Origin of the sequence: Pseudomonas sp. NY15437 (genome assembly GCF_048068435.1) — a bacterium.
In the GTDB taxonomy this organism is placed as follows: domain Bacteria; phylum Pseudomonadota; class Gammaproteobacteria; order Pseudomonadales; family Pseudomonadaceae; genus Pseudomonas; species Pseudomonas nitroreducens_B.
In genome coordinates this window covers 1-55,888 of record NZ_JBLUQC010000015.1, presented here as the reverse complement: position 1 = coordinate 55,888, position 55,888 = coordinate 1, and the positions used below count along the sequence as shown (strand labels likewise).

Here is a 55,888-nt window from a genome sequence, read left to right as displayed (position 1 = left end):
CCGTCGACCTGGCCGAGCTGGCCGAACTGCAACTGGAAGCGCGCCTGAAGGGCAAGCTGCTGGAAGTCTTCTCGGTCGACAAATTCCCCAAGATGACCGACTACGTGGTCCCGGCCGGCGTGCGCATCGCCGACACCGCCCGCGTGCGCCTGGGCGCCTACATCGGTGAAGGCACCACCGTGATGCACGAAGGCTTCGTCAACTTCAACGCCGGCACCCAGGGCCCGGGCATGATCGAAGGCCGCGTCTCCGCGGGCGTGTTCGTCGGCAAGGGCTCCGACCTGGGCGGCGGCTGCTCCACCATGGGCACCCTGTCCGGCGGTGGCAACATCGTCATCAGCGTCGGCGAAGGCTGCCTGATCGGCGCCAACGCCGGCATCGGCATCCCGCTGGGCGACCGCAACATCGTCGAAGCCGGCCTGTACGTCACCGCCGGCACCAAGATCGCCGTGCTGGACGACCAGAACAACCTGGTGAAAGTCGTCAAGGGCCGCGACCTGGCCGGCCAGGCCGACCTGCTGTTCCGCCGCAACTCGCAGACCGGCGCGGTCGAGTGCAAGACCAACAAGACCGCCATCGAGCTCAATGAGGCGCTGCACGCGCACAACTAAAAAATTGGCCTGAAGCTGCTGCGCTAGGCCATGCTGCGTTGAAATCAGGCGCGGGCGTGCTCATTTACAATCGTAAACTGCGCGCCCACGCCTGATTTCGCCTTGCCTGGCCGTCGCTCGCGACGCTTCACATCCAATTTTTACGTGCTGCCTGTCATGACTGTTAAATCTCCCTGGCGCTCCGACTTCCCGGCCCTCGCCGCCTTCGAGGCCGAAGGCCAGACCTACCTCGACAGCGCCGCCACCGCGCAGAAACCGCGCGCCATGATCGACGCCCTCGCCGGCTACTACGCCAGCGGCGCCGCCAACGTGCATCGCGCCCAGCACCTGCCCGGCGAGCGCGCCACCCGCGCCTTCGAAGCGACCCGCAGCCTGGCCGCCAATTGGCTCAACGGCGGCAGCCCGGCGCAGATCGTCTTCACCCGTGGCGCCACCGAAGCGCTGAACCTGCTGGCCTACGCTCTGGAAGGCCAGTTCCAGCCGGGCGACGAGATCGTCGTCAGTGCCCTGGAGCACCACGCCAACCTGCTGCCCTGGCAGCAACTGGCAAAACGCCGTCGCCTGAAGCTGGTGGTGCTGCCGTTGGACGCCAGCGGGCGTATCGACCTGAACCGCGCCGCCCCCCTCATTGGCCCGCGCACCCGCCTGCTCGCGGTCAGCCAGCTGTCCAACGTGCTCGGCACCTGGCAGCCGCTGCCCGAGCTGCTGGGGATGGCCCGCCAGCACGGCGCGCTGAGTGTGGTCGATGGTGCCCAGGGCGTGGTCCATGGCCGACACAACCTGTCGGCACTGGGATGTGATTTCTACGTCTGCTCCAGCCACAAGCTCTACGGCCCGGAGGGCCTCGGCGTGCTCTGGGGCCGCGCGGAAGCGCTGGAGCGCCTGACGCACTGGCAGTTCGGCGGCGAAATGGTCCGCGTGGCGGACTACTTCGACGCCCAGTTCCACAGCGCGCCCATGGGCTTCGAGGCCGGCACCCCGCCCATCGGTCCGGTGATCGCCCTGGGCGCCACGCTGCAATGGCTGGCCGCCCGGGACAGCGCCGAGGTCGGCGGGCACGAGGACTTCCTCCATGCCCGCCTGCTGGCCGGCCTGCGCGCCCGTGATGGCGTGCGCGTGCTGGGCGAGCCGGACGTCGCGCTGGCCAGCTTCGTGGTCGAGGGTGTGCACGTTGCCGACCTGGGCCATCTGCTCACCGAGCAGGGCATCGCCGTGCGCGCCGGGCACCACTGCGCCATGCCGCTGATGAAGACCCTGGACGTCGCCGGCGCCCTGCGCGTCTCCCTCGGCCTGTACAACGACAGTGCCGACCTGGAGCGCTTCTTCGCCGCGCTGGACAACGCCCTGGAGTTGCTGCGGTGAGCCTGCCCGCCGCTGCCAGGGAAGCCTTGCAGGCGTTCACCGCCTTGCAAGGCTGGGAGCAACGCGCCCGCCTGCTGATGCAATGGGGCGAACGCCTGGAACCACTGAGCGAAGCCGAACGCGGCGACGACCAGCGCGTGCAGGGCTGCGAGAGCAACGTCTGGCTGGTGGCGGATCGGCGGGATGGTCGCTGGCACTTCCGCGCCTATAGCGATGCGCGCTTGCTGCGCGGCTTGCTGGCCCTGCTGCTGGTGCGGGTGGACGGCCTGCCGGCGGACGAGCTGTCCGCCATCGACCTGCCGGGCTGGTTCGAGCAGTTGGGCCTGGGCAGGCAACTGTCGCCGTCGCGCAGCAATGGCCTGAACGCCGTGCTCAGGCGCATGCAGGAACTGATCGGCGGCTGATACGAATGTGTGTACGTAGGAGCGGACTCCGTCCGCAACAGGTCCGCATCGTGCCGGAGGCCATCGCGGATAAATCCGCTCCTACAAAATCGGTCAGCCGATGGAGCGTTCCGAAGGCCGCCGCGCGCCGTCGACGATCTTGTCCACCGCCCGCGCCGCCGCCACCATGCCGAAGGTCGCAGTGACCATCATCACCGCGCCAAAACCGCCAGCGCAGTCCAGTTTCACCCCCTCGCCGACGAAGCTCTTGGACTGGCACACGGTGCCGTCCGGCTTGGGATAGCGCAGCTGCTCGGTGGAAAACACGCACGGCACGCTGTAATGCCGGCCCGGCGTGCGGGAGAAGTTGTAGTCGCGGCGCAGCGTCGAGCGGACCTTGGCCGCCAACGGGTCGTTGAAGGTCTTGTTCAGGTCGGCGACCTGGATCTGCGTCGGGTCCACCTGCCCGCCTGCGCCACCGGTGGTGATGATCTGCAGCTTGCGGCGCTTGCACCAGGCGATCAGCGCGGCCTTGGCGGCAACGCTATCAATGCAGTCAATCACACAGTCCAGCTCGGGGGTGATGTAGTCCGCCATGGTGTCGCGGGTGACGAAATCGGCCACGGCGTGGACAACGACAGCCGGGTTGATCGCCCTCAGGCGCTCGGCCATGACCTCGACCTTGGGCTTGCCCACGGCGCCCTGGATGGCATGGACCTGGCGGTTGGTGTTGGTGACGCAGACGTCGTCGAGGTCGAACAGCGAAATCTCGCCCACACCGCTGCGCGCCAGGGCCTCGGCCGCCCAGGACCCCACGCCGCCGATCCCGACCACCGCCACATGGCTGGCCGCCAGCCGCTCCAGGCCTTCGCGACCGTATAGCCGCGCGATTCCGCCGAATCGCTGTTCATCCCGTTGCATCGCCCACACCTCTTGTCGAAACGGCCGGCATTCTATAACGACCCGGCGCCTGTATCGACGAGCCTCGGCACGCCTGCAACAAAGCCGGTTTGCCGCAGTCTCAGTCACGCGCCTACAACCCATTCTAAACTGTCGGAAAATACCCACGGACGCCTGCGCGGCGGACGGTGCCGGTAACCTGTACAGCCCCCGGAGTGCGGGGTAGGATGCGCCCCGACCGGCCAGTCCCGTACAGCGACTGTCCCGGCCCCTCCCCGTTCCACCCTTTGGAACCCGATCGCACCATGCCTGCACGCAAGTTTGGCCTCAACCTGGTGGTGTTCGTCGCCCTCGCGGCGCTCTTCACCGGCTTCTGGGCCCTGTATAACCGCCCCGTCAGTGTTCCCGACTGGCCGGAAAGCATTTCCGGATTCTCGTTCTCGCCCTTCCGCCTGAACCAGAATCCGCAGCGGGACCAGTTCCCCAGCGACGACGAAATCCGCTCGGACCTGGAACTGGTCTCCCGGAATACCGACAACATCCGCACCTACTCGGTGAAGGGTTCGCTGGCGGACATCCCCCGCCTGGCCGAAGAGTTGGGCATGCGCGTCAGCCTGGGCATCTGGATCGGCCCGGACGAAGCCGAGAACGAGGCGGAGATCGAGCGCGGCATCGAAATCGCCAACAACTCGCGCAGCGTGGTGCGGGTGATCGTCGGCAACGAGGCGCTGTTCCGCCGCGAAGTCACGGTCGAGCAACTGACCGCCTACCTGGACCGCGTGCGCAAGGCGGTGAAGGTGCCGGTGACCACCGCCGAGCAGTGGCACATCTACGAGAAGTACCCGGAGATGGCCAAGCACGTCGACCTGATCGCCGCCCACGTGCTGCCCTACTGGGAATACACGGCGATGAACGACGCCGTGCCGTTCGTCCTCGAGCGCGCCAAAGAGCTGCGCGCCAAGTTCCCGCGCAAGCCGCTGCTGCTGGCCGAAGTCGGCTGGCCGAGCAACGGCCGCATGCGCGGCGGCGCGGACGCCACCCAGGCGGACCAGGCCATCTACCTGCGCACCCTGACCAATGCGCTGAACAAGAAGGGCTACAACTATTTCGTCGTCGAGGCCTTCGACCAGCCGTGGAAAGTCGGTGACGAAGGCTCCGTAGGCGCCTACTGGGGCGTCTACAACGCGCAGCGCCAGCCCAAGTTCAACTTCACCGGGCCGGTGGTGAACATCCCCCAGTGGCGCGCCCTGGCAGTGGCCTCGGTGGTGATGGCGCTGCTCGCGCTGACCCTGCTGATGATCGACGGCAGCGCCCTGCGTCAGCGCGGGCGGACCTTCCTCACCGTGGTTGCCTTCGCCGGCGGCTCGGTGCTGGTGTGGATCGCCTACGACTACAGCCAGCAGTACAGCACCTGGTTCAGCCTGACCGTCGGCGGCCTGCTGGGCATCGGCGCGCTGGGCGTGTTCATCGTGCTCCTGACCGAGGCCCACGAGCTGGCCGAAACCGTCTGGGTGCGCAAGCGTCGCCGACCGTTCGACCCGGTGCTCAGCGATACCGGCTACCGGCCCAAGGTCTCGGTACACGTGCCCTGCTACAACGAACCGCCGGAGATGATGAAGAAGACCCTGGACGCCCTGTCCCGGCTCGACTATCCGGACTTCGAAGTGCTGATCATCGACAACAACACCAAGGACCCGGCAGTGTGGGAGCCGGTGCGCGACTACTGCGAAGTGCTCGGCCCGCGCTTCCGCTTCTTCCACGTCGCGCCGCTGGCCGGCTTCAAGGGCGGCGCGCTGAACTACATCCTGCCGCACACCGCGCCGGACGTCGATGTCGTCGCGGTGATCGACGCCGACTACTGCGTCGAACCGAACTGGCTCAAGCAGATGGTGCCGCACTTCAGCGACCCGAAGATCGCGGTGGTGCAGTCCCCGCAGGACTACCACGACGGCGAGGAAAACGTCTTCAAGAAGCTCTGCTACGCCGAGTACAAGGGCTTCTTCCACATCGGCATGGTCACCCGCAACGACCGCGACGCGATCATCCAGCACGGCACCATGACCATGATCCGCCGTACCGTGATGGACGAGCTCAAGTGGGCCGACTGGACCATCTGCGAGGACGCCGAGCTGGGCCTGCGGGTGTTCGAGAAGGGCTATTCGGCGGCCTATTCGCACCAGAGCTTCGGCAAGGGCGTGATGCCCGACACCTTCATCGACTACAAGAAGCAGCGCTTCCGCTGGGCCTATGGCGCCATCCAGATCATGAAGGGCCACGCTCGCGCGCTGTTCCAGGGCAAGGACAGCAAGCTCACCCTCGGCCAGCGCTACCACTTCATCGCCGGGTGGCTGCCGTGGATCGCCGATGGCATGAACATCTTCTTCACCCTCGGCGCGCTGCTGTGGTCCTCGGCGATGATCATCGTGCCCAAGCGGGTCGACCCGCCGCTGCTGATCTTCGCCATCCCGCCGCTGGCGCTGTTCTTCTTCAAGTTCGGCAAGATCCTGTTCCTCTACCGCCGTGCGGTGGGCGTGAACCTGGTGCGCTCCTTCCAGGCGGCGGTGGCGGGCCTTGCGCTGTCGCACACCATCGCCAAGGCGGTGCTGTACGGGGCGTTCACCAAGACCATCCCGTTCTTCCGCACGCCGAAGATGGCCTCCAACCATGGGCTGCTGGTGGCATTGGCGGAAGCACGCGAAGAGGTGTTCATCATGCTCCTGCTGTGGGGCGCGGCGCTGGGCATCGTCCTGGTGCAGGGCGTACCGAGCCGCGACATGATGTTCTGGGTCGCCATGCTGCTGGTGCAGTCGCTGCCCTACCTCGCCGCCCTGGTGATGGCCATGCTGTCCGCCGCGCCCAAGGCGCAGGAAGCGCCGGCAGCAGACGCCGCAGCGGCCAGCTGAGGGTGGGCCGTTCCTTGCCAGTTCGGAGCGGCGCGCCCTCTCCCTGACCCTGGCTACGCGCCCCGCTCCGAAGGGAGAGGGGAGCGTTCAGAGCAGGATGGCACCACTGCGTCAGTCGGCACGGTCAGCTCCCTCTCCCTTCAGGGAGAGGGCGGGGGAGAGGGCGTCACTGGCACAGGCTTGCAGAAGGCACTCTCCCGACCAGTGAATCCACTCCGCCTGTCCCCTCCCAAGAACGCCGGCCATCCACCGGCGTTTTTGCTTTAAGATGGGCGCCTTTTTCCGTTCCGCCCCCAGGATGCCCCTCATGTCCCTCTCGCCGACACTGGCCCTCGCCTGCGAGCTGATTCGCCGTCCCTCTGTCACACCGGTCGATGCCGACTGCCAACAGCTGATGATGCAGCGCCTGGGCGCCTGCGGCTTCGCCCTGGAGCCCATGCGCATCGAGGACGTGGATAACTTCTGGGCCCTGCGCCAGGGCCGCGACGGCGCCAACGGGCCGGTGCTGTGCTTCGCCGGCCACACCGACGTGGTGCCGACCGGCCCCGAGCAGGCCTGGCAGCACCAGCCGTTCGACGCCCTGATCGATGCCGACGGCATGCTCTGCGGGCGCGGCGCGGCGGACATGAAAGGCAGCCTGGCGTCGATGATCATCGCCACCGAGCGCTTCGTCGCCGACCACCCGGACCACCGCGGCAGCATCGCCTACCTGATCACCAGCGACGAGGAAGGCCCGGCGCATCACGGCACCAAGGCCGTGGTCGAGCGCCTGAAGGCGCGCAACGAGCGCCTGGACTGGTGCATCGTCGGCGAGCCGTCGAGCACCACCCTGGTGGGTGACATCGTCAAGAACGGTCGCCGTGGCTCCCTCAGCGCCACCCTCACCGTCCGCGGCAAGCAGGGTCATGTGGCCTATCCGCACCTGGCGAAGAACCCGATCCACCTGGCCGCCCCGGCCCTGGCGGAGCTCGCCGCCGAGCACTGGGACAACGGCAACGATTACTTCCCGCCAACCAGTTTCCAGATCTCCAACATCAACGGCGGCACCGGCGCGACCAACGTCATCCCGGGGGAGCTGAAGGTCGTCTTCAACTTCCGCTTCTCCACCGAATCCACCGTGGAAGGCCTGCAGCAGCGCGTCGCGGCGATCCTCGACAAGCACGGCCTGGATTGGCACATCGACTGGGCGCTGTCCGGCCTGCCCTTCCTCACCCAGCCGGGCGAGCTGCTCGATGGCGTGGCCGCGGCGATCCGCGCCGTCACCGGCCGCGAGACCACACCGTCGACCTCCGGCGGTACGTCCGACGGCCGCTTCATCGCCACCATGGGCACCCAGGTGGTCGAGCTCGGCCCGGTGAACGCCACCATCCACCAGGTGGACGAGCGCGTGCTGGCCAGCGACCTCGATGTGCTGACCGAAATCTACTACCAGACCCTGGTGCGACTGCTGGCATGACTGGACCGAACAAAGGCTTCTGCCTGGGCGCCGTACAGCCCGACACCCCGCCGCCCGCGCCTGCCGCCGAGCGTCGCTATTCGCTGCGCGTGTACCAGATCGCCCAGCGCCGCCGCTCGTTGCCCACCGTGCTGCGCAACGACCTGCCGCAGCCGCTGGTGCCGCCGCAAGGGAAGAAGGGATGCTGATCTGCCCGCTGTGCCGCGAGGCACTGACCGCAGTCGACAATGGCGTCGCCTGCCCCGCCGGCCACCGCTTCGACCGCGCCCGCCAGGGCTACCTGAACCTGCTGCCGGTGCAGCACAAGAAGAGTCTCGACCCGGGCGACAACGCCGCCATGGTCGAGGCGCGCCGGCACTTCCTCGGCGCCGGGCACTATGCGCCGCTGGCCAGGCGCCTGGCCGAGCTCGCCGCCGAGCGCGCTCCCAGCCGCTGGCTGGATATCGGGTGCGGCGAGGGCTACTACACCGCGCAGCTGGGTGAAGCCCTGCCACAGGCCGACGGCTATGCGCTGGATATCTCCCGCGAGGCCGTCAAACGCGCCTGCAAACGCGCCCCGCAACTGACCTGGATGGTCGCCAGCATGGCCCGCGTGCCGCTGGCCGACGCCTCCTGCCAATTGCTCGCCAGCGTGTTCAGCCCGATCGACTGGAAGGAAGCCGCGCGCCTGCTGACGCCCGGCGGCGGCGTGCTGCGCCTGGGCCCGGCGCGCGATCACCTGCTGGAGCTGCGCAAACGCCTGTACGACGAAGTTCGCGAGTACGTCGAGGACAAGCACCTCGCCGACCTGCCCGAAGAGCTCAAGCTGGCGCATACCGAACAACTGAGCTTCACGCTGCCGCTGCACACCCGCGAAGCGCGCGAGCACCTGCTGGCGATGACGCCCCACGGCTGGCGGGTCAACCCCGAGCGGCGCGAGCGCATCCTCGCCGAGCCCTTCGAGGTGACGGTCGCGGTACGCTACGATTGGCTGGAACGCCAAGCCCCCTGAAGCCGGTTCAAGGCCGGCCTGCGCTCGCTCATGCGGCGTTAGAAACCAATTCAAAATGCTCATTTACTATACGTAAACTCCGCTTTTGAATTAATTTTTGCCTTGCCTGAGCATCGCTCGGCTCGGCCTTGAACCGGCTTATGAGGACGCCATGCGCCAACCGGATATCGAGATCTACATCAAGGATGCCGACCAGGCCGCCGTCGGCGCCTGGCTGGAAAAGGCCCTTGGCCCCTGCTCCGAATGGCGCGCCCAGGGCGAGACCTTCAAGTGCACCGCCGGCAGCGTTCCCGCCACCTGGCTGCCCAAGGCCGTGGGCAAATGGCACAGCCTGTTCCTGGACAGCGACCAGACCCCATGGGACGACGACGTCGCCTGCGCCCGCGACGCCTGCGCCGCGCTGGACGTGGAAGTGCGCTGCGCGCCGGGCAGCTGGAGCGAGGATCAGGGCGAAGAGGACGCGGACCGCTGGCTGAAGGTGACAGCCGCGGGCGTCGAGGAAATCACCTGGCGCACGGGCTGAAGCCGTCAACTGCGCAGGCCGCAAAAACAAAGGCCCGTCCATTGGACGGGCCTTTGTGCTTTCGGGGGCTCAGACCTTGGCGACGTCTTCCGCCTGGAGGCCTTTCTGACCCTGGATCACCGAGAACTCCACTTTCTGGCCTTCGACCAGGGAGCGGTGACCATCGCCACGAATGGCACGGTAGTGAACGAAAACGTCCGGACCGCTATCGCGTTGAATGAATCCATAACCTTTGGCGTCATTGAACCACTTGACGGTTCCGACCTCACGATCAGCCATTACCACACTCTCCAACTTGCCTATTATTTTTGGATGGCCCCCGGGAATGAGGACTTCGGCAGTCGCCGGCTGAACGCTTTCCTTATCATCCAACCCGGACCGAATGGCACGTAGGAAGGTAATTCGAATAACGCCCAAGGGCGACAGCGCTCCCGAGTATATAAATCAAAAGTTACAGCTGAAAAGCACTTTTTCATCCACTCCGCGCCCCTATGACCAATCCGGCCAAAGTGCCATTTTTCGGGGCCTGCAGAGCCATTTTGGTGCTCGTTACCCTGCGTAACGAAAGTGTTTCGAACGTGGACTTCTTCCCACTTTCAGACATTTATGGCGGGTAGTTTCGTCCCCGCCCAGGTGTTTTCGGCAATTCTGCGGAAATGTCTTTCAGACGCAGTGAGAATGCGCCTTGCGCTTCACACGGCGACAATAGGCACGATCATTTATCTGCTGAATCTGCATGTCAGCATATTCCCTCGCCTCGCTGGATAATCGCCGCAGCCGGACCGAGATCCGCGAATAGGCGTGGAGCGGTTGCACCAGCAACGAACGTCGCCGCTCAGGGGCTGACCTGATAACCGCGTCCCTGCAGACAACCGCTGTAGGCGCTGGCACTGGCGGAACTCTGCGCTTCACTCTGCGTGCGGCGATCTTCCCGACGATCCTGGCGCTGACGCGAAGCACCGACCACAGCCCCGGCCGCCGCCACGTCACCGGCGCGATTCTGCCGGTACGCCTGCTTGGCATCGTCGCTGGCGCGGTCGTACACCTCGTCATGGCGCTGGCCACGCACCTCGGCGGCCACGGCTCCGGCCGCCGCCCCCCGCGCGGCGCCACGAACGCGCCCACCGACATGCGGGTCGGAACTGCTGGTGGCGCTGCTCGCGGCATTGGCGGCAACGCTGTTGCACTCGGCCATGTCCTGCTGCATCTGCTGGCTGCTCTGTCCTTTGAGCGGGGTAACGGTCTGCGCAGCGACCGGCAGCACAACCGCCACGGCGAGCAGACATCCCCAGGTGAATGTACGCATCGCGGAACCTCCACTGAATGTCATCCCCTAAATGGCAGAATAGCCGCTGCCCACGGGGCGTCCGCCCTTGCCGACCAAGCGCGCGTCGCTTTGCTGGCGAGGGCCTAATCCGGCAAACTAGCCGGCCTGAGCAATCGCTCGTTTTACACCTGCCAGCCATAGGGCCTGTATGCCTCGTTACCCGTTCCGCCGCTTCGGTTTTGGTGCCCTGCGCCGCCTGCTGTACCTCTGGGTGCGCTCGGAAACCATCAACCAGTCGGCCTTCAGCCTGAAGATCGACCGCAGCAAACCGGTCCTCTACGTTCTGCAGCAGCCCTCGGTGAGCGACCTCGCCGTGGTCGACACCGAATGCCGCAAGGCCGGCCTGCCGCGCCCGGTGATGCCGGTGGCTGTGGGGGAATCCATCGAGCCTGCCGCCTTCTTCTACCTGACCCCGGAGCCCGACTGGCTCGGCCGCCAGGACAAGCGCGGCGCGCCGCCGGCGCTGGTGCGCATGCTCGGCGCCATCGGCCAGAACGGCATCGATGATGCGCAGATCGTCCCCGTCAGCGTGTTCTGGGGCCAATCCCCGGACAGCGAGAAGAGCGCCTGGAAGCTGCTGTTCGCGGATAACTGGGCGGTGACCGGGCGCCTGCGCAAACTGGCGCGCATCCTCATCCTCGGCCGCAAGACGCGCGTGCAATTCTCCGCGCCGATCCACCTGCGCGAGCTGGTGGAACAGGGCAAGGGCCACGAGCGCACCCTGCGCATGGTCCAGCGCATCCTGCGGGTACACTTCCGCAACCAGAAGACCGCGGTGATCGGCCCGGACCTTTCCCACCGCCGCACGCTGGTGAAGGGCCTGCTACGCGCGCCGTTGGTGCGCCAGGCGATCCAGGAAGAGTGCGACACCCAGAAGATCTCCCAGGAAAAAGCCGAGGCGCTCGCCCTGCGCTATGCCAATGAGATCGCCGCCGACGTCTCCTATCCGGTGATCCGCTTCCTCGAGGTGACCCTGACCTGGTTCTGGAACAAGCTCTACGAGGGCGTGAAGGTCAACCACATCGAACGCGTGCAGGACGTCGCCCAAGGCCACGAGATCGTCTACGTGCCCTGCCACCGCAGCCACATCGACTACCTGCTGCTGTCCTACCTGCTGTTCCGCAACGGCCTCACCCCGCCGCACATCGCTGCCGGTATCAACCTCAACATGCCGGTGGTGGGGTCGATCCTGCGCCGTGGCGGTGCGTTCTTCATGCGCCGCAGCTTCAAGGGCAACCAGCTGTACACCGCGGTGTTCAACGAATACCTGCACACCCTGTTCAGCCGCGGCTTCTCCACCGAGTACTTCGTGGAAGGCGGCCGTTCCCGCACCGGGCGCATGCTGCACCCGCGTACCGGCATGCTGGCGATCACCCTGCGCAGCTTCCTGCGCGACTCGCGCCGGCCCATCGTCTTCGTTCCCGTGTACATCGGCTACGAGCGCGTGCTCGAAGGCCGCACCTACCTGGGCGAGCTGCGCGGCGCGGCGAAGAAGAAAGAGTCGATCTTCGACATCTTCAAGGTCATCGGTGCGCTGCGGCAGCGCTTCGGCCAGGTGTGGGTGAACTTCGGCGAGCCGATCCACCTCGAGCAGTTCCTCGACCAGCAGCAACCCGACTGGCACGAGCAGGAACTGGGCCCGGAATACCGCCCGGCCTGGCTGTCCGACACCACCCACCACCTGGCCCGCGACGTCGCCCGTCACCTCAACGACGCCGCGGCGATCAACCCGGTGAACCTGGTGGCCCTGGCGCTGCTGTCCACCACCCGCCTGGCCCTGGACGAAACCGCCCTAGCGCGGGTGATTGACCTCTACCTCGACCTGCTGCGCAAGGTCCCGTACTCGCCGAGCGCCACGTTGCCCGAGGGTGACGGTCAGCAACTGATCGAGTACGTCAAGAGCATGAACCTGCTCAGCGAGCAGAAGGACGCCCTCGGCCGCATCTGCTACCTCGACGAGCAGAACGCGGTGCTGATGACCTACTACCGCAACAACGTGCTGCATATCTTCGCGCTGCCGGCGCTGATCGCCAGCTTCTTCCAGAACAGCGGGCGGATCAGCCGCGAGCAACTGCTGCGCTACACCCGCGCGCTGTACCCGTACCTGCAGGCGGAGCTGTTCATCCGCTGGAGCCTGGACGAGCTGGACGCCGTGGTCGACCAGTGGCTGCAGGCGATGGTCGCGAGCGAATTGCTCAAGCAGGAGAACGACACCTTCATCCGCCCGCCGCCCAGCTCGCGCCAGTACGTGCTGCTGACCCTGCTGGCCCGCGCCATCGCTCAGACGCTGCAGCGCTTCTACATGTCCATCGCGCTGGTGCTCAACGCCGGACAGAAGCAACTCACCGCCGAAGAGCTGGAAAACCTCTGCACCGTCATGGCCCAGCGCGTGTCCGTCCTGCACGGCCTGAACGCCCCCGAGTTCTTCGACAAGAGCCTGTTCCGCCACTTCATCCAGACCCTGCTGGACGAAGGCGTGCTGCGCAAGGACGAGCACGGGAAGCTGAGCTACCACGAGCTGCTCGGGGAACTCGCCGAAGGCGCCGCCAAGCGCGTGCTGCCGGCGGAGATTCGCCTGTCCATCCGCCAGGTCGCGCTGGAGCGTCCAGCCCAGGAAGACAGCGCCCCGGTCGAACAGCCGCCCGCCAACCCGGGCTAAACTTCGCCGCCCTGCCAGCAGCTTGACGCCTGCGCACCGCGACCGATAGATTTCTGACGATCTACCTCGGTCGCGGTCAGGGACGCTTCCCGTGTTCAACAGGATTCTGATCGTCTGTGTCGGCAACATCTGCCGCAGCCCCACCGCCGAACACCTGCTGCGCGAATCCCTGCAAGGCACTGATATCGCGGTCGGCTCCGCCGGGCTCAGCGCATTGGTCGGCCACCCCATCGACAGCACCGCCCTCGCCATCCTCCGCCAGCACGGTCAGCAGCCCCACCCGCATCGCGCCCGGCAGGTCACCGCCGAACTGGTGCACGAAGCCAACCTCATCCTGGTCATGGAGCACTCGCAGATCCAGAGCGTGATTCGCCTGGCCCCCGAAGCACGCGGCAAAACCTTCCTGCTGGGCAAATGGCAGAGCGACCAGGAGATTCCCGATCCTTATCGCAAAGGGCCGCATGCCTTCGAGCGCGCCTACGCACTCATCGAGTCCGCGGTCGCGCCGTGGGGCGAACGCCTGCGAATTCGCCGATAATTTGACGAAAAGCTTTCCTTCAGAAAAAAGCGTCAGAAATCCTTACAAAGCGATGGTGAAAAAGGCTACGCTTTAGCCCAGCACGACCATATTCAGCTGTTTGGTCTCCCAGTTACGACACGTAATCTTCCAGGGGCCTACATCGCTTTATGAAGATCCTGCACATCACCGAGTCCTTCGGCGGCGGCGTCACCTCGGCCATCAACTCCTACATCCTCAATTCCCAGCAGCATGAGCACTACCTGCTGGCCTCGGTGCGCAAGGGCGACACCACCGGCGAGGAAACCCAGGGCCTGTTCAAGGACATCGAGCTGGTGCCCCGTCGGCTCTCCAGCCTGGCGCGAGTGAAGCCGTACATTGACCGCGTGCAACCGGACGTCATCCACCTGCACAGCACCTACGCCGGCGCGCTGATCCGGGCCCTACCCTTCATCCCCACGCAGAAGATCGTCTATACGCCTCACGGTTTTGCCTTCCTGCGCGGCGACCATCCGCTGATGCTCAAGGCCTACCGCGCCATCGAATCGCTGCTGGCAAAACGCACCGCGGTCATCGCCGGTTGCGGCCTGGACGAACAACGCATCGCCGGCGAACTGATCGAACCCGGGCATACGCTGGGGTTGGTCAACGTCTGTGACGAACTGCCGGAAGTCCCTCCGGTGCGCAGCCTCACCCACAAGCCGGTGGTGGGCATGGTCGGGCGCCTCAGCCGGCAGAAAGGCCATGAGTACTTTCGCGCGCTGGCGCAGAGCTGCGCAGACATTGCGCACTTCAAGTGGATCGGAGGCGGCGATGCTCAGGTCATGGCGGACATGGTCGCCGCTGGCATCGAGGTCACCGGCTGGCGTCCACGCGGTGAAGTCATCGCCCATATGAAAGGGCTGGACCTGTATTTCCACACCGCCGCCTGGGACGGCTTCCCGATCTCGGTGCTGGAAGCGGCAAAACTCGACCTACCCATCGCACTTCGACGCATCGGGCCTTTCGTCGCCGAAGGCTTGTCCACGGCACAGGATCTGTTCGAGGCCAAACGACAAGTCGTCGCCTTCGCCAGCGGCGATCCGAACGTGCGGGCCGATCTGGCTCGCAACAGCCGCAGCATCCAGGCCCTTCATAGCGGCGAACACCTGCAGTCTTCGCTGGAAAGCCTCTACGCCCGCTTCAACCCGCCCCACTCTGCCCGCCAGTTCGCAGCAGGTTGATGCCCAGGCCTGTCTTTCAAGACAGGTCTGAGCTCCTCACGTCTCCGCGGCCGCCCCTCCCCCTTCGGCGGCATCAACTGGCAAACGCCTTGGGATCGCCTCTCGGTCAAGCTCGAATACGACGGCAACGACTACCAGCGCGAACCCCTGAACAACAACCAGAAGCAGAAATCGCCATTCAACATTGGCATGGTGTTCAAGGCCGCCGACTCGGTGGACCTGCACGCCGCCTTCGAGCGCGGCAATACCGCTATGTTCGGCATCACCCTGCATACCAACTTCGCCACCCGCCAGGCACCGGCCAAGGTTTCCGATCCGGCACCGGAGCCACTGGCGGATAACGCCCAAGGCCATCCGCAACTCCCAACAGATTGGGCCGACGTGTCACGCCGTCTCGCGGATAACGCCGGCTACAAGGTCGATCGCATCACCCGCAAGGACAGCGAAGTCGTCGTCTACGGCGAGCAGACCCGCTACCTCTATCCGCCCGAAGCCGTCGGCCGCGCCGCGCGCATCCTCGATAACAGCACCGATGACGACATCCAGTGGTTCACTGTCGTCGATAGCCGTTACGGGCAACCCGTGGTGGAAACCAGCGTACCGCGCAACGTGTTCCGTGACGTGGCGAACCAGGAACGCCCGCTGGCCGACCTGCGCCGCACCACCGAACAGAACGTGCCGCTGCCGCAAGAAGAAGAATTGCTCTACGCCCAGCGGCCCGATCCCTTCAGCTATAACCTCGGGCTGGGCTACAACCAGAGCATCGGCGGGCCGGACAACTTCCTGCTCTACCAATTCACCGCCGACCTCGACAGCGAATACCGCTTCACCCCGAGCCTGTGGTGGAACGGTCTGCTCAGCGCCAACCTGATCAACAACTACGACAACTTCAAGTACGACGCCCCCAGCGGCCTGCCGCGCGTACGCACGGATATCCGTCAGTACATGACCACGTCCGACGTCACCCTGCCCACCTTCCAGCTGAACAAGACCGCGCGCCTGGACCAGGACCTCTACGGGATGATGTACGGCGGCTACCTGGAAAGCATGTACGCAGGCGTCGGCGGGGAACTGCTGTACCGCCCCATGGGCTCGGACTGGGCCCTGGGCGCCAACCTCGACCTGGTCCGCCAGCGCGATTTCGACCAGCACTTCGGCCTGCGCGATTACCAGACGGCCACCGGCTTCGTCACCCTCTACTGGCAGACCGGCTTCCAGGACATCCTCGCCACCGTCAGCGCCGGCCGTTACCTGGCGCGCGACTGGGGTAGCACCTTCGACCTGTCCCGCCAGTTCAAGAATGGCGTGCGCTTCGGCACCTGGGTCACCCTCACCACCGCCAGCAAGGAAGAGTTCGGCGAAGGCAGCTTCGACAAGGGCATCTATGTGTCGATCCCCTTCGACGAGCTGATGAGCAGCTCCACCATGCGCCGCGCCAACCTCTCCTGGAACCCGCTGACCCGCGACGGCGGCGCAATGCTCAACCATTACTACTCGCTGTACGACCTCACCGATGGCCGTGATCAGGTGATGTTCCAGAACCTGTTCGGACGCATCGTGAAATAACTCGACGCTCGCCCGTCACATGGCGCCGAAACCAATGTCCGCCACAATGGTCTGACGCGCCCTGGAACCAAGGAGAGCTCCGCCATGAAAACCCTTCCCCTGCTGCTGATGACCGGCGTGCTCGCCGCGTGCAGTTCCGCGCCATCTGCCGACAAGGCGTCGCTGGACGGTGAAGTCGTCTACCTGCAACGCATCGCCCTGCCGCCGACGGCGCAGGTGACCGTGCGCCTGCAGGACGTGTCGCTGGCGGACGCGCCGGCGATTGACCTCGCCCAGCAGCAGTTGGTGCCAGGCCGTCAGGTCCCGCAGGCCTTCCACCTCGAGTACGACCGCAGCGAGGTCAAGCCGGGCCACAGCTACGCCGTCAGTGCCCGCATCGAAGACCATGGCCGGTTGCTGTTCATCACCACCGAGCGCCACAGCGTCCGCCTCGACGGCAGCGATCCGCAACCGCTGCGTGTGCGTGTCGATCCTGTGCGCTGATTCACCGCGCCGCCGGGTTTTCCCCGGCGGCCATCCTCCGTTAATCTCGCTCCTTCATTTTCACCCCGGCGGCTACTCCAGCCATCGGGTTTCACCAAGGAAGTACCGATGCTGCGATTCCCCGTTCTGCTGGCCGGCGCTCTGCTGTCCGTCAATGCCTTCGCCCTGTCCCTTTCCGATCTCAGCCAGAGCGACGCCACCGGCGGCCTGAAGGATGCGCTGACCCAGGGCGCCCAGGTGGCCGTGAAGCAGCTCAGCCAGCCCGGCGGCTTCAGCAATGACCCGGCCGTGCGCATCGAACTGCCCGGCAAGCTGGGCAAGGCCGCCAAGACCATGAAGCAGTTCGGCATGGGCGCCCAGGTTGACCAGCTCGAAGCGAGCATGAACAAGGCCGCCGAGGCCGCCATGCCGCAGGCCCAGGCGCTGCTGGTGGACGCGGTGAAAAAGATGACCGTCACCGACGCCAAGGGCATCCTGCAGGGCGGCGACCATTCCGCCACCGATTACCTGAACCGCAGCAGCCGCGATCAGCTGCGCGCCAAGTTCCTGCCGATCATCAAGCAGGCCACCGACCAGGTTGGCGTGGCCAAGCAGTACAACGCCTTCGCCAGCCAGGCCGCCGCCTTTGGCGTGGTCGATGCGAAGAATGCGAACATCGAGAACTACGTGACCGAGGAAGCGCTGGACGGCCTGTTCAAGCTCATCGCCGAGCAGGAAAAGACCATCCGCCAGAACCCGACCGCCGCGGCCACCGGTCTGGCGAAAAAGGTCTTCGGGGTGCTCTGAATTCCGCCTGTGGACAAAAGAAAAAGCCCGGCAATTGCCGGGCTTTTTCATGCCTGTTCAGTCATCGCCTGTAGGAGCGGGCCATGCCCGCGACGGCACGCCAGAGAACGCAGGCAACGGGTATCGCTTCGCTTTATGCCATCCTGCGAAAACACCTCGCCCCAGAGCTGGAAATCGGCTTCAACCTGTAGGAGCGCGCCCTGCGCGCGTTGGCGGGCAGGGCCCGCTCCTACAGGGAATACCGAGCTAGGCCTCTTTCTTCACCCTGAACCACGCCGCGTACAGCGCCGGCAGGAACAACAGAGTCAATGCCGTGGCGACGATCAGGCCGCCCATGATCGCCACCGCCATCGGGCCGAAGAACACGCTGCGTGACAGCGGGATCATTGCCAGCACGGCCGCCAACGCGGTCAGCACGATGGGGCGGAAGCGTCGCACCGTGGCCTCGATGATGGCGTGCCAGGTGTCCAGGCCGTGGGCGCGGTCCTGCTCGATCTGGTCCACGAGGATTACCGAGTTGCGCATGATCATCCCCGCCAGGGCGATGGTGCCGAGCATGGCGACGAAGCCGAAGGGCTTCTGGAACACCAACAGGAACAGGGTCACGCCGATCAGGCCCAGGGGCGCGGTGAGGAACACCATGATCATCCGCGAGAAGCTGCGCAGCTGGATCATCAGCAGGCTCAGCACCACCACGATGAACAGCGGCACGCCGGCGTTCACCGAGTTCTGCCCCTTGGCCGAGTCCTCCACGGTGCCGCCGACCTCCAGCAGGTAACCGTCGGGCAGTTGCGCGCGGATCGGGTCCAGCGTCGGCGAGATCTGCTTCACCAGGGTGGCCGGCAGCGAGTCGTCGTAGATGTCGGCGCGCACGGTCACGGTGGGCAGGCGGTTGCGCCGCCAGATGATGCCTTCCTCGAAGCCGTACTCCAGCGTCGCCACCTGCGACAGCGCTACGCTGCGACCGCTGCTCGTCTGCATCGATAGGCTGGGCAGCTGCGACAGGTCATGCCGGCCGCGCTCGTCGCCACGCAGGAGGATTTCGATCAGCTCGTTGTCCTCACGGTAGAAGCTGACGGTGGAGCCGGTCAGCGAGCTCTGCAGGAACTGCGAGATGTCCGAGGTGCTCACGCCCAGGGCGCGGGCGCGCTCCTGGTCGATATCGAGGAAGATCGCCTTGCTCGGCTCTTCCCAGTCCAGGTGCACGTTCACCACGTGGGGGTTTTCGCGCATCTTGTCGGCGACCTTGCGCGCCAGTTCGCGGACTTCGGGAATGTGTTCGCCGGAGACGCGGAACTGCACCGGGTAACCCACCGGAGGCCCGTTCTCCAGGCGGCTGATACGCGTGCGCAGGGTGGGGAAGTCTTCGTTCATGTGCTTGATCAGCCACTGGCGGACTTCCTCGCGGGCCTCCAGGTTCTTCGCCAGCACCACGAACTGCGCGAAGCTCGCCGCGGGCAGTTGCTGGTCCAGCGGCAGGTAGAAGCGCGGCGAACCGGTGCCTACGTAGGCCACGTAATTATCGATCCCCGGATGCTCGGCGAGCATCTTCTCCAGGCGATTGACCTGCTCGGCGGTGGCGGTCAGCGAATCGCCTTCGGCGAGCTTCAGGTCCACCAGCAGTTCCAGGCGCGCCGACGGCGGGAAGAACTGCTGCGGCACCAGGCGGAACAGCATGATCGCGCCGATGAAGGCCGCCACGGTGAGCAGGATCACCGTCTTGCGGTAGCGCACGCACCACTCCACCACGCGGCGGAAACGCTGGTAGAACGGCGTCGAGTACGGATCATGGCCCTTGTCGCTGCCGCCGTGTTTCTCCGCGTGACGCTTGGCCAGGTCAGGCAACAGTTTTTCGCCCAGGTACGGCACGAAGACCACGGCGGCGATCCACGACACCAGCAGCGCGATGGTCACCACCTGGAACAGCGAGCGGGTGTATTCGCCGGTGCCCGATTGCGCAGTAGCAATGGGCAGGAAGCCGGCAGCGGTGACCAGCGTGCCGGTCAGCATCGGGAACGCCGTGCTGGTCCAGGCGTAGCTCGCCGCCTTGAGCCGGTCGTAGCCCTGCTCCATCTTCACCGCCATCATTTCCACGGCGATGATCGCGTCGTCCACCAGCAGCCCCAGCGCCAGCACCAGTGCGCCGAGGGAAATCTTGTGCAGGCCGATGCCGAAGTAGTACATGCAGGCGAAGGTCATCGCCAGCACCAGCGGGATCGACAGCGCCACCACCAGCCCGGTGCGCAGGCCGAGGGAGAAGAAGCTCACCAGCAGCACGATGATCAGCGCCTCGGCCAGCACGCGGACGAACTCGCCCACGCCCTCGCGCACGGCCGCCGGCTGGTCGGACACCTTGCGCAGCTCCATGCCCGCCGGCAGCGTCTGCTGCAGGCGTTCGAACTCGGCGTCGAGCTTCTGGCCCAGCACCAGAATGTCGCCGCCGTCCTTCATGGCCACGGCGATGCCGATGGCGTCCTCGCCCATGAAGCGCATGCGCGGCGCGGGCGGGTCGTTGAAGCCACGGTGCACGTCGGCCACGTCGCCGATGCGGAAGGTGCGGTCGCCGACCCGTATCGGGAAGGCGCGGATGTCGTCCACCGAATCGAAGCGTCCGGAGACGCGCAGCTGCACGCGGTCGGTCGCCGTCTCGAAGAAGCCGGTGGCGGTCACCGCGTTCTGCTCCTCCAGCGCCTTCTGCACCGCCGCCAGCGGCAGGCCAAGGGTGGCGAGCTTGGTGTTGGACAGGTCGATCCAGATCTTCTCGTCCTGCAGACCGACCAGCTCGACCTTGCCGACATCCTTGATCCGCTGCAATTGCAGTTGCAGGCGGTCGGCGTAGTCCTTGAGCACCGCGTAGTCGAAGCCCTTGCCCGACAGCGCGTAGATATTGCCGAAAGTGGTGCCGAACTCGTCGTTGAAGAACGGCCCCTGGATGCCCTGCGGCAGCGTGTAGCGGATGTCGTTGACCTTCTTGCGGATCTGGTACCAGAGCTCGGGAATGTCGCGGGAATGGAAGTCCTCGCGGGCGACGAAGGTCACCTGGGATTCACCGGGGCGGGAGAAGGAGACGATCCGGTCGAAATCACCGGTCTCCATCAGCTTCTTCTCGATGCGCTCGGTCACCTGCCGCGAGACTTCCTCCGCCGTAGCGCCCGGCCAGTTGGTCTTCACCACCATGGCCTTGAAGGTGAACGGCGGGTCCTCGCTCTGCCCCAGCTTGGTGTAGGACAGCGCACCGACGATGCCCAGCAGGAGCATCAGGTACAGGACGATGGAGCGGTTCTGCAGCGCCCAGGCGGACAGGTTGAATTGCATCGGGCGTTACTCCTTCGCCACCAGCTTGATCGACCGATTCTCCCGGTCGACAGGCCGTACCTCCTGCCCCTCGCGCAGCATCTGGACACCCGCTGCCACCACCCAGTCGCCATCCTTCAGGCCTTCGAGCACCGGCACGCGGTCCTCCGCGTAGGGGCCGATGCGCACCGGCCGGCGATGCAGGGTGGAGGTCTGCGGATCGACCACCCAGACGAACGGCTGGCCGGCCTCCGAGGTCAGCGCGGCGAGCGGCACGGCCAGCGGCACGGCGCCTTCGGCATGGACATAGACGCGGGCGCTCTGGCCCAGCTCGGCCGGCACCTTGGCGTCGTCGAACGCCACCCGCGCGGCGAAGGTGCGCGACTGGGGATCGGCCGCCGGGGACAACTCGCGAATCTTGCCGCTGAAACGCTTGTCGCGCTGCGACCAGAGCTCGACGCTCACGGCCTCGCCGACGCGGAAGCGTTCGAAGGCGTGTTCCGGGAAGCTGATCAGCACCTCGCGGTCGCCGTCGGCGGCCAGGGTGAAGACCGTCTGTCCGGCGGCCACCACCTGCCCGACTTCTACCCGACGGGTGGCGATCACGCCGTCCTGGGGCGAGCGCAGCACGGCGTAGTCGGCCTGGTTGCGGGCGACGTCGTATTCGGCGCGGATCTGTTTCACCCGCGCCTCGCCGGCGCGGTAGGTGTTCTCGATGTTGTCGAATTGCGACTGGCTGACCAGCTGGCGTTCCAGCAGGGTCTTGTAGCGGGCGTACTCGGAGCGCACGGTCTGCAGGTTGGCTTCGGCGGCGGCCACCTGGGCGCGCGTGGCCTCGAGCTGCAGGCGAACGTCTTCAGGATCGAGTTCCGCCAGCGGCTGGTCCTTCTTCACCCGCTCGCCGGTTTCCACCAGGCGCTTGCTGACCTTGCCACCGATGCGGAAAGCCAGTTCCGGCTCGTGGCGCGCATGCACCTCACCGGGATAAGCCTCGGTGATATCCCGCGCGGGCAACGGCTGGATGACGATGGCCGGGCGCACCACAGGCTTCGCGGGCTCGCCGTTACCGCAGGCGGAAAGGGAAAGGATGAGGGCAGCAGGCAGCGCGACAGACAGAGCATGGCGGAACATGATGTGTGACCTTTCGCAAAACGCGGTTGGAATTCTTATACTCCCCGGTATAGTAAAAATACAGAACCCATCAGTCCAGTATTAGAAATGTAAAGACATGTCACCAACGAACTCATCGAACGGACCGGGTCGCCCCAAGGACCCCGCCAAGCGCAAGGCCATTCTCGAAGCTGCCAAGGAGCTGTTCGTCTGCCACGGCTACGACGGCAGTAGCATGGAGGCCATCGCCGCCGAGGCCGGGGTATCCAAGCTCACCGTGTACAGCCACTTCACGGACAAGGAGACGCTGTTCGTCGAAGCGGTGCAGTCCAAGTGCGCCGAGCGCATGCCCGAGCTGTTCGCCGAACCGCCGGCCGACGCGCCGCTGGAAAGCCTGCTGCTGAACCTGGGGCGTGGTTTCAACCAGTTGATCAACAGCCCGGAGGCGATTGCCATGAGCCGGCTGATGGTCGCCCAGGGCGCGGGCAACCCGCATCTGTCACAGCTGTTCTTCGAGGCCGGTCCGCAGCGCGTGCTGGATCAGATGGAGCGCCTGCTAGAGCAGGCCCGCCAGCAGGGCAAGCTGAAGATGGACTGCCCGCGCCGGGCGGCCGAGCATTTCCTCATGCTGGTGCAGGGCTGCGTGCACTTCCGCCTGCTGATCGGCTGCGAAAATCCGCCGACGCCGGACGCAGCCGAGGCACATGTGCAGGAAGTGGTGGCCTTGTTCCTTAGGGCGTTTGCGCCCTGATTCCCTGCTTTTTGTAGGAGCGAGCTTGCTCGCGAACCCGCTCAGCATGGGAGCCGTTGGATAGTTCGTTCGCGAGCAAGCTCGCTCCTACAGGTATCGCACTCTCTCTGTAGGAGCGGACTTTGTCCGCGATAGATCCGCCTCGCGCCGGTGGCTATCGCGGACGGAGTCCGCTCCTACTCAGAGCTTCGGACCCGGGAGATGAACGTCAGCCCTTCAGGCTTTTCAGCGGATAGATGTCGTACCGGCTGGATTTGCCTTCCAGGCTGTAGCTGGGCTTCTGCCCCTCGATGATCGGCGCCTTGCGCGGGCGCTTGACCACCACGCGGTGGCTGGCCAGCTTCAGCGCCGCCGCCAGCAGCGCCGGGGCGTCGAGGTCGTCGCCCACCAGCGGGCGGAACAGGCGCATTTCCTTCTTCACCAGCGCGCTCTTGTCGCGGTGCGGGAACATCGGGTCAAGGTAGATCACCTGCGGCGCCTCCCCGTCCCAGGCGGCCATGCGCTCGATGGCGTTGCCCTGCAGCAAACGCATGCGCGCAACGATGGCGCTCACCTCGACATCACCCGCCGCACGGGCCAGGCCGTCTTCCAGCAGTGCGGCGATGATCGGCTGGCGCTCGGTCAGGTCCATTTCGCAACCCAGGGTCGCCAGCACGAAGGCGTCCTTGCCCAGCCCGGCGGTGGCGTCCAGCACGCGGGGGCGCACGCCCTGCTGGATGCCCACGGCCTTGGCGATCATCTGCCCGGCACCACCGCCGAATTGCCGGCGATGCGCGGCAGCGCCCTCGAGGAAGTCCACCCGCACCGGGCCGGGCGAGTCCGGGCCCAGTTGCAGCAGTTGCAGGCCGTCATCGCCCAGCTGCAGGGCGAAATCCGCCTCGCCCTCGCCCATCGGCAGCCCGAGCCGCTGCGCCCACTGCTCGGCGGCGGCCTGCCAGGCAGGCGCCAGTGCCTGGACGACGATGCGCGGCGGGGTAAGGGCTTCGGTCATGGCGGGGCGATCCTGGAAAAAACCGCGATTCTACCGCAGCACCGGGCTCGCGGACTCAACGGCAGATCTGCCAGCCACCCAGGTCGAGGTGGAAGTGGTCATGGTGCGCGCGGTTGTAGTCCGGGCCGAGCACGCCATCGAAGTGGCCGCAGGCGCGATCGCGCACGGCATGCAGGAAGCGCGCGGCATCACCGTCTCCGCTCCAGTCCCTGGCCACCACGATGCGCCGGCCATCGGCCAGGCGGAAGGCCGCGATATCCAGCGCATTGGCCGTAGCATGCTGGCTGCGACGGGCGTCGGCGCGGCCATAGATGTTGCGGCAGGCGAAGCTGCCCAGGTGCTCCACCGCCGCCACCGGTTGGCCGTAGATTTCCCGCGCAACCGGTTGCAGGCCGTGACGTTCGAACAGCGCAAAGCTCACCGCCAGCGGGCAACTGGCGAGGAAGCTGCTGCTCAACCGCACGTCCGCGGCCTGCACCCGCCAGACATTCTGCAGCGGGCAGCCGGCCACCGGTTCGCTGTCGGCCATGGGCTGGGCCTTGAGGTCGGAGCTTTGCAGCGCCAGCCGGCACAGCGCCGGGTCATCGCGCAGACGCCAGAGCTTGTAGCGGGTCAGCAGGTTCGGCTCATCGCGCACATCCAGCGGCGTCCAGGGGTTCCAGCGATCCGGCAGCGTCACCCAGTGCTGCTGCAGCGCCAGCGCGAGGCCTGCGCCGACAACGAAGAAACCGAGCAACCACCGGCGCAAACGTCAGCCTCGGAACAGTCCGTTGATGCGGTCGAATGGCATGGCGCCGTGCATGGGCGTCAGGTCGCCCTTGGCCAGTGCCTCGGACGCGCTGAAGAACGCACCGTAGGCCGCCCGCGCCAGGGTCGAACCGACACTGACGCGCTTCACGCCCAGTTCGGCCAGTTCATCGAGGCTCAATTGCACGGCGGGCGAGCCCACCAGGACATTGACCGGGCGCGGCGTGACTGCGCGCACCACCGCCGCGATTTCCTCGCGGGTCTTCAGGCCCGGCGCATAGAGCACGTCGGCGCCGGCGTCGGCGAAGGCCACCAGGCGGCGGATGGTGTCGTCGAGGTCGGAGCGGCCATGCAGGAAGTTCTCCGCCCGCGCCGCCAGGGTGAAGGGGAACGGCAGCGCGCGGACCGCCTGCACGGCGGCAGTGACGCGCTCCACCGCCAGCTCCAGCGGGTAGATCGGCGCCTCTGCGCGCCCACTGGCGTCCTCGATGGAGCCACCCACCAGCCCGCAGGCAGCGGCCAGGGCGATGGTCTCGGCGCAGCCTTCCGGCGTATCGCCGTAACCGTTTTCCAGATCGGCGGCGACCGGCAGCGGCGTTGCCTCGACGATCTCCCGCGCGTTGGCCAGTGCTTCATCGCGGCTCACCGCGCCCTCCGCGTCACGCCGGCCCAGGGCGAAGGCCAGGCCAGCGCTGGTGGTGGCCAGGGCTTCGAACCCCAGATGGGCGAGCATCTTCGCCGAGCCGGCGTCCCAGGGGTTGGGCAGGACGAACAGGCCGTCGCGCTGGTGCAGCGCACGGAAGGCTTCGCCACGCTCCTGTTGGGTACGCTGGGGTTGGGCAGTCATGGCGGTCTCCTTGCCGAACGGGGGAAGGAGCAGGTTAGCCCCCTCACCTGCCGCGCGCCATGCACAGTTGGCGCGTCAGAGCAGGCCGAGCTGTTCCACTTCCGGCTTGGGTTCGACCAGCGGCGGCAGCCCGGGCAGGCGCTCGCGCAGCAGCGCATGGAAGCGTTGCGCCTGTTCGGCGGCGCGGTGGTTGTCCGGGGTGTGGAGGAACACGCAGGGCGTCAGGCCCTGCTCGATCCACTCGGCCACCTTGCCGACCCAGGGGGTGAGGTGGACCTCATTGGCGTCCAGGTCCGGGCCGCCGATGAAGCGTACCTGCGGACTGTCGCTGAAGGCCGCCGGGCGCACCGGCACCCTGGGTTTCTTGGACTGGGCATGGAGCACCGCCGGATCGTCGGACTGCACGGCGAACAGCGCCCGCGAATCGAGGCAGATGCGCTCGACGCCGCGGTCCAGCAGCAGGCGGTTCAGCGCCCGCTCCTCGTCGCCCTTGGCGAAGAACGCCGGGTGGCGCACTTCGACGGCGATACGCCGCCCGGCGAAGGCATCCAGCCAGGCGGCCAGTTCGCCCAGGCGGTCCGGGCCGAAGCCGGCGGACACCTGCAACCACAGCGGCGCGACACGCGGGCCCAGCGGCGCCAGCAGGTCGAGGAAGTCCTGGGTGGTTTCCAGTTGGCCACGCAGGTCGCCTTCGTGGCTGATGTCGCGCGGCAGCTTGGCGCAGAAGCGGAAGGTGGCCGGCATGGTCTGCGCCCAGCGCGCCAGGGTGTCGGCGTTGGGGCGCGCGTAGAACGTGGTGTTGCCTTCCACGGCGTTGAACACCTGGGAGTAGAACCCCAGGGTGTCGGCCGGACGCAGATCAGCGGGATAGAAGGTCCCGCGCCAGGCGGGCTCGTTCCAGGAGGGGCAGCCGAGGTAGTACGGCAGGTGCATCAGGCGTAGAGGTCGAGACCGACGACTTCCTGGCCCTCGTACTGGGCCACCATGCTGGCGGTGCTGGTGTAGCTGGCCAGGGCCTGGGCCGCGCGGGAGGTCAGCGGGCGCTGGTAGTCGAGGTTGTCGCGCAGGGTGGCCGGCACGCTGTAGCTGCTGGCGCTGGAGGATTCGACGCGGCGGGTCTGCGACTGCGCGTCGAACCCTTGGCTGGCCGAACTCGGTGCGGGCTGCTCGCGGCGGGTCTCGAGGTCACGCTGCACGTCCCGATACGGAGTCACCGCGGTGCCCGTTCGGGAAGCGCGCTCCGGTGTCTGGGATGTGGAGGTGAAACCGTCGATACGCATGGCGAAAACTCAGTGGGGATGCAGCCACTCTAGCGAGCAGGGTCCGCTGCGGTCAATTGGCGCAGGTCAGGCTTTCTTCGGGGTCGCCACGTTGTCGCGCAGGTACACCGGCTGGGCCTGCTCTGCGTCAACCGCCTCGCCGCGGGCCCAGGCGAACTCGGCCAGGCTCAGCAGGTCCTCTGCGTGCGGCAGCAGGCTGGCGTCGCGGGCGGCGACCTTCACCGCCAGGCGCTCCTCGAAGCCCCAGCCGGTGCCGGAACCGAACCATTCGCCCTGGGCATCGCGCGGCAGCTCGACGTGCTCGGGCGGCAGCACCGCCTCGGCGCCGGCCAGGCGCATCTCGCCCTGTTCCAGGCGGTAGCAGCCCCAGTACACCTCGTCCATGCGCGCATCGATGGCCGCCGCTACCTGGCTCGCGCCGTGCTCGCGGTAGGCGCGCTGGGCCAGTACGGCCAGGTCGGAGATCGGCAGCACCGGCTTCTGCAGGGCGAACGCCAGGCCCTGCACCACGCCGATGGCGATGCGCACGCCGGTAAAGGCGCCGGGGCCGCGGCCGAAGGCGATGGCGTCCACGGCGGACAGCGCGATACCGGCCTCGTCGAGGATCTCCTGCACCATGGGCAGCAGGCGCTGGGCGTGCAGGCGCGGGATCACCTCGTGGCGCACGAACCGGCGGCCGTCATGCAGCAGGGCGACGGAACAGGCTTCGGTCGAGGTATCTAGGGCCAGCAGCGTGGGCATGGTGTATTCCATAGGGCGAGAAAAACGGGCGGGCATTATAAACGCCAAAGGCCCGCGTGTGCGGGCCTTTGGCTGATACGGCGATGGATCAGCTCAGCGCGCCGAGTACCTTGGCGGTGATCTGCTCGACCGAACCGACACCCTCGACGCGGGTGTACTTCGGCGTGCCCTGGGCAGCGGCCAGCTTCTGGTAGAAGTCGACCAGCGGCTTGGTCTGCGAATGGTAGACCGACAGGCGGTGACGCACGGTGGCTTCCTTGTCGTCTTCGCGCTGGATCAGCTCTTCGCCGGTCTCGTCGTCCTTGCCTTCCACCTTCGGCGGATTGTGCTCGACGTGGTAGACGCGACCCGAGGCCGGGTGCACGCGGCGACCGGCGATGCGGCCGACGATTTCCTCGTCGTCCACGGCGATCTCGACCACGTGGTCAATGGCGACGCCCGCTTCCTTCATGGCCTCGGCCTGGGGAATGGTGCGCGGGAAGCCATCGAACAGGAAGCCCTTGGCGCAGTCGGGCTGGGCGATACGTTCCTTGACCAGGTTGATGATCAGGTCATCGGATACCAGGCCGCCGGCGTCCATCACGCTCTTGGCCTGCAGGCCGAGCTCGGTGCCAGCCTTGACCGCCGCACGCAGCATGTCGCCGGTGGAAATCTGCGGAATGCCGAACTTCTCAGTGATGAAGCGAGCCTGGGTACCTTTGCCGGCACCGGGCGCCCCGAGCAGAATCACACGCATCGATATGCTCCTTAATACTTGTTAAGCGAAATCACGGATCCGCCTCGTGGGGCCAATCTCATCATGCTTGGAATGGCGCAGATGCGCGCCGAAAGGTTGCTCACGATACACAGCGGTCCCACACCACACAAGCCGGCCATGGGGACTGCGCACGCCGATCCCGGGCCACTTCCGCACCCGGGATCAGCCTTCAAATTAATCTCATCTGGCCGCTGAGCAATCCACCTTTGGTGGGGGGTGCCGATACCTCAGCCGGTGTTGCGCAATCCCGCCGCGATGCCCGCCACCGTCACCAGCATGGCCTGCTCCAGACCGCCGCAGGCGTCGCCCGTGCAGCGCCGCGAGCGCGCCAGCAGTTCGGCCTGGAGCAGGTGCAGCGGGTCCAGGTAGGTATTGCGCACGCCAATGGATTCACGCGTCTCGGCGGCGTGGGCGAGCAACTGCGATTGCCCGGTCAGCCCCAGCACCACGCGCACCGACTGCGACAATAGGTCGCGTAAATGCGCACCTAATGGTCGCAGTTCCGATTGCACCAGACGCTCGTCGTAGAGTTGGGCGATTTCCCGATCGGCCTTGGCCAGCACCATCTCCAGCATGTCGATGCGCGTGGTGAAGAACGGCCACTCCTTGCGCATGCGCGACAGCAGCGCCCCTTCGCCACGCTCGATGGCCTTGAACAGAGCGTCTTCCCAGCCCAGCCACGCCGGCAACATCAGGCGGGTCTGGGTCCAGGCGAAGATCCACGGGATCGCCCGCAGGCTTTCCACCCCGCCCTCCCGGCGCTTGGCCGGGCGGCTGCCCAGCGGCAGGCGGCCGAGCTCCTGTTCCGGCGTGGCCTCGCGGAAGTAGTCGACGAACTGGGGGTTGTCGCGCACCACCGCGCGGTAGGCCAGCACGCCGTCGGCGGCCAGGCGATCCATCTCCTCGCGCCAGGCGGGCTCGGGCACCGGCGGCGGCTGCAGGGTGGCCTCCAGCACAGCGGCGAGGTAGAGGTTGAGGTTCTGCTCGGCGATGTCCGGCAGGCCGAACTTGAAGCGGATCATCTCGCCCTGCTCGGTGGTGCGGAAGCGCCCAGCCACCGAGCCCGGCGGCTGCGAGAGGATCGCCGCGTGGGCCGGGCCGCCGCCACGGCCGACGGTACCGCCGCGGCCATGGAACAGCAGCAGCTCGACGCCGTGCTGGCGGCAGATGTCCACCAGCGCCTCCTGGGCGCGGTACTGCGCCCAGGCGGCGGCCAGGGTGCCGGCGTCCTTGGCCGAGTCGGAGTAGCCGATCATCACTTCCTGCGGCCCGGCCAGGCGCGTGCGGTAGCTGTCCAGGCTGAGCAGGCGGTCGATGCAGGGCCCGGCGTTGTCGAGGTCATCCAGCGTCTCGAACAGCGGCACCACGCGCATCGGGCGCGGCAGCCCGCATTCCTTGAGCAGCAACTGGACGGCGAGCACGTCGGACGGCTGCCCGGCCATGGAGATGACGTAGGAGCCCAGCGAGGCCGCTGGCGCCTGGGCCACCACGCGGCAGGTGGCAAGGACTTCGGCGGTCTCTGGCGAGGCCTGATAGTTGGCCGGCAGCAGCGGACGGCGGCTGGCCAGCTCTTCCAGGAGGAATTCCTGGCGCACGCTTTCGTCCCACTCCCCGTAGTTGCCCAGGCCCAGGTACTCGGTGATTTCGCTCATCGCCCGGGCGTGGCGGGTGGAATCCTGGCGCACATCCAGGCGCGCCAGGAACAGGCCGAACGTGGCCGCTCGGCGCAGGGTGTCGAGCAGGTCGCCGTCGGCGATCACGCCCATGCCACAGGCCTGCAGCGAGCGATAGCAGAGCTGCAGCGGCTCCAGCAGCTCGCAGTTGTCCTGCAGCACCTCGGTGCCCGGCTCCTCGCCGCTGTGGATGGCGCGCTCGGCCCAGGCCCGGGTGGCGCGCAGGCGTTCGCGCAATTGCTTGAGCAGCGCGCGATAGGGTTCGGCGAGGTCGCCGACTTCCGCGCGCAGCTCATCGCTGGCCTGCTGCATGGAGAGTTCCGCGGCCAGGCTGTCGACGTCACGCAGGTACAGGTCGGCCGCCATCCAGCGCGCCAGCAGCAGCACCTCGCGGGTGATGGCCGCGGTGACGTTGGGGTTGCCGTCGCGGTCGCCGCCCATCCACGACGCAAAGCGGACCGGCGCGGCTGTCAGCGGCAGGCGTTCGCCGAGGGTGTCCTGCAGGGTGCGGTCGACGTGGCGAAGGAAGGCTGGCAGCGCGTGCCAGAGCGAATGCTCGATCACCGCGAAGCCCCATTTCGCCTCGTCCACCGGGGTGGGCCGGGTGCGGCGGATCTCGTCGGTGTGCCAGGCCTCGGCGATCAGGCGCTGGAGCTTCTCCTTCACCGCCTGGCGCTCTTCGGGCAGCAGGTCGGCATGGTCGCCGGCGGCCAGTTGCGCGGCGATGGCGTCGTACTTCTGGATCAGCGTGCGGCGCGCCACCTCGGTGGGGTGCGCGGTGAGCACCAGCTCGATCTCCAGCTCCGCCACCTGCCGCGCCAGGCCCTCGGCGCCGAGGCCGGATTTGCGCAGGCGGCCGAGCAACTCGGCAAGCACGCGGTTCTCGAAGGGTTCCGGCTCCTTGGGCGTGCGCCGGCGGATGCGGTGGTACTGCTCGGCGATGTTGGCGAGGTTGAGGAACTGGTTGAAGGCGCGGGCCACCGGCAGCAGTTCGTCCTCGCCCAGGCCGTCGAGCGTCGCGGTGAGCTGTTTGGCGCCCTCGGCGGAGCCGCGCCGGGCGGCCTTGGCGCCGGTGCGGATCAGTTCGATCTTGTCGAGGAAGCCTTGCCCGTACTGGGCGCGGATGGTCTGCCCGAGCAGTTCGCCGAGCAGGTGAACGTCCTCGCGCAGGCGCGCATCGATATCCGGCATCGCAGTCTCCTGGAGAGAGAGCCCTTGGCTGAGAAAAAGGCGTCGCTTGCTTTCACAGTGCCGCCGACCGCGCCGGCAGGCAAGCGCTCGACGAACGCCCGCAGTCCTGCTCGGACAACGTCTAGGCTGAAAGTTATCCCCATCGACGGGAAAACCTGCGGCGGCCTCACGAGGGCCGACCGCCACGTAACGACCCTAGAGGTGAACATGAAAATCCGCGAGCTGGTACGCCATTGGGAAAAGAACGCCAGGGGGCGCATGACCCACCATCAGTACAGCATTCCGCTGGACGTCGAGACCGCCGCGCGCCTGGCCGCGCTGCACGACCTGTACCCCAAGCGCAGCGTCGAGGAGCTGCTGGGCGAACTGGTCAGCGCGGCACTGGAGGAGCTGGAGGCGAGCTTCCCCTATGTGCAGGGCAGCAAGGTGGTGGCGCAGGACGAACAGGGCGACCCGATCTACGAGGACACCGGCCCGACGCCGCGCTTCCTGGCGCTGTCGCGCAAGTACCTGCAGGAGCTGACGGAGGCGGAGCATTCCTAAACGAAATGCCGGGGCGCTTCGTTTTAGTGTAGGAGCGAGCTTGCTCGCGAACAGCTTGCCGGCAGCTCCAGCGCTGGGCGGGTTCGCGAGCAAGCTCGCTCCTACGAAGAGCCACCATGGATTTCGCCCTGCGCAGGGTTGAACGCGCGAACGCGCTCAATGCCGACCATGCACCCCCGGCACGTGCAGGTGCCCCGCCCCCGCGCACGCTTCCGGAATCACCGATGGCTCTGCCGGCTGTTCCAGCTCGCGCAGGATGCCGCAATCCTCGCTGCTGCCCTGCCCCTGGCAGCGCGCACGCAGGTCGCGCAGTTGCTGGCTGAGGGACTGCAACTCGGCGATGCGCACCTCGACATGGTGCAGGTGTTCGTCGATCAGCCGGTTGGCGGTGCCGCAGTCGGATTCGGGGCGGTCGCGCAGGCCGAGGAGGATGCGGATTTCCTCCTGGGTCATGTCCAGCGAACGGCAATGGCGGATGAACGACAGTCGCTCGACATGGCTGGCGTCGTACTGCCGGTAGTTGCCCTCGCTGCGCGACGGCGCCGGCAACAGGCCTTCACGCTCGTAATAGCGGATGGTTTCCACCGGGCAGCCGGTCTGTTTTGCCAGTTCACCGATCTTCATGCGCGACTCCTTGCAACGGACGCTTGACTCTGTAGTTGCTACAGGGTGTGCAATCGGCAGCAACTCGTCAAACAGGAACGGACGACATGACTGCCAACCGCCAGGGGCCGACCATCCACGGCCCCGTACAGGACCGTGAACATGACGCCGCCGGCTGCTGCGGCGGCGACAAGGGCGCGCTGCTGCGCGCGCCCAGCGCCGAACCTGCCGCGCATCCCCATGACCACCGCCACGATCACGATCACGATCACGATCACGATCACGATCACGATCACGATCACGATCATCACGAGGATCATGGCGCTCGGGCGCAAGAAGCGGCGACAGCCGCCGCCGGTGCTGCCAGCGGCGAGCTGCGCTGGACCAGCCTGCGCATCGATGCCATGGATTGCCCCACCGAGGAGCGCCTGCTGCGCGATGCGCTCGGCCGCGTGTCCGCCGTGGAGGACCTGGACTTCAACCTGATGCAGCGCCTGCTGCGCGTGCAGCACCGTTTCGACAGCGTCGAGCCGCTGCAGAAGCTGGTGGCCTCCCTGGGCATGCAGGCCGAGCCGGTGGACGAAAACGCCCCCGTTTCCGCCCAGCCGGCCCCGCACAAGCCCTGGTGGCCGCTGGCGCTGGCCGGCGTCGCCGCGGCCGCTGCGGAAGCCTTCGAGTGGTTCGCCATCGGCCCGTACTGGCTGGTGGCGGCCCTGGCCATCGCGGCGATCCTCGGCGCCGGCCTGCCGACCTACCGCAAGGGCTGGATCGCCCTGAAGAACCGCAACCTCAACATCAACGCCCTGATGAGCATCGCCGTGACCGGCGCGCTGCTGATCGGCCAGTGGCCGGAAGCGGCCATGGTCGCGGTGCTGTTCGCCATCGCCGAGCTGATCGAGGCGAAGTCGCTGGACCGCGCGCGCAGCGCCATTCGCGGCCTGCTGCAACTCGCGCCGGAACAGGCCACGGTGCAGGTGGACGGGCAGTGGCAGGAAATCTCCGCCAAGGCCGTCGCCCTCGGCGCGCGGGTGCGGGTGCGCCCCGGCGAGCGCATCGCGCTGGATGGCGAGGTGCTCGACGGGCGCTCCAGCGTCAACCAGGCGCCCATCACCGGCGAGAGCCTGCCGGTGGAGAAGCAGGTCGGCGACAGCCTGTTCGCCGGTACCATCAACGGTGAGAGTGCGCTGGAATACCGCGTCACCCGCGTGGCCGACGACAGCACCCTGGCGCGCATCATCCACGCCGTGGAAGAGGCCCAGGGGTCGCGCGCGCCCACCCAGCGCTTCGTCGACCAGTTCTCGCGCATCTATACCCCGGCGGTGTTCCTCATCGCCGTCGCCACCGCGCTGCTGCCGCCGCTGTTCTTCGGCGGCGCCTGGCTGGACTGGGTCTACCGCGCCCTAGTACTGCTGGTGATCGCCTGCCCCTGCGCCCTGGTGATCTCCACGCCGGTGACCATCGTCAGCGGCCTGTCGGCCGCGGCGCGCCTGGGCATCCTGATCAAGGGCGGGGTGTTCCTGGAGATGGGCCGTTCCCTGCAATGGATCGCCCTCGACAAGACCGGCACCCTCACCGAAGGCCGCCCACGCCAGACCGACTTCGCCCCCCTGCGGGACACCGCCGCCGGCGACGTGCGCGCCCTGGCCGCCAGCCTGGCCGCGCGCTCGGATCACCCCGTCTCCCACGCCGTGGCCGTGGCCGCCGAGGCGGACAACATCGCGCTGTACCGCGTCGGCGAGCTGACCGCCCTGCCCGGCCGCGGCGTGAAAGGCGAGATCGACGGCCGCACCTACCACCTGGGCAATCATCGCCTGGTCGAGGAACTGGGGTTGTGCTCGAAGGAGCTGGAGGCGCGCCTCGACGCCCTCGAGCAGCAGGGCAGGACGGTCATCGTGCTGCTCGATGGCGACGGTCCGCTGGCGCTGTTCGCCGTGGCCGACGGGGTCAAGCAGACCAGCCGCGAAGCCGTCTCGCAGTTGCACGCGCTGGGCGTGAAGACCCTCATGCTGACCGGCGACAACCCGCACACCGCCACGGCCATCGGCGCCGAGGTCGGCATTGATGTGGCCCTGGGCAATTTGCTGCCCGAGGACAAGCTGCGCGAGGTGAAGCAGCGCCAGGCCGGCGGCAAGCGTGTCGGCATGGTGGGTGACGGCATCAACGACGCCCCTGCCCTGGCCCGCGCCGACATCGGCTTCGCCATGGGCGCGGCGGGCACCGACACGGCCATCGAAACCGCCGGCGTGGCGTTGATGGACGACGACCTGCGCAAGCTGCCGTCGTTCATTCGCCTGTCGCGCCAGACCCACCGCGTACTGATCCAGAACATCACCCTGGCGCTGGGCATCAAGGCCGTGTTCCTCGCCCTCACCCTGGCCGGCGAAGGCACCCTGTGGATGGCGGTTTTCGCCGACATGGGCGCCAGCCTGCTGGTGGTGTTCAACGGCTTGCGATTGCTGCGCCATCGCGGATGATCGACGCCGCTGCCTGAAAATGCCCGCCATCACGGCGGGCATTTTTTTTGAACCCCCTGGCAAAACCCTTAGTCCCCTAAACAGATGCCCGCTATCGATGGCGCAGAACCGCGCCGGAGAGCGGCCCGCATCCGCCGGCACTCGAAACGCCGAGGGAACCCTAATCAATTGTCAGAGGATTCACCCAATGGAACTGAAATCTCAGAGCGCTCGAACCGTCCCCGCTCATTCCACGCGCGCCTCGCTGCGCCACTGGCGCCTGGGGCTGCTGGCCCTGGGCAGCGCCGCGCTGCTGGCCGGCTGCGCCGGTAACCCACCCAGCGAGCAAATGGCCGTCACCGAATCGGCGGTGAACGCCGCCGTCAGCAATGGCGGCCCTGAATACGCACCGGTGGAAACCAAGAACGCCCAGGACAAGCTCGCCCAGGCACGCATCGCCCTGAACGACAAGGAATACGACCAGGCCCGCAAGCTGGCCCAGCAGGCCGAGTGGGACGCCCGTGTGGCCGAACGCAAATCCCAGGCCGTGAAGGCCCAGAACGCGGTGAAGGACGCCCAGCAGGGCGTGATGGAGTTGCGTCAGGAAGGCCTGCAGCAGGCCCAGTGATCCCGCCCCAACGCCCGGTCAAATAAGGAATTTCGACATGAAAAAGTTCATCGTACTGCCCGCTGTTTCCACCCTCGCCCTGGCCCTGGCCGCCTGCTCGACGCCACCCAATGCCAACCTGGAAAAGGCCCGTAGCGACTTCCAGGCCCTGCAGGCCCAGCCCCAGGCCACCCAGCAGGCCGCGCTGGAAACCAAGGACGCCGGCGACTGGCTGGCCAAGGCCGACAAGGCCTACCGCGACGGCGCCGATCAGAAGGATGTGGACCAGCTCGCCTACCTGACCCAGCAGCGCATCGAACTGGCCAACCAGACCGTGGCCCTGCGCGACGCCGAGGATCAGCTCAAGAACACCTCGGCCCAGCGCGCCCAGGCCCGTCTCGACGCCCGTACCGCGCAGCTGAACAAGCTCAAGGGCGAGCTGAACGCCAAGCAGACCTCCCGCGGGACCATGGTGTCCTTCGGTGATGTGCTGTTCGACCTGGACCGCGCCGAACTCAAGCCCGGCGCCATGGGCAATGTGCAGAACCTCGCCGGGTTCCTGCAGCAGAACCCCGAGCGCAAGGTGATCGTCGAGGGTTATACCGACAGCAGCGGCTCGGCGTCGTACAACCAGAGCCTGTCCGAACGCCGCGCCGACGCCGTGCGCATGGCCCTGCTCAGCCAGGGCGTGAGCCCGGACCGCGTGACCACCCGCGGCTACGGCAAAGAGTACCCGGTATCGAGCAACGCCACGCCGGCCGGCCGCGCCATGAACCGCCGCGTCGAGGTGACCATCTCCAACGACGCCAACCCGGTACAGCCGCGCTCGTCGGTGAGCAGCGCTTACTGATCCGGCAGGACGGCTTGCTCGCTGTAGGAGCGGATTCATCCGCGATGCGTCTGGCGTGAGGCTGGGCCCATCGCGGACGGAGTCCGCTCCTACGGTGGCGCCTCCTGTAGGAGCGGGCCATGCCCGCGATCCCCGCACCCGGTACGGCCAATCGAGAATCGGGGGACATCACGCCCCTTGTAGGAGCGAGCTTGCTCGCGAACCTATGCGGGCCGCCTCGATCCTCTCTCCTGAGCGTGGGCAAGTCGTCCCGCCTGACGTTGCCTCATCCTTATGCGCCGAAACGCCCCCGTCGCCTCTGGAGAGAAGGCCAGGGTGAGGTCTCTGCACGACGCCGCGTTCGCGAGCCAGCTCGCTCCTACAGGTCGGGGCTGGGTCAGCCCAGCAGGCGCCGATAGAGCGCCGCCATCTCCGCCGAGAACGGCACCAGCACCACTTCCCGCAACGAACTCCCCTCCCCGCGCGGACGGCGCAGCGCGTCCACGGCGACCTGCGCGGCCAGTTCGGCGGGGTAGCCGTAGATGCCGGTGCTGATGGCGGGAAAGGCGATGTTGGCGAGGTGGTGGTCCTCGGCCAGCTGCAGGCTGTTGCGGTAGCACTGGGCGAGCAGCTGCGGCTCGCCGTGTTCACCACCACGCCAGACCGGCCCGACGGTGTGGATGACGAAGCGCGCCGGCAGGCGGAAGCCGGGAGTGATCTTCGCCTCACCGGTCTTGCAGCCGCCCAGCGGACGGCAGGCGTGGACCAGGTCCGGGCCGGCGGCCCGGTGGATGGCGCCGTCGACGCCACCGCCACCCAGCAGCGAGCTGTTAGCGGCGTTGACGATGGCATCGACGTCGAGACGGGTGATGTCGCCCTGCCAGACGCGGATATCGGGGTGGCTCATGACGCTGGCTCCCTTGGCCGCGACGGCGGGCTCGCCGTCACTTGACCTGTTGCGGGGTTTCCTCGCCCAGGCAGCGCACGGCGCGCTTGCGGCTGTCGACCAGCACGCCGGTCAGGCCCTTCTGGGTCATGTCGAACATCACCAGTACGCCGTCGATGCACTGCGCCTGCTGGTCGGCCGGGTCCAGGGCGAGCTTGGTGTCCTGGCCGGGGATGCTCTTGAGCATGGTGAACTGGCTCAGCTCCAGCGCGTCCTCGGGCTTGGCGAAGTGGAGGTAGCCGTAGTACCAGAGCGTGCCGACCGAGACGAAGATGGTGGCGATGACGGTGAGGATGTAGGAGATCGGGTTGTTCATGGCTTGCCTTGGTTGGAGGATTCCGCCGGCTGTTCCTGGGAGGTCGCCGGTGCAGCAGAGTTCGGGACTTCGGCCAAGCGGCGCAGGCCGGTGAAGTGCTGCGGGTCGTCGAGGAAGCGCAGCATCACCTCGCGCCACACCGCTTCGCCGAAGGTTTCCACGTGGTTGCCACGGGTCAGCTGGAAAACCTTGGGCGGCGGCGCGGCCTTGTAGAGGGAGAGGCCGTTGTCCAAGGGCACAATGGTATCGTCGATGCTGTGGAAGAACAGCACGGGTGCGCCAGAAAGTCGCGGCATCGAGCGAATCGCGCTATCGCCATCGGGCACCAGCCAGGACAGCGGCACCTGCAGCGGCCAGGTCAGCCAGCTGGTGGACAGGGTGTATCGGCCGACATCGCGGTAGCTGGCCGGCACGCCGTCGAGTACCACCGCGTGCAGTTGCTGCTGCCGCTGCGGGTGCTCGCCCAGGTAGTGCACGGCCAGGGCGCCGCCCAGGCTCTGGCCAAGCAGGATCACCGGCTTGCCCTGCACCTCGGGCGCCTTGTCCAGCCAGGCGAAGGCGGCGTCGATGTCCTGGTAGATCGCCGGCAGGCTCGGCGAGCCCGCGGAATGCCCGTAGCCGCGGTAATCCAGCATCAGCACCTGGTAGCCCTGCTCAGGCAGCCAGTAGGCGCCGCCCAGGTGCCAGGCCATGTTGCCGCCGTTGCCGTGCAGGTGCAGCACGGTGCCCTTGACCGGCACCCCCGCCTTGGCCGGCAGCCACCAGCCGGCGAGCTTCACACCGTCGGCGGTGGTCAGGGTGACGTCGCGGTAGTCCAGCTTGGCCCGGGCCGGGGTAATGGCGACGTCGTCGCTGGGGTAGAACAGCAGGGAGCTGCAGCCGCCAAGCGTGAAGAGCAGCGTGAGGGCGGCGGCCTTGAAACAACGATTCAGCATGAGGTCGTCCTTGAAGGTAACCACCTTGTAGGAGCGAGCTGGCTCGCGAACCACGTGCCGGCAGCGCCGGGGTTGGGCGGGTTCGCGAGCAAGCTCGCTCCTACGAAGAGCCGGACAGGGCATGGTTAGAGGATATTGGCGTAATCCGCCTCGATGCGGTCGAGGCTCAAGTGATTGAGGAAGTTGGAGAAGCACATCCACGCCGACAGCGCGTTGAGGTCGCGGAACTGCGGCGGCAGGTACTTGGGCGGCACCACCAGGCCTTCGTCCACCAGTTGGCGCAGGGTACGCATGTCCTCCAGGGTGGCCTTGCCGCAGAACAGCAGCGGGATCTGCTCCAGCTTGCCCTTGCGCACGGCGAGCTGGATGTAGTTGTAGATCAGGATGAAGCCCTTCAGGTACGACAGGTCCTTGGTGAACGGCAGGCCGGCCGGCGTCGAGCCACGGAACACGCGGCTGGAGTTCTGGTAGCTGCTTTCCACGCTGTAGCCCTGCTCGCGGTAGAAGTGGAACACCTCGAGAAAATCCGCGCCCTCTTCGGCCATGTGGATGGCGCGGGTGCGGTTGGTCAGTTTGCGCAGGCGCGTGGGGTAGGAGGCGAAGGCGATCACTTCCATCAGGATCGCCAGGCCTTCCTGGGTCACGGTGGAAGATGGCGGGCCCTTGGCCAGGAAGGTGCAGATCGGCTGATTGAGGCCGTTGAGCGTGGTGCCGACGTGCACCAGGCCCTCGTGGACCTCCAGCGCGCGCACGTCGCGCTCGTTGAACATGGCGTCGGCGCGCACCTTGATGTAGTCGGCGCCAGCGGCGGCGTCAGCGACGATGCCGTCGGACTCGAAGACGCGGATAGTGTCTTCCTTGCCGTCGAACACCTGGTTCAGCCGCTCCTGCAGCATCTTCACCGCATCGCTGGCGGTCAGCGTCTTGGGTTCGTCCTTGAGGTCGCCGCGGTCGGCGATATTGTTCAGATAGTCCGAGAGCATCAGCCCCAGGTCGGCCAGGGTGGGGTCGCCGGCATGGAAGGCGTCGGAGGCCGAACCGTAGAGTTCCTGGGAGATCAGGCCGAAGTCCTGGGTGCCGCGTGCTTCGAGCATGCGGATGACCATGCGGTATTCCTTGCACATGCGCCGCATGATCTGCCCGACCGGGTTGAACTGCCCCAGGTGGCGGGTGATGTCGCGCTCGATGTTCTGGAATTCCTGCTTCTTAGCGCTGCTGTCGAAGGACAGCGGGCGGCCGTCGTAGTAGGCACGGTCGACCTTGGGCGCGTGCTTGCCACGGCCCTTGAGGAAGTCGTCGCGGATGCCGTCGTCCCACTTGATGGCGTCGAGCACGCGGATCGGCGTCTGCGCCTCGACGATGCGGTCGGACAGGCCGCGGATGATCTGCTGGTATTCGTTGGGCGTGGACTTCTTGCGCCGTGGGGTCATGGCTTTTCTCCCGGGGTCACGCGCGAAAAGCGCAGCGCTTCGACGAACACGTCGGAGTTGGCAGGATCGTTGAGGTAGCGGATCACCTCCGGCAGCGGGCTGCTCACCAGGGCGCCGGCGCCCTGTTCGGTGTCGACTTTCTCGCCCTTGAGCGCGCCGTCCTTCATGTCCTGCAGGATGTGCTCGACATCCAGGTTATAGATCACCAGTTCGTCCTTGTCGGTGATCTCGAAGCCGGCCAGGGCGAAGTTGCCGCCCATGCTTTTCGGCAGTCCGGCGGACAGGTACCAGCGCTGGCCGTGGTGGGCGACGGTGAAGCCAAAGTCCTCGACGCTGTCGGTGTTGTCCTTGCTGTCGACGTAGCTGACGGCGCGGTAGAGGTTGGAGCCGGAGCGGGTGACCTCGAGGAACTGCTCCTCGCCGTACTCGTCCACACGCGACCACTGGCCCAGCAGGTGAGCCGGTGCGGGCTCGTTGGCCGGAATCGGGTCCTTGAACGTCACCAGGCAGCCACTGAGCAGGCAGATGCTCAACAGCAGCAGTGCACGCCAGACTTTCATCACGCCCTCCTTAGATCCGGATGCCTGTGCATGCGATGCGCCACGCCCTCCGGAGTTCCGACACGAAAACCCCGCCGGATGGCGGGGTTGGAATGCAGCAGCTGGGGCTACAGGCCCATCACCAGGTCGAGGTAGCGGCTAAGGATGGCACGCATTTCCTCGATCTGCAGGTGGTCGGTCCCATCCAGCAGGCCCTGATACTCCATCTGCAGGATGATGGCCGTCAACACCCGGGCATCCTGCTCGGGCTGCTTTGAACCGAGCACTTCGAAGAAATGCACCACGCCCAGGGAGAGAATCTGCCGGTGGCGCTGCGCCAGGTCATTGAGGCTGGGGTTGAGCAGCGCTTCCTGGCGGAAGGCCTGCTCGGCGAGCAGATGCTCGCGGCGCTCGTTGAGCTGGACAACGACATACTGGATCGCCAGCTCGACGATATTGGCGGTCAGCTCGCGGCGCGCGTGCGGGTCGTCCTGGGCGAGACCGGCGGCCATGGCCTGCAGGTCGCCTTCGACGCTGGCCCAGAAGGTCGACAGGGCCTCGGCGCTGCGTTCCACGAAGAGCGCGAAGGTGTCGGTGATGAGGTCCTGGATGTCCTTGAAGTAGTAGGTGGTGGCCGACAGCGGCACCCCGGCCTCGGCGGCCACGGCGCGGTGGCGCACGGCGCGGACGCCATCGCGCACGATGATCCGCAGGGCGGCGTCGAGGATCGCCTGGCGGCGCTGCTCGCTGCCCTGGCGGCTGGCCTTGCGGCCCTGGTATTTGACACTTTCTGCGATGGCGCTGGCGACTTGCGCTGCACTGTCTCGCGGGGACACGTGGGTCACTGGCATTACCTCCGGCGGCGCGGCCTGATGGCGCATTGTTCGAGCTTTTTTGTGGGAAAACAATTGCCGCTGCATGGCTGCGACACCGGCGCAGGGAGCGGGCCGCGAGGCAGAGCAGGCGGCTGGGAATCAGGCCTGGGAGTGAGACGTGCCACAGCGCGGCCGAGCCACGGCGACGGGGATACATTTCGTCGGATGGTATACCGTCAGATTCCCACCCACTTGTAGGAGCGGGCCATGCCCGCGATCGCGCGCATGGCGCGCTCCTACAGGTTGATGCCGGCGCCGCCCGGTAGTTCGGAAACGAAAAAGGCCGCCCCGAGGGCGGCCTTTCTCTGCCACGTCCTGCGCTTACGCCTGCGGGCGCATGTGCGGGAAGAGGATGACGTCGCGGATCGACGGCGAGTTGGTCAGCAGCATCACCAGGCGGTCGATGCCGATGCCTTCGCCGGCGGTGGGCGGCATGCCGTATTCGAGCGCGTTGACGAAGTCGGCGTCGTAGTGCATCGCCTCGTCGTCACCGGCGTCCTTCTCCTTGACCTGCAGCATGAAGCGTTCGGCCTGGTCTTCGGCGTCGTTGAGCTCGGAGTACGCGTTGGCGATCTCGCGGCCACCGATGAACAGCTCGAAGCGGTCGGTGACGCTCGGGTCGTTGTCGTTGCGGCGCGCCAGCGGCGACACTTCGAACGGGTACTGGGTGATGAAGTGCGGCTGCTCCAGCTTGTGCTCCACCAGCTCTTCGAAAATCATCACCTGCAGCTTGCCCAGGCCTTCGTGGCCCAGAACCTTGGCGCCGGCCTTCTTGGCGATGGCGCGGGCCTTCTCGACGTCGTTCAGGTCGGCCGCGGTGATGTCCGGGTTGTACTTGAGGATGGCGTCGAACACGGACAGGCGGGCGAACGGCTCGCCGAAGTGGAAGACCTTGTCGCCGTAGGGCACGTCGGTGCTGCCGAGCACGGCCTGGGCCAGCTCGCGGAACAGCTCTTCGGTCAGGTCCATGTTGTCTTCGTAGTCGGCGTAGGCCTGGTAGAACTCGAGCATGGTGAACTCGGGGTTGTGCCGGGTCGAAACGCCTTCGTTACGGAAGTTGCGGTTGATCTCGAAAACCTTCTCGAAGCCACCGACCACCAGGCGCTTGAGGTACAGCTCCGGGGCGATACGCAGGAACATGGCCATGTCCAGCGCGTTGTGGTGGGTTTCGAAGGGCTTGGCCGCCGCGCCGCCGGGAATGGTCTGCAGCATCGGGGTTTCCACTTCGAGGAAGCCGCGATCGGAGAGGAAGCGACGGATGTGGGCGATGACCTGCGAACGCACGCGGAAGGTGTGGCGGGTTTCCTCGTTGACGATCAGGTCGACGTAGCGCTGGCGGTAGCGCTGCTCGGTGTCGGTCAGGCCGTGGTGCTTGTCCGGCAGCGGGCGCAGCGACTTGGTCAGCAGGCGCACGCTGGTCATCTCGACGTACAGGTCGCCCTTGCCGGAACGGGCCAGGGTGCCTTCGGCGCCGATGATGTCGCCCAGGTCCCAGGTCTTGATCTCGGCCAGGGTCTCTTCGGGCAGGGTCTTGCGGTTCACGTAGGCCTGCAGACGGCCGCTGCTGTCCTGCAGGACGATGAAGGAGCCGCGGTTGAGCATGATGCGACCGGCGACCTTGACCGGGATGGCGGCTGCTTCGAGCTCTTCCTTGGTCTTGTCGGCGTACTGTTTCTGCAGGTCCGCGAAGTAGTCGGCGCGGCGGAAGTCGTTGGGGAAGGCGATGGCCTTGGCTTCACGCACGGCGGCAAGCTTTTCCTTGCGCTGGGCGATCAGCTTGTTTTCTTCCTGTTGCAGTTCGTGCTGGTCGAGTTGTTGGTCGCTCATGGTCGTTTTCTGCCTGGCGTGTAGATCAAAAGGGTTACTGGTAGGAGCGAGCTTGCTCGCGACGCTCTTCAGCGGGTTCGCGAGCAAAAACGAGGCGTCTCCCTCGCTCCTACAAAGGTGTCGTGGATCAGAGGCCCTGTTTCAGGCTGGCTTCCAGGTACTCGTTCAGGTCGCCGTCGAGCACCTTGTCGCAGTCGCTGCGTTCCACGCCGGTACGCAGGTCCTTGATGCGCGACTGGTCGAGCACGTAGGAACGGATCTGGTGGCCCCAGCCGATGTCGGACTTGGAGTCTTCCAGCGCCTGCGAGGCGGCATTGCGCTTCTGCATCTCCTGCTCGTACAACCGGGCCCGCAGCATCTTCATGGCGGTGTCCTTGTTGGCGTGCTGGGAGCGTTCGTTCTGGCACGCCACCACGGTGTTGGTCGGCACGTGGGTGATACGCACCGCGGAGTCGGTGGTGTTCACGTGCTGACCGCCCGCGCCGGAGGAGCGGTAGGTGTCGATGCGCAGGTCGGCCGGGTTGATCTCGATCTCGATGTTGTCGTCGATTTCCGGCGACACGAACACCGCGGTGAACGAGGTGTGGCGGCGGTTGCCGGAGTCGAACGGGCTCTTGCGCACCAAGCGGTGCACGCCGATCTCGGTGCGCAGCCAGCCGAAGGCGTATTCGCCCTTGATGTGCACGGTGGCGCCCTTGATGCCGGCGACTTCGCCTTCGGAGAGTTCAACGATCTCGGCGCTGAAGCCGTTCTTGTCCGCCCAGCGCAGGTACATGCGCAGCAGCATGTTGGCCCAGTCCTGGGCCTCGGTGCCGCCGGAGCCGGCCTGGATGTCCAGGTAGCAGTTGTTGGGGTCCATCTCGCCGCTGAACATGCGGCGGAACTCGAGCTTCTCGAGGATTTCGCGCAGGCGCTGGACTTCGGCCTCGACGTCGCCGACGGCGCCTTCGTCATTTTCCTCGACGGCCATGTCGAGCAGGTCGCGGGAATCGGCCAGACCGCCGGTGAGCTCGTCGAGGGTCTCGACGATCTGCGCCAGCATGGCGCGCTCGCGGCCCAGGTTCTGGGCGTATTCGGGCTTGTTCCAGACCGCCGGGTCTTCCAGCTCGCGGTTTACTTCGATCAGACGATCATGTTTCAGATCGTAGTCAAAGATACCCCCGAATGGACTGGGTACGGTCGGAGAGGTCCTTGATGCTGTTGAGGATCGGTTGGATTTCCATGGCGGGCATCTCTCACGGGTATAGGGCGTAGAAAAGCCGGCAAGTATACGTGAACTGTCGTCAGCCTAAAAAGGTTTACGACAGATCGCCCTCGCCCGCCGCCTGCGCCCGGCGGCCCGTTCAGCCGGCGATGGCCACCTGGTTGCGGCCGCCGTGCTTGGCGTTGTAGAGCGCCTGGTCGGCCAGTTCGATGAGCTGGCGACAGGCCTGCCCGGCCTGGGGCACCAGGGTCGCCACGCCGATGCTGATGGTCAGCGGCGAGCCCGGGGTGGGCAGTTCGTGGCGGATGTTCAGGTCCTGCACCAGGCGCCGCAGCTTTTCCGCCAGCAGGCGCGCGCCGCCGGGGGAGGTGTTGGGCAACACCATGACGAATTCTTCGCCGCCGTAGCGCGCCGGCAGGTCGGAGGGGCGACTGGCGCTGGCGCGGATCGCCCCGGCCACCTGGCGCAGCGCCTCGTCGCCCTGCACGTGGCCGAAGGTGTCGTTGTAGGCCTTGAAGTGGTCCACGTCCATCAGCAGGATCGACAGCTGGGTCTGCTCGCGCAGCGAGCGGCGCCATTCCATTTCCAGGTATTCGTCGAAGTGCCGGCGGTTGGACAGCCCGGTCAGGCCGTCGGAGTTCATCAGCCGCTGCAGCACCAGGTTGGTTTCCAGCAACTGCTGCTGGCTCTCGCGCAGGGCGCGGTAGGCCTCGTCGCGCTGCTGCAGGGCGAGGTAGGAGCGCGAGTGGTAGCGCACCCGGGCGATGAGTTCGATGGCGTCGGGCAGCTTGACCAGGTAGTCGTTGGCCCCCGCGCCGAATGCCGCGCTCTTCACCGTCGGGTCTTCCTTGGTCGACAGGACGATGATCGGCAGGTCGCGGGTGGCCGGGTTGGCACGGTACTCGCGCACCAGCGAGAGGCCATCGGCGCCGGGCATCACCAGGTCCTGGAGGATCACCGTGGGCTTGATCTGGATCGCCAGGGCAATGGCCTGCTGCGGGTCGGCGCAGAAGTGGAAATCGATGCTGGGATCGTCCGCCAGCGCCCGGCGCACGGCTTCGCCGATCATCGGCTGGTCGTCCACCAGCAGCACCATCACAGCGGAATCGCCTGGGGTGTTCACGGGATAGTTACTCGTCAGAGGGTTCATGCAATCAGCTCCGTAGCCCGCACTCAGGCGCAGACCTCAGCCAGTCGGCGGGCGATGTCGCCCAGCGCGCGGATTTCCACCGCAGCGCCGATCGCCGCCGCGGCCTTGGGCATACCGTACACGGCGCTGCTCTCCTGGTCCTGGGCCAGGGTCAGGAAACCGCGTTCGCGCATGTGTTTCAGGCCTTCGGCGCCGTCCCGGCCCATGCCGGTGAGCAGCACGCCGACGGCGTCGCCCACCCAATGTTCGACCACGCTGTCGAAGAACACGTCGATCGAGGGTCGGTAGATGTGGCCGCTGGGTTCGGCGGTGTAGGCCAGCTCGCCGCCCTTGAGCAGGCGGATGTGGTGATTGGTGCCGGCCAGCAGCACGCAGCCCGGCTGCGGCGGCTCGCCGTTGCGCGCCAGGCGCACGGGAATCTTCGACTGGGTCGAGAGCCACTCGGCCATGCCGGCGGCGAAGACCTCGTCGACATGCTGGACCACCACGACGGCGGCGGGAAAGTCCGCCGGCAGGCGCGCGAACAGATCTGCCAGTGCTGCCGGGCCGCCGGCCGAGGAACCGATGGCGACCAGCTTGCGTGCACCGCCGCCCTTGCGCGCCGGCACCGTATTGATCGCCGGGCGACTGTCGTGCGGGGCGGTCAGCCAGGCCAAGTTCTGCAGCTTGCGCAGCAGCGGGCGGGCGGCTTCGGCGGGGTCGCCCACGCCCATGGTCGGGGTGTTCACCGCGTCCACCGCGCCATTGCCCATGGCGTCGAACACGCGGCTCATGTTCTGTTCCAGGTCCACGGTGACGACGATGATCGCGCACGGGCTCTGCGCCATGATCCGGCGGGTCGCCTCCACGCCGTCCATCACCGGCATCAGCAGGTCCATGAGCACCACGTCGGGCTTGTGCACGGCGCACATTTCCAGCGCCTCCGCGCCGTTGGCGGCGACCCAGACGACGCGGTGCGCCGGCTCATAGGCCAGCGCCCGGCGCATGGCCTCCACCGCCAGGGGCATGTCGTTGACTATCCCTATCCTCATCCCTGTGCACCCCCGATCAGGTCGACCACCGCATCCAGCAGGGCCTCGTCATGGAAGCTGGCCTTGGCCAGATAATAGTCGGCACCGGCGTCCAGGCCGCGCCGCCGGTCTTCTTCGCGATCCTTGTAGGACACCACCATCACCGGCAGCGACTGCAGGCGGGTGTCGCGGCGGATCAGGTTGACCAGCTCGATACCGTCCATGCGCGGCATGTCGATGTCGGTGATGACCAGGTCGAAACGCTCCGAGCGCAGCGCATTCCAGCCGTCCATGCCGTCCACCGCGACCGCCACGTCATAGCCGCGCCCCAGCAGCAGCTTGCGCTCCAGCTCGCGCACGGTGAGCGAGTCGTCCACCACCAGCACGCGCTTGCGCACCGGGCCGGAAAGACGGCCGGCGGGGTCGATGCGTTCCAGGCGGCCGGTGGCGAGGAGTTTTTCCACCGAGCGCAGCATGTCCTCGACATCGAGGATCAGCACCGGCGTGCCGTCGTCCAGCAACGCGCCGGCCGAGACGTCCTGCACCTTGCCCAGCCGCGCATCCAGCGGCACCACCACCAGGGTGCGCTCGCCGATGAATTTTTCCACCGCCACGCCATAGGCGCTGTCGCGCTCGCGGATCACCACCACCGGAATCTCGTCCGGCGTGGCCTCGCCCTCGGGGCGTTGCAACAGCTGGCTGGCCGACACCAGGCCGACGTGCCGGCCCTCGTGCCAGAACTGCTGGCGGCCTTCGAGCTGGACGATCTCGTCCGGCGCCAGGCGGCGCATGCGCTCGATGTGCGCCAGCGGGAAGGCGTAGGCTTCGCCGCCGATGCTGACCACCAGGCTGCGCACCACCGACAGCGTCAGCGGCACCTCCAGGTGGAAGCGCGCGCCCTGCCCCGCCACCTGCTCCATGCGGATGCCGCCGCGCAACTGCCGCACCATGTGCTGCACGGCGTCCAGGCCGACGCCGCGGCCGGACACCTCGGTGACCTGCTCGCGCATGCTGAAGCCGGGCAGGAACAGGAAGCTCAGCAGCTCCTCCTCGGTGAGGCGCGCCACGGTCTCCTCGGTGGACAACTGGCGGCGCACGATGGCCGCGCGCAGGCGGTCGAGGTCCACACCGCCGCCATCGTCGCGCAGTTCCAGCACCAGCATGCCGGCGTGGTGGCGCGCCAGTAGCTGGATCGTGCCCTCCTCCGGCTTGCCGTGGCGGGCGCGCACCTCCGCGGGCTCGATGCCATGGTCGACGGCATTGCGCAGCAGGTGGGTGAGCGGCGCTTCGAGCTTCTCCAGCACGTCGCGATCCACCTGGGTGGTGGCGCCCTGCACGTCCAGGCGCACGGTCTTGCCCAGCGAGCGGCCCAGGTCGCGGACCATCCGCGCCTGTCCGGAGAGCACGTCGGAGAACGGCCGCATGCGGCACGACAGTGCGGTGTCGTAGAGCGACCGGGCACGCTGGCCGGCCTTGAAACTGAATTCGTCCAGCTCGGCGATCTGCTCGCTGAGCAGTTGCTGGCACTCGCCCACCAGACGCCGCGCGTCCGCCAGGTAGGCCTGCGCCTCGGTGTCGAGGTTGGCGGTGCTGGCAGCATCCCGCGCGCCATCGAGCACGCGGCTGGCACTGGCCTGGATGCGCTTGAGGCGTTGCAGCGAATCGAGCAGCGGTTTGAGGCGCTGGGATTCCACCAGCGATTTGCTGGAGTAATCGAGCAACTGGTTCAGGCGCTCGGCGGTCACCCGCAGCACGCGCTCGCAGGCTTCGTCGCTGTCGTTGGCGCGGCGACGCGGGGCGCCGTCGGCGGCGGGCGGCGCTGCCGGGATGGGCTGTTCGAGCACCACCGGCGCGGGCTCGACAGGCAACGCCAGCGGCGGCGCAGGCACGGGCGCGGGCGGAACGTGGCCGGCAACCAGCGCCTGCAGTTGCTCCACCATGGCCGGCACGCCCTGCCGGGCCTGCTCGGCACGGTCGGGCTGGGCATCGGCGATGTGCAGGAGGATATCGGTGCCGGCCAGCAGCGCGTCGATATGCCCGGAGGTCAACCGCAGCCGCCCCTCCTGGGCGCCGACCAGGCAGTCTTCCATCACATGGGCGACCTGCACGCCGGCATCCAGCCCGACGATCCGCGCGGCCCCCTTGAGCGAGTGCGCGGCGCGCATGCAGGCTTCGAGCTGGTCGGCCTGGCCCGGATTGCGCTCCAGCGCCATCAGCCCCTGCACCAGCACCTGCGTCTGGGCTTCCGCCTCCAGGCGGAACAGCTCCAGCATCGATGCATCCTTCATCTGGTCCGGCGTCATGCGAGGCTCCGGGTGGCCGCGTCGAGCAGCGCTTCCTGGTCGAGCAGGCGGATGCTGCGCTGGCGCCACTGCATCACGCCACGGGTGAAGCGGTCATTGGCGGCGTGGCGTTGCGACGTGGCCTCGACGATGGCGTTCTCGTCCAGCGCATGGATGCCGTCCACCTCGTCCACCGGCGAGATGATCGGCCCGCTGAGCGCCGCGAGGATCAGCATGCGCGGCACGACGCGGGCGTCGTCGCGGGCAACCGCGCGGCTGTCGAGACCCAGCAGCTCGCCCAGGGAAATACACGCCACCAGGGTGCCGCGCACATTGGCCACGCCCAGCAGCGCCGGCGAGCGCTGGTGCGGCAGCGAATGCACCACGCAGGCGGGCGCCACCTCGGCCAGGGCGCGGGTGGGCAGCCCCAGCCATTCCTCGCCGAGACGGAAAATCAGGTGCGGGCGCCCCTCCTCGACCTCCGCCTCGGTGGCATCGACCGGCGCCAGCTCTGCACCGTCGCTGCCCAGCGAATAGCGATCCAGGAGGCTGATGGCGGCGGCGGCATGCACCGGGCAGTTGCGGCAGTGGATGTACTCGGCCAGCCTCGGGCAGCTGCGGTCGCCGCGCACGCCGATGCGGTTCCAGCAGTCGTCGACGCTCGGCAGGTCGCCCTCGAGCGACGCGCTGTCGCGGTATGAAGAGCCGCGTTCAACCATTGCGCTTCACTCCTCGCGCGGCACGTTCCTGCAGGCGGCGGGCGCCGGCCGCGTCGCCCTGGGCTGCGAGCAGCGCGGCCAGGTGTTGCAGGCTTTCCTGGTGATCGGGTTGCAGGTACAGGGCCTTGCGGTAGTACCCCTGGGCCTCGCTGCCCTGCCCCTGGGCATCGGCCAGCAGGCCCAGCCAGTAGAAGACTTCGGCGTCCGGGCCCTTTTCGGCCAGCAACGCTTCGCAGCGCTGGCGCGCTTGCGCGGCGTGGCCGGAATTGGCCAGCCGGGCAATGTCCACCAGTGCGTTATCGGCAGGCGCGGCGGCCGGCTGAACGGTGTTGCCGGCCGGACGGGGACGCAGCGGCGTGGGCTTGGGCGCCGCCGGGCGCGGGATCGGCGCCGGGGCCGTCCACTTCGGCGGCGCGGCACGCGGGGCGGCGTCGGCAACCTGCAGCGGGAAGGCGAAGGACTGCGCCACGCCCAGCGGGCGCAGGCCGATGCGCGACATCAGGCTGGCCTCGGCCGGGCCGATGAACAGCACGCCGTCCGGCCGCGCCAGGCGGCGCAGCACCTCCACCACCTGCGTCTGGGTCGGGCGGTCGAAGTAGATCAGCAGGTTGCGGCAGAACACATAGTCGTAGGGCGCCTCGCCAGCCAGCAGGCCCGGTGCGAGCAGGTTGCCAACGCGGAAGCGGACCGCGCGGCGCACCGCTTCGCTGAGCTGGTAATCGTTGCCGTCGGTGCTGAAGTAGCGCTCGCGGAAGCCCAGGTTGGAGCCGCGGAAGGAATTGCGCCCGTAGCGCCCCTCCTCCGCGCGCTCCAGCACCGCGCGGCTGACATCCAGCGCGTCGACCTGGAACGCCGCGGGCGCCAGCCCGGCATCGAGCAGCGCCATGACGATGGAGTACGGCTCCTCGCCGGTGGAGCACGGCAGGCTGAGCAGCCGCAGCGGGCGGGTGCCGGCCAGCTCCAGCGCGCGCCGGGCCGCGAGGCGGGCCAGCGCGGCGAAGGATTCGGGATAGCGGAAGAACCAGGTCTCCGGGACGATCACCGCCTCGATCAACGCCTGCACTTCCTCGGCGGAGCCCTGCAGTTGCAGCCAGTAGTGCTCGACATTGCCGCCGCTGACCTGGTTGCAGCGCTGGCGCACGGCGCGCTCGATCACCGCGTCGCCGACCGACTCGGCGTCCAGGCCGATGCGCTCCTTGAGCAGCTGGGCGAAGCGTGGGTCGCTCATGCCGGCGCATCCCCCGCGTCTTGCAGCAGGCGCGCTCGGGCTTCGTCGCTGAGCAGTTGATCGACGCTCACGCGCTGCAGCAGGCCGTGCTCGTCTTCCAGCACGGGGCCGAGGTAGCGGGCGCTGCCGTTGTCCAGCGCGTAGGCACGGAACGCCGCCGGATCCCGGCGCAGGGTGTGGGTCGCCTGTTCGAGGATCAGCCCGAGCCGCCGCTGCTGCCCCTCATCATCGGCGCGGTAACGCACCAGCACCAGGCGCGTGCTGGTACGCCGCAGCGCGCTGTGACCGAACGCCAGTTGGCTGAGATCGAGCACGGGTAGCAGCTCGCCACGGTGCGGGAACAATCCGGCAACCCAGGCGGGCGCTTCCGGCACGCGCTTGAGCACGGGCAATGGCAGCACCTGCAGGACGTCATCGACGTCCAGCGCGTAGCGGTCCGTCCCCAGGCGGAACTGCAGGTACAGCCTGCCCGCCGCGGCGTCAGACCTTGAAGCGGGAGACGCCATTGCGCAGTCCATTGGCCACGAGGTTCAGCTCGTCGATGGCGAAGCTGGCCTGGCGCAGGGATTCCACCGTCTGCCCGGTGGCCTCGCCGAGCTGCACCAGCGCCTGGTTGATCTGCTCGGCGCCGGTGGCCTGGGCCTGCATGCCCTCGTTGACCATCTGCACGCGCGGCGCCAGGGCCTGCACCTGCTGGATGATCTGCGAGAGCTGCTCGCCGACCTGGCCGACTTCCGAGATGCCGCGGCGCACCTCCTCGGAGAACTTGTCCATGCCCATCACGCCGGCGGACACGGCGGACTGGATCTCGCGGACCATCTGTTCGATGTCGTAGGTGGCGACGGCGGTCTGGTCCGCCAGGCGACGCACCTCGGTGGCGACCACGGCGAAGCCGCGGCCGTACTCGCCGGCCTTCTCCGCCTCGATGGCGGCATTGAGCGAGAGCAGGTTGGTCTGGTCGGCCACTTTCACGATGGTGGTCACCACCTGGTTGATGTTGCCGGCGCGCTCGTTGAGGATCGCCAGCTTCGCGTTGACCAGTTCGGCGGCGCCCATCACGTGGTGCATGGTCTCTTCCATGCGCGCCAGGCCCAGCTGGCCGGAGCCGGCCAGGGTGGAGGTCTGCTCGGCGGCCGAGGACACCTCGGTCATGGTGCGCACCAGGTCGCGGGAGGTGGCGGCGATTTCCCGCGAGGTGGCGCCGATCTCGGTGGTGGTGGCGGCGGTTTCGGTGGCGGTGGCCTGTTGCTGCTTGGACGTCGCGGCGATCTCGGTGACCGAGGTGGTGACCTGGATGGCCGAGCGCTGCGCCTGCGCGACCAGGGTCTTGAGCTCCTCGGCCATGCCGTTGAAGCCGGTTTCGATCACGGCGAACTCGTCGTTGCGCTCCATCGCCAGGCGCGTGGTGAAGTCGCCGCTGCCCATGACCTGCAGGCCCTTCACCACCTGGCGCACCGGCTCGGTGATGGCGCGCATCAGCAGCAGCCCGCAGACCGCCGCCACCAGCAGGGCGAGCAGCATGGACACCAGCATGATGATCTTGGCCCGGTGCACTTCGACGACGATGTCGGCCGCCGCCGTATCGGCGATCTGCTTGTTCAGGTCGATCAGTTCATTGAGTGTCCGACGCCCGGCTTCCCAGGCGGGGTCGAGCTTGTCCACCACCATCTGGCGCCCCGCGGCGCGGTCCTTGGTGTACTGGTCCAGCACCTGCGCCAGCAGCTCTTCGTAGCCCTGCGCCTGCTGCTTGAAACGGTCCATCAATTGCCGGTCGCGCGTTTCGTGGATGGTCAGTTCGTACTTGGCGATGCGGTCGAACAGCACGTCATGATTGGTGTTGAAGGCCTGGCGGTCCGTCGCGTCGAGCGCCTTCTCCTGGCTCAGCCCGACCAACATGTGCACCATCAGGATGCTGTCGGTCCAGGCCGAGCGCACGGTGGTCAGGGCGTAGGTCCCCGGCATGGCGTCCCGGCTGACCCGGTCGGTGCTCTTCTCGATGTCCAGCAGTCGGATGTAGGAAATCACTACCATCATGCTGACGAAAGTGCACTTGAAAGAGCTTAGGCTCGCAAATGCAAATTCCTACTAATTCCTCAGCAAGATACGACATATAGTATCTGGACAGAGGTGAAACTCGCCTCCTTATTCCAAATTTCCAGCACATTTTCCCGCCCCGGAACGCCGACGAAATCCGCCCATGCTGTCCCTCGCCCTGGCCGCCCACGCCGGCCTGTTCCTCTCGGCATTCGGCGCCGCCACCCTGCTGCCGCTGCAATCCGAAGCCGTGCTGGTCGCCCTGCTGCTGGGCGGCCACTACCCGCTGTGGTCCCTGCTGCTGGCCGCAAGCCTGGGCAACGTGCTCGGTTCGCTGGTGAACTGGCTGCTGGGGCGGGGGCTGGAGCGCTGGCGCGGCAGCCGCTGGTTCCCCGTGAGCGACGCGGCGCTGGCAAAGGCCCAGGGCCACTACCGGCGCTTCGGTAGCTGGTCGCTGCTGCTGAGCTGGGCGCCGGTGATCGGCGACCCGCTGACACTGATCGCCGGCGTCATGCGCGAGCCGCTGTGGCGCTTCCTGCTGCTGGTCACCCTCGCCAAGGTCGGCCGCTACGCCGTGCTGGCCTGGCTCACGCTCGCCTGACTCACACTCGTCTGACCCACGCTCGTCTGACCCACGCTCGTCTGAATAGTCCCCTCGTCAAAAGCGGACAGGTTTTTCCTCTGCTAGTCCTGTTTTGCCACTGCATCGAAAAAATGGCGCCAAGTAATATCAATGCGCCATCACCGTGCATGGCAGGGCCACAGGCCCCTCGACCGGATTTTAGAAAAAGGGAATTTCACGATGTTCAGAAGCATGAGTATTGGCCGCCGCGCGTCCCTGGGTTTCGCCGTCATGGGCCTGCTCCTGGTGTTCCTCGGGCTGTTCTCGCTGTACAAGCTCTCGACCTTGCGCGCCGCCTCCGAAGAGATCGACAGCAACTGGTTGCTGAGCATCAACCACATGAACCAGTTGTCGGGCGACATCGCCCGCATCCGCCTGGAGTCCATGCGCCTGCTGGTCAACCACGACAGCGCCGCCCGTGAGCGCAGCCTGGGCCTGATCGCCGATGCGCGGCAGGACAAGGACAAGGTGCTCGCCGACTATCGCCGGCTGATCCTCAGTGCCGAGGAGCAACAGCACACCGATGAGCTGCGCCAGGCGCTGGACGGCTACCTCGGCTTCGTCGACCAGTTGCTGGAGAAGGTCCGCCAGTCCGACGACGACGGCGCGCTGCAGCTGCTCAACGGCAGCATCGCCCAGCAGGGCGCCGAACTGAACAAGCGCCTCACCGCGCTGATCGACCTCAACCGCAACGGCGCCGCCGCGGCCGCCGAGCGCGCCGTGCAGCAGTACCAGAGCGGACGGCTGGTGGTCGGCGTGGTGCTGTTGCTGAGCGTCGGCCTGACCCTGCTGCTGGCCTGGCAACTCACCCGCAGCATCGTCGTACCGCTCAACCAGGCGGTACGCGTGGCGCAGACCATCGCCGGCGGCGACCTCAGCCAGCGCTTCAGCGTCGAAGGCCGGGATGAGCCGGCACAACTGCTCAATGCCCTGGCGGACATGCAGAACAGCCTGCGCGAGACCATCCGCGGCATCGGCAACTCGGCCAGCCAGCTCGCCTCGGCCGCCGAGGAAATGCACAGCGTGATGGAGGAAAGCAGCCGCGCCCTGCAGCAGCAGAGCGACCAGATCGAAATGGCCGCCACGGCCGTCAACCAGATGACCAGCGCGGTGGAGGAAGTCGCCAGCAATGCCGCGTCCACCTCCGCGGCCTCCCGCGAGGCGATCGACGCCGCGCGCACCGGCAGCGAGCGGGTGGACGAGACGTCCACTGCCATCGGCACCCTGGCCGGCGAAGTGGGCCAGGCCTCGCAGCAGGCCGAGGCGCTGGCGAACCAGGCGCAGGACATCGGCAAGGTGCTGGAGGTGATCCGCAGCGTCGCCGAACAGACCAACCTGCTGGCGCTCAATGCCGCCATCGAAGCCGCCCGCGCCGGCGAGGCCGGACGCGGCTTCGCGGTGGTGGCCGACGAAGTGCGTTCGCTGGCCCAGCGCACCCAGAGTTCGACCCGCGAGATCGAGGAACTGGTTTCGGCGATCCAGAACGGCAGCGACCGCACCGTCGCCGCCCTGCTCAGCAGCACCGCCCACGCCGAGCGTACCGTCAGCCGCACCGGCGAGGCCGGCGCTTCGCTGCAGGTGATCCTCGAACGCATGTCGATGATCAACGAGCGCAACCTGGTGATCGCCAGCGCGACGGAAGAACAGGCCCAGGTCGCCCGCGAGGTGGACCGCAACCTGCTGACCATCCGCGACCTGGCGACCCAGACCTCGGCCGGCGCCACCCAGACCAGCGCGGCGAGCCAGGAGTTGTCGCGCCTGGCCGTGGACCTGAACGGAATGGTGGCGCGCTTCGTGGTCTGAAAGGCTGATTCCTAGGCCGATTTCGCCAACTGAGTAGCGAATTTGGACATGGCGATAGGGAATTTTTCCGGCATTTTCCTATCCAATGGCCATCATGGAATGCCACAGGGTGGATAGATGAAACTGTTGAAATTGTCGGCCGTGCTGGCCGCCGCCGCGCTGCTGAGCGCCTGCGGGGGCAACCAGGCCAAGGTCTGCGGCTCGGACGACGTGAAGAACCAGCTGGTGAAGATCTTCCTGTCGGGCGCCCTCTCCAGCCAGTCCGACGCCCTGAGCAAGGCCGAACTGAAGGATGTGGCGATCATCGACAAGGACCCGGACAGCGGCGTGCTGGAATGCGTCGGCACCTTGACCGTGCCGGTGGTTGGCCAGGTCGCCTCGGGCACCCTGAAGTACCAGATCGCCCCGGCGGCCAAGTCCGAGCACGACTACCTGCTGCTGCTCGCCGACGGCCCGCTGGCGAACGCCTTCGCCAAGCGCATCGAAGGCATGATCCCGCAGCAGTGAGGGTTATCCACAGGCAATGAAGAACCGGCCCCAGGGGCCGGTTTTTTATTGGGCGATCCAGGAACCACCCTGTAGGAGCGGGCCATGCCCGCGATCCGCCGGCTGGGCCGGCGCCCCAGATTTGTTGCTTCAGCCTGGGTGTCCAGCGCCGCTTCGGTGTACGCGCGAGCTCTGTATTTCGCCCCCTCGGGCGAGTCCCTTTTGTCAAACGCCACAAAAGGAACCAAAAAGTCTTGCCCCGGACATCCGGTTTTTCGCTTACGCGAAAAAACCGCGGTCCGGGGCAACAACTTGGCCTTCATTGGGGCGTTTTCCCACGAAGGTCCCCCGCGGGGGGCGCACACCGACCGCAGC

At 67.0% G+C, this 55,888-nt stretch carries 50 protein-coding genes and 2 pseudogenes (1 of these 52 cut by a window edge); 22 read left to right on the top strand and 30 right to left on the bottom strand.

Annotation, left to right across the window (positions count from 1 at the left end; genetic code table 11):
* The 3 genes from dapD to ACNFIA_RS26305 all read left to right on the top strand — a co-directional run.
* On the top strand, positions 1-611 hold the 3' portion of the coding sequence (gene dapD, locus ACNFIA_RS26315; protein ID WP_259756606.1) for a 2,3,4,5-tetrahydropyridine-2,6-dicarboxylate N-succinyltransferase. It extends 424 nt beyond the left edge of the window; only the last 611 of its 1,035 coding nucleotides appear in the window; its start codon lies beyond the left edge, outside the window; the stop codon is at positions 609-611.
* Between the two features lie 156 nt (positions 612-767).
* Complete coding sequence (locus ACNFIA_RS26310) at positions 768-1,973, top strand: aminotransferase class V-fold PLP-dependent enzyme (RefSeq protein ID WP_416789920.1); 1,206 nt, start codon at positions 768-770, stop codon at positions 1,971-1,973.
* Complete coding sequence (locus ACNFIA_RS26305) at positions 1,970-2,377, top strand: SufE family protein (protein WP_416789918.1); 408 nt, start codon at positions 1,970-1,972, stop codon at positions 2,375-2,377. Before ACNFIA_RS26310 ends, ACNFIA_RS26305 begins: the two co-directional genes overlap by 4 nt.
* A gap of 93 nt (positions 2,378-2,470) precedes the next feature.
* Here the strand turns inward: ACNFIA_RS26305 and tcdA are convergent, their stop codons facing one another.
* Complete coding sequence (gene tcdA, locus ACNFIA_RS26300; RefSeq protein WP_259756609.1) at positions 2,471-3,277, bottom strand: tRNA cyclic N6-threonylcarbamoyladenosine(37) synthase TcdA; 807 nt, start codon at positions 3,275-3,277, stop codon at positions 2,471-2,473.
* Between the two features lie 284 nt (positions 3,278-3,561).
* Between tcdA and ACNFIA_RS26295 the strand changes: the two genes are divergently transcribed.
* The 5 genes from ACNFIA_RS26295 to ACNFIA_RS26275 all read left to right on the top strand — a co-directional run bounded on the left by ACNFIA_RS26295 (position 3,562) and on the right by ACNFIA_RS26275 (position 9,129).
* Positions 3,562-6,159 (top strand): glycosyltransferase, encoded by a 2,598-nt coding sequence (locus ACNFIA_RS26295; protein ID WP_416789916.1) that lies wholly within the window; start codon positions 3,562-3,564, stop codon positions 6,157-6,159.
* 298 nt (positions 6,160-6,457) lie between these two features.
* On the top strand, positions 6,458-7,615 hold the full coding sequence (gene dapE, locus ACNFIA_RS26290) for a succinyl-diaminopimelate desuccinylase (protein WP_416789915.1): 1,158 nt from the start codon (positions 6,458-6,460) through the stop codon (positions 7,613-7,615).
* A complete protein-coding gene (locus ACNFIA_RS26285; protein ID WP_259756614.1) occupies positions 7,612-7,803 on the top strand; it encodes a hypothetical protein in 192 nt (63 codons plus the stop codon). The genes dapE and ACNFIA_RS26285 overlap by 4 nt, the downstream gene beginning before the upstream one ends.
* The gene (locus tag ACNFIA_RS26280; RefSeq protein WP_416789913.1) at positions 7,797-8,606 is read left to right on the top strand and encodes a putative RNA methyltransferase; all 810 of its coding nucleotides are present in this window, start codon (positions 7,797-7,799) and stop codon (positions 8,604-8,606) included. The genes ACNFIA_RS26285 and ACNFIA_RS26280 overlap by 7 nt, the downstream gene beginning before the upstream one ends.
* A gap of 151 nt (positions 8,607-8,757) precedes the next feature.
* Positions 8,758-9,129 carry a hypothetical protein gene (locus tag ACNFIA_RS26275; RefSeq protein WP_259756616.1) on the top strand — a complete coding sequence of 124 codons (372 nt, stop codon included), beginning with the start codon at positions 8,758-8,760 and terminating at the stop codon, positions 9,127-9,129.
* 69 nt (positions 9,130-9,198) lie between these two features.
* Here the strand turns inward: ACNFIA_RS26275 and ACNFIA_RS26270 are convergent, their stop codons facing one another.
* Both ACNFIA_RS26270 and ACNFIA_RS26265 read right to left on the bottom strand, forming a co-directional pair.
* Complete coding sequence (locus ACNFIA_RS26270) at positions 9,199-9,408, bottom strand: cold-shock protein (RefSeq protein WP_015476243.1); 210 nt, start codon at positions 9,406-9,408, stop codon at positions 9,199-9,201.
* Between the two features lie 556 nt (positions 9,409-9,964).
* Positions 9,965-10,435 carry a hypothetical protein gene (locus ACNFIA_RS26265; RefSeq protein ID WP_416789912.1) on the bottom strand — a complete coding sequence of 157 codons (471 nt, stop codon included), beginning with the start codon at positions 10,433-10,435 and terminating at the stop codon, positions 9,965-9,967.
* A gap of 169 nt (positions 10,436-10,604) precedes the next feature.
* Between ACNFIA_RS26265 and plsB the strand changes: the two genes are divergently transcribed.
* From plsB to ACNFIA_RS26235, 6 genes and pseudogenes are all read left to right on the top strand, one after another.
* Complete coding sequence (gene plsB / locus ACNFIA_RS26260) at positions 10,605-13,115, top strand: glycerol-3-phosphate 1-O-acyltransferase PlsB (RefSeq protein ID WP_416789910.1); 2,511 nt, start codon at positions 10,605-10,607, stop codon at positions 13,113-13,115.
* Positions 13,116-13,206: 91 nt separating this feature from the next.
* On the top strand, positions 13,207-13,653 hold the full coding sequence (locus tag ACNFIA_RS26255) for a low molecular weight protein-tyrosine-phosphatase (protein ID WP_416789909.1): 447 nt from the start codon (positions 13,207-13,209) through the stop codon (positions 13,651-13,653).
* A gap of 149 nt (positions 13,654-13,802) precedes the next feature.
* Entirely contained in the window at positions 13,803-14,855 is a 1,053-nt protein-coding gene (locus tag ACNFIA_RS26250) for a glycosyltransferase family 4 protein (protein WP_416789908.1), read from the top strand.
* Between the two features lie 30 nt (positions 14,856-14,885).
* Positions 14,886-16,421, top strand: a pseudogene (locus ACNFIA_RS26245) (YjbH domain-containing protein); the annotation flags it as partial.
* A gap of 84 nt (positions 16,422-16,505) precedes the next feature.
* Positions 16,506-16,904, top strand: coding sequence for a YbaY family lipoprotein (locus ACNFIA_RS26240; protein ID WP_416789907.1), 399 nt, complete (start codon positions 16,506-16,508; stop codon positions 16,902-16,904).
* A gap of 108 nt (positions 16,905-17,012) precedes the next feature.
* Positions 17,013-17,690, top strand: coding sequence for a DUF4197 domain-containing protein (locus tag ACNFIA_RS26235; protein ID WP_259756648.1), 678 nt, complete (start codon positions 17,013-17,015; stop codon positions 17,688-17,690).
* 246 nt (positions 17,691-17,936) lie between these two features.
* Here ACNFIA_RS26235 and ACNFIA_RS26230 read toward each other — a convergent pair whose 3' ends face one another.
* Positions 17,937-21,005, bottom strand: coding sequence for an efflux RND transporter permease subunit (locus tag ACNFIA_RS26230; protein WP_416789905.1), 3,069 nt, complete (start codon positions 21,003-21,005; stop codon positions 17,937-17,939).
* Between the two features lie 6 nt (positions 21,006-21,011).
* On the bottom strand, positions 21,012-22,115 hold the full coding sequence (locus ACNFIA_RS26225; protein WP_259756650.1) for an efflux RND transporter periplasmic adaptor subunit: 1,104 nt from the start codon (positions 22,113-22,115) through the stop codon (positions 21,012-21,014).
* A gap of 97 nt (positions 22,116-22,212) precedes the next feature.
* Here ACNFIA_RS26225 and ACNFIA_RS26220 point away from each other — a divergent pair, with 97 nt between their 5' ends.
* Positions 22,213-22,845, top strand: coding sequence for a TetR/AcrR family transcriptional regulator (locus tag ACNFIA_RS26220; protein ID WP_416789903.1), 633 nt, complete (start codon positions 22,213-22,215; stop codon positions 22,843-22,845).
* Positions 22,846-23,053: 208 nt separating this feature from the next.
* Here ACNFIA_RS26220 and ACNFIA_RS26215 read toward each other — a convergent pair whose 3' ends face one another.
* The 8 genes from ACNFIA_RS26215 to ppc all read right to left on the bottom strand — a co-directional run bounded on the left by ACNFIA_RS26215 (position 23,054) and on the right by ppc (position 31,072).
* Positions 23,054-23,836 (bottom strand): class I SAM-dependent methyltransferase, encoded by a 783-nt coding sequence (locus ACNFIA_RS26215; RefSeq protein WP_416789902.1) that lies wholly within the window; start codon positions 23,834-23,836, stop codon positions 23,054-23,056.
* A gap of 55 nt (positions 23,837-23,891) precedes the next feature.
* Positions 23,892-24,584: an extensin family protein gene (locus ACNFIA_RS26210; RefSeq protein WP_416789900.1), complete on the bottom strand. Its 693-nt coding sequence runs from the start codon at positions 24,582-24,584 to the stop codon at positions 23,892-23,894.
* A gap of 3 nt (positions 24,585-24,587) precedes the next feature.
* Positions 24,588-25,430, bottom strand: coding sequence for an isocitrate lyase/PEP mutase family protein (locus ACNFIA_RS26205; protein ID WP_416789898.1), 843 nt, complete (start codon positions 25,428-25,430; stop codon positions 24,588-24,590).
* A gap of 75 nt (positions 25,431-25,505) precedes the next feature.
* A complete protein-coding gene (locus ACNFIA_RS26200) occupies positions 25,506-26,366 on the bottom strand; it encodes a DUF72 domain-containing protein (RefSeq protein ID WP_416790020.1) in 861 nt (286 codons plus the stop codon).
* A complete protein-coding gene (locus ACNFIA_RS26195) occupies positions 26,363-26,710 on the bottom strand; it encodes a hypothetical protein (protein ID WP_259756654.1) in 348 nt (115 codons plus the stop codon). The genes ACNFIA_RS26200 and ACNFIA_RS26195 overlap by 4 nt, the downstream gene beginning before the upstream one ends.
* Before the next feature lie 66 nt (positions 26,711-26,776).
* Positions 26,777-27,451, bottom strand: a complete 675-nt coding sequence (gene tsaB, locus ACNFIA_RS26190) for a tRNA (adenosine(37)-N6)-threonylcarbamoyltransferase complex dimerization subunit type 1 TsaB (RefSeq protein WP_416789896.1) — start codon at positions 27,449-27,451, stop codon at positions 26,777-26,779.
* An 88-nt stretch (positions 27,452-27,539) separates the two neighbouring features.
* Positions 27,540-28,187, bottom strand: a complete 648-nt coding sequence (gene adk, locus ACNFIA_RS26185) for an adenylate kinase (protein WP_259756656.1) — start codon at positions 28,185-28,187, stop codon at positions 27,540-27,542.
* Between the two features lie 248 nt (positions 28,188-28,435).
* Entirely contained in the window at positions 28,436-31,072 is a 2,637-nt protein-coding gene (gene ppc / locus ACNFIA_RS26180) for a phosphoenolpyruvate carboxylase (protein ID WP_416789894.1), read from the bottom strand.
* A 207-nt stretch (positions 31,073-31,279) separates the two neighbouring features.
* On the opposite strand from ppc, the gene ACNFIA_RS26175 reads away from it, so the two are divergent.
* Entirely contained in the window at positions 31,280-31,615 is a 336-nt protein-coding gene (locus ACNFIA_RS26175; RefSeq protein WP_259756658.1) for a pilin assembly protein, read from the top strand.
* Between the two features lie 156 nt (positions 31,616-31,771).
* Here ACNFIA_RS26175 and cadR read toward each other — a convergent pair whose 3' ends face one another.
* Positions 31,772-32,239: a Cd(II)/Pb(II)-responsive transcriptional regulator gene (gene cadR / locus ACNFIA_RS26170; RefSeq protein ID WP_259756660.1), complete on the bottom strand. Its 468-nt coding sequence runs from the start codon at positions 32,237-32,239 to the stop codon at positions 31,772-31,774.
* A gap of 86 nt (positions 32,240-32,325) precedes the next feature.
* On the opposite strand from cadR, the gene ACNFIA_RS26165 reads away from it, so the two are divergent.
* The 3 genes from ACNFIA_RS26165 (at position 32,326) to ACNFIA_RS26155 (ending at position 36,128) form a co-directional block, all read left to right on the top strand.
* The gene (locus ACNFIA_RS26165; RefSeq protein WP_416789892.1) at positions 32,326-34,692 is read left to right on the top strand and encodes a heavy metal translocating P-type ATPase; all 2,367 of its coding nucleotides are present in this window, start codon (positions 32,326-32,328) and stop codon (positions 34,690-34,692) included.
* A 187-nt stretch (positions 34,693-34,879) separates the two neighbouring features.
* On the top strand, positions 34,880-35,299 hold the full coding sequence (locus ACNFIA_RS26160; RefSeq protein ID WP_416789890.1) for a DUF4398 domain-containing protein: 420 nt from the start codon (positions 34,880-34,882) through the stop codon (positions 35,297-35,299).
* A gap of 37 nt (positions 35,300-35,336) precedes the next feature.
* Positions 35,337-36,128, top strand: coding sequence for an OmpA family protein (locus ACNFIA_RS26155; protein ID WP_416789888.1), 792 nt, complete (start codon positions 35,337-35,339; stop codon positions 36,126-36,128).
* Between the two features lie 376 nt (positions 36,129-36,504).
* Here the strand turns inward: ACNFIA_RS26155 and ACNFIA_RS26150 are convergent, their stop codons facing one another.
* From ACNFIA_RS26150 to ACNFIA_RS26075, 16 genes and pseudogenes are all read right to left on the bottom strand, one after another.
* The gene (locus tag ACNFIA_RS26150; protein ID WP_416789886.1) at positions 36,505-37,014 is read right to left on the bottom strand and encodes an O-acetyl-ADP-ribose deacetylase; all 510 of its coding nucleotides are present in this window, start codon (positions 37,012-37,014) and stop codon (positions 36,505-36,507) included.
* Between the two features lie 37 nt (positions 37,015-37,051).
* Entirely contained in the window at positions 37,052-37,369 is a 318-nt protein-coding gene (locus ACNFIA_RS26145) for a hypothetical protein (protein WP_416789884.1), read from the bottom strand.
* Positions 37,366-38,304, bottom strand: coding sequence for an alpha/beta hydrolase (locus ACNFIA_RS26140; protein WP_416789883.1), 939 nt, complete (start codon positions 38,302-38,304; stop codon positions 37,366-37,368). The genes ACNFIA_RS26145 and ACNFIA_RS26140 overlap by 4 nt, the downstream gene beginning before the upstream one ends.
* Positions 38,305-38,429: 125 nt before the next feature.
* Positions 38,430-39,734 carry a flavohemoglobin expression-modulating QEGLA motif protein gene (locus ACNFIA_RS26135; protein WP_259756668.1) on the bottom strand — a complete coding sequence of 435 codons (1,305 nt, stop codon included), beginning with the start codon at positions 39,732-39,734 and terminating at the stop codon, positions 38,430-38,432.
* Entirely contained in the window at positions 39,731-40,294 is a 564-nt protein-coding gene (locus ACNFIA_RS26130; protein WP_416789881.1) for a hypothetical protein, read from the bottom strand. The genes ACNFIA_RS26135 and ACNFIA_RS26130 overlap by 4 nt, the downstream gene beginning before the upstream one ends.
* Positions 40,295-40,401: 107 nt before the next feature.
* On the bottom strand, positions 40,402-41,118 hold the full coding sequence (locus tag ACNFIA_RS26125) for a TetR/AcrR family transcriptional regulator (protein ID WP_259756671.1): 717 nt from the start codon (positions 41,116-41,118) through the stop codon (positions 40,402-40,404).
* A 351-nt stretch (positions 41,119-41,469) separates the two neighbouring features.
* A complete protein-coding gene (gene lysS, locus ACNFIA_RS26120) occupies positions 41,470-42,975 on the bottom strand; it encodes a lysine--tRNA ligase (RefSeq protein ID WP_259756672.1) in 1,506 nt (501 codons plus the stop codon).
* A 127-nt stretch (positions 42,976-43,102) separates the two neighbouring features.
* A protein-coding gene (prfB, locus tag ACNFIA_RS26115) for a peptide chain release factor 2 (protein ID WP_259756674.1) occupies positions 43,103-44,198 on the bottom strand; the annotation gives its coding sequence in 2 pieces (ribosomal slippage) (positions 43,103-44,125 and positions 44,127-44,198; 1,095 coding nt in all).
* Between the two features lie 120 nt (positions 44,199-44,318).
* Positions 44,319-45,329 carry a diguanylate cyclase domain-containing protein gene (locus ACNFIA_RS26110; protein WP_416789879.1) on the bottom strand — a complete coding sequence of 337 codons (1,011 nt, stop codon included), beginning with the start codon at positions 45,327-45,329 and terminating at the stop codon, positions 44,319-44,321.
* Between the two features lie 23 nt (positions 45,330-45,352).
* Positions 45,353-46,360 carry a chemotaxis response regulator protein-glutamate methylesterase gene (locus ACNFIA_RS26105; protein WP_259756676.1) on the bottom strand — a complete coding sequence of 336 codons (1,008 nt, stop codon included), beginning with the start codon at positions 46,358-46,360 and terminating at the stop codon, positions 45,353-45,355.
* Positions 46,357-48,642, bottom strand: a complete 2,286-nt coding sequence (locus tag ACNFIA_RS26100) for a hybrid sensor histidine kinase/response regulator (RefSeq protein ID WP_416789877.1) — start codon at positions 48,640-48,642, stop codon at positions 46,357-46,359. Before ACNFIA_RS26100 ends, ACNFIA_RS26105 begins: the two co-directional genes overlap by 4 nt.
* A complete protein-coding gene (locus ACNFIA_RS26095; RefSeq protein WP_259756679.1) occupies positions 48,639-49,340 on the bottom strand; it encodes a chemotaxis protein CheW in 702 nt (233 codons plus the stop codon). The genes ACNFIA_RS26100 and ACNFIA_RS26095 overlap by 4 nt, the downstream gene beginning before the upstream one ends.
* Positions 49,333-50,568: a CheR family methyltransferase gene (locus ACNFIA_RS26090; protein ID WP_416789875.1), complete on the bottom strand. Its 1,236-nt coding sequence runs from the start codon at positions 50,566-50,568 to the stop codon at positions 49,333-49,335. The genes ACNFIA_RS26095 and ACNFIA_RS26090 overlap by 8 nt, the downstream gene beginning before the upstream one ends.
* Positions 50,565-51,074 carry a chemotaxis protein CheW gene (locus ACNFIA_RS26085; protein WP_416789874.1) on the bottom strand — a complete coding sequence of 170 codons (510 nt, stop codon included), beginning with the start codon at positions 51,072-51,074 and terminating at the stop codon, positions 50,565-50,567. Before ACNFIA_RS26085 ends, ACNFIA_RS26090 begins: the two co-directional genes overlap by 4 nt.
* On the bottom strand, positions 51,049-51,912 hold the full coding sequence (locus ACNFIA_RS26080) for a methyl-accepting chemotaxis protein (protein ID WP_416790018.1): 864 nt from the start codon (positions 51,910-51,912) through the stop codon (positions 51,049-51,051). The genes ACNFIA_RS26085 and ACNFIA_RS26080 overlap by 26 nt, the downstream gene beginning before the upstream one ends.
* Positions 51,907-52,605: pseudogene (locus tag ACNFIA_RS26075) on the bottom strand (MCP four helix bundle domain-containing protein); the annotation flags it as partial. The pseudogene ACNFIA_RS26075 and the gene ACNFIA_RS26080, both read right to left, overlap by 6 nt.
* Before the next feature lie 160 nt (positions 52,606-52,765).
* Between ACNFIA_RS26075 and ACNFIA_RS26070 the strand changes: the two are divergent.
* From ACNFIA_RS26070 to ACNFIA_RS26060, 3 genes are all read left to right on the top strand, one after another.
* Positions 52,766-53,203 (top strand): YqaA family protein, encoded by a 438-nt coding sequence (locus ACNFIA_RS26070; protein ID WP_259756684.1) that lies wholly within the window; start codon positions 52,766-52,768, stop codon positions 53,201-53,203.
* Between the two features lie 213 nt (positions 53,204-53,416).
* On the top strand, positions 53,417-55,027 hold the full coding sequence (locus ACNFIA_RS26065) for a methyl-accepting chemotaxis protein (RefSeq protein ID WP_416789872.1): 1,611 nt from the start codon (positions 53,417-53,419) through the stop codon (positions 55,025-55,027).
* Positions 55,028-55,144: 117 nt separating this feature from the next.
* The gene (locus ACNFIA_RS26060) at positions 55,145-55,534 is read left to right on the top strand and encodes a hypothetical protein (RefSeq protein WP_416789870.1); all 390 of its coding nucleotides are present in this window, start codon (positions 55,145-55,147) and stop codon (positions 55,532-55,534) included.
* Positions 55,535-55,888 lie beyond the last annotated feature (354 nt).

Coding starts and splice junctions, on each gene's coding strand:
- ACNFIA_RS26145 (WP_416789884.1), bottom strand. CDS start 37,369: ATGAACAACCCGATCTCCTACATCCTCACCGTCATCGCCACCATCTTC.
- ACNFIA_RS26270 (WP_015476243.1), bottom strand. CDS start 9,408: ATGGCTGATCGTGAGGTCGGAACCGTCAAGTGGTTCAATGACGCCAAA.
- ACNFIA_RS26070 (WP_259756684.1), top strand. CDS start 52,766: ATGCTGTCCCTCGCCCTGGCCGCCCACGCCGGCCTGTTCCTCTCGGCA.
- tcdA (WP_259756609.1), bottom strand. CDS start 3,277: ATGCAACGGGATGAACAGCGATTCGGCGGAATCGCGCGGCTATACGGT.
- ACNFIA_RS26160 (WP_416789890.1), top strand. CDS start 34,880: ATGGAACTGAAATCTCAGAGCGCTCGAACCGTCCCCGCTCATTCCACG.
- ACNFIA_RS26240 (WP_416789907.1), top strand. CDS start 16,506: ATGAAAACCCTTCCCCTGCTGCTGATGACCGGCGTGCTCGCCGCGTGC.
- ACNFIA_RS26080 (WP_416790018.1), bottom strand. CDS start 51,912: ATGGCCGAGGAGCTCAAGACCCTGGTCGCGCAGGCGCAGCGCTCGGCC.
- ACNFIA_RS26100 (WP_416789877.1), bottom strand. CDS start 48,642: ATGACGCCGGACCAGATGAAGGATGCATCGATGCTGGAGCTGTTCCGC.
- ACNFIA_RS26140 (WP_416789883.1), bottom strand. CDS start 38,304: ATGCTGAATCGTTGTTTCAAGGCCGCCGCCCTCACGCTGCTCTTCACG.
- ACNFIA_RS26250 (WP_416789908.1), top strand. CDS start 13,803: ATGAAGATCCTGCACATCACCGAGTCCTTCGGCGGCGGCGTCACCTCG.
- ACNFIA_RS26175 (WP_259756658.1), top strand. CDS start 31,280: ATGAAAATCCGCGAGCTGGTACGCCATTGGGAAAAGAACGCCAGGGGG.
- ACNFIA_RS26095 (WP_259756679.1), bottom strand. CDS start 49,340: ATGGTTGAACGCGGCTCTTCATACCGCGACAGCGCGTCGCTCGAGGGC.
- ACNFIA_RS26205 (WP_416789898.1), bottom strand. CDS start 25,430: ATGACTGCCCAACCCCAGCGTACCCAACAGGAGCGTGGCGAAGCCTTC.
- ACNFIA_RS26215 (WP_416789902.1), bottom strand. CDS start 23,836: ATGACCGAAGCCCTTACCCCGCCGCGCATCGTCGTCCAGGCACTGGCG.
- plsB (WP_416789910.1), top strand. CDS start 10,605: ATGCCTCGTTACCCGTTCCGCCGCTTCGGTTTTGGTGCCCTGCGCCGC.
- ACNFIA_RS26265 (WP_416789912.1), bottom strand. CDS start 10,435: ATGCGTACATTCACCTGGGGATGTCTGCTCGCCGTGGCGGTTGTGCTG.
- ACNFIA_RS26275 (WP_259756616.1), top strand. CDS start 8,758: ATGCGCCAACCGGATATCGAGATCTACATCAAGGATGCCGACCAGGCC.
- tsaB (WP_416789896.1), bottom strand. CDS start 27,451: ATGCCCACGCTGCTGGCCCTAGATACCTCGACCGAAGCCTGTTCCGTC.
- ACNFIA_RS26195 (WP_259756654.1), bottom strand. CDS start 26,710: ATGCGTATCGACGGTTTCACCTCCACATCCCAGACACCGGAGCGCGCT.
- ACNFIA_RS26295 (WP_416789916.1), top strand. CDS start 3,562: ATGCCTGCACGCAAGTTTGGCCTCAACCTGGTGGTGTTCGTCGCCCTC.
- dapE (WP_416789915.1), top strand. CDS start 6,458: ATGCCCCTCATGTCCCTCTCGCCGACACTGGCCCTCGCCTGCGAGCTG.
- ACNFIA_RS26135 (WP_259756668.1), bottom strand. CDS start 39,734: ATGACCCCACGGCGCAAGAAGTCCACGCCCAACGAATACCAGCAGATC.
- ACNFIA_RS26165 (WP_416789892.1), top strand. CDS start 32,326: ATGACTGCCAACCGCCAGGGGCCGACCATCCACGGCCCCGTACAGGAC.
- cadR (WP_259756660.1), bottom strand. CDS start 32,239: ATGAAGATCGGTGAACTGGCAAAACAGACCGGCTGCCCGGTGGAAACC.
- ACNFIA_RS26225 (WP_259756650.1), bottom strand. CDS start 22,115: ATGTTCCGCCATGCTCTGTCTGTCGCGCTGCCTGCTGCCCTCATCCTT.
- ACNFIA_RS26230 (WP_416789905.1), bottom strand. CDS start 21,005: ATGCAATTCAACCTGTCCGCCTGGGCGCTGCAGAACCGCTCCATCGTC.
- ppc (WP_416789894.1), bottom strand. CDS start 31,072: ATGCCGGATATCGATGCGCGCCTGCGCGAGGACGTTCACCTGCTCGGC.
- ACNFIA_RS26065 (WP_416789872.1), top strand. CDS start 53,417: ATGAGTATTGGCCGCCGCGCGTCCCTGGGTTTCGCCGTCATGGGCCTG.
- adk (WP_259756656.1), bottom strand. CDS start 28,187: ATGCGTGTGATTCTGCTCGGGGCGCCCGGTGCCGGCAAAGGTACCCAG.
- ACNFIA_RS26130 (WP_416789881.1), bottom strand. CDS start 40,294: ATGAAAGTCTGGCGTGCACTGCTGCTGTTGAGCATCTGCCTGCTCAGT.
- ACNFIA_RS26085 (WP_416789874.1), bottom strand. CDS start 51,074: ATGGCGTCTCCCGCTTCAAGGTCTGACGCCGCGGCGGGCAGGCTGTAC.
- lysS (WP_259756672.1), bottom strand. CDS start 42,975: ATGAGCGACCAACAACTCGACCAGCACGAACTGCAACAGGAAGAAAAC.
- ACNFIA_RS26150 (WP_416789886.1), bottom strand. CDS start 37,014: ATGAGCCACCCCGATATCCGCGTCTGGCAGGGCGACATCACCCGTCTC.
- ACNFIA_RS26285 (WP_259756614.1), top strand. CDS start 7,612: ATGACTGGACCGAACAAAGGCTTCTGCCTGGGCGCCGTACAGCCCGAC.
- ACNFIA_RS26310 (WP_416789920.1), top strand. CDS start 768: ATGACTGTTAAATCTCCCTGGCGCTCCGACTTCCCGGCCCTCGCCGCC.
- ACNFIA_RS26110 (WP_416789879.1), bottom strand. CDS start 45,329: ATGAACCCTCTGACGAGTAACTATCCCGTGAACACCCCAGGCGATTCC.
- ACNFIA_RS26155 (WP_416789888.1), top strand. CDS start 35,337: ATGAAAAAGTTCATCGTACTGCCCGCTGTTTCCACCCTCGCCCTGGCC.
- ACNFIA_RS26280 (WP_416789913.1), top strand. CDS start 7,797: ATGCTGATCTGCCCGCTGTGCCGCGAGGCACTGACCGCAGTCGACAAT.
- ACNFIA_RS26060 (WP_416789870.1), top strand. CDS start 55,145: ATGAAACTGTTGAAATTGTCGGCCGTGCTGGCCGCCGCCGCGCTGCTG.
- ACNFIA_RS26090 (WP_416789875.1), bottom strand. CDS start 50,568: ATGAGCGACCCACGCTTCGCCCAGCTGCTCAAGGAGCGCATCGGCCTG.
- ACNFIA_RS26235 (WP_259756648.1), top strand. CDS start 17,013: ATGCTGCGATTCCCCGTTCTGCTGGCCGGCGCTCTGCTGTCCGTCAAT.
- ACNFIA_RS26105 (WP_259756676.1), bottom strand. CDS start 46,360: ATGAGGATAGGGATAGTCAACGACATGCCCCTGGCGGTGGAGGCCATG.
- ACNFIA_RS26220 (WP_416789903.1), top strand. CDS start 22,213: ATGTCACCAACGAACTCATCGAACGGACCGGGTCGCCCCAAGGACCCC.